General features: G+C 54.4%; 45 protein-coding genes (1 of these 45 only partly in view). 29 read left to right on the forward strand and 16 right to left on the reverse strand.

The genetic code is table 11. From position 1 onward, the window contains the following. The 3 genes from J2X61_RS18665 to fdhA form a co-directional block, all read left to right on the forward strand. Window positions 1–620: the 3' portion of an aldo/keto reductase gene (locus J2X61_RS18665; RefSeq protein ID WP_274469660.1), read on the forward strand. It extends 382 nt beyond the left edge of the window; the window shows 620 of its 1,002 coding nt (coding positions 383–1,002); the start codon falls outside the window, past its left edge; the stop codon is at window positions 618–620. A 745-nt stretch (window positions 621–1,365) separates the two neighbouring features. Further along, entirely contained in the window at window positions 1,366–2,643 is a 1,278-nt protein-coding gene (locus J2X61_RS18670; RefSeq protein WP_310189699.1) for a polysaccharide lyase family 7 protein, read from the forward strand. 257 nt (window positions 2,644–2,900) lie between these two features. Then, window positions 2,901–4,115, forward strand: a complete 1,215-nt coding sequence (gene fdhA, locus J2X61_RS18675) for a formaldehyde dehydrogenase, glutathione-independent (protein ID WP_274469657.1) — start codon at window positions 2,901–2,903, stop codon at window positions 4,113–4,115. A 137-nt stretch (window positions 4,116–4,252) separates the two neighbouring features. Here fdhA and J2X61_RS18680 read toward each other — a convergent pair whose 3' ends face one another. After that, entirely contained in the window at window positions 4,253–5,047 is a 795-nt protein-coding gene (locus tag J2X61_RS18680) for a CPBP family glutamic-type intramembrane protease (protein ID WP_310189701.1), read from the reverse strand. Between the two features lie 230 nt (window positions 5,048–5,277). On the opposite strand from J2X61_RS18680, the gene iolD reads away from it, so the two are divergent. From iolD to J2X61_RS18730, 10 genes are all read left to right on the forward strand, one after another. Continuing rightward, window positions 5,278–7,143 carry a 3D-(3,5/4)-trihydroxycyclohexane-1,2-dione acylhydrolase (decyclizing) gene (iolD, locus tag J2X61_RS18685; protein WP_274469655.1) on the forward strand — a complete coding sequence of 622 codons (1,866 nt, stop codon included), beginning with the start codon at window positions 5,278–5,280 and terminating at the stop codon, window positions 7,141–7,143. An 18-nt stretch (window positions 7,144–7,161) separates the two neighbouring features. Continuing rightward, window positions 7,162–8,070 (forward strand): myo-inosose-2 dehydratase, encoded by a 909-nt coding sequence (gene iolE / locus J2X61_RS18690; RefSeq protein WP_274469653.1) that lies wholly within the window; start codon window positions 7,162–7,164, stop codon window positions 8,068–8,070. Window positions 8,071–8,077: 7 nt separating this feature from the next. After that, on the forward strand, window positions 8,078–9,088 hold the full coding sequence (gene iolC, locus J2X61_RS18695) for a 5-dehydro-2-deoxygluconokinase (protein ID WP_274469652.1): 1,011 nt from the start codon (window positions 8,078–8,080) through the stop codon (window positions 9,086–9,088). Window positions 9,089–9,130: 42 nt separating this feature from the next. After that, window positions 9,131–10,576 (forward strand): CoA-acylating methylmalonate-semialdehyde dehydrogenase, encoded by a 1,446-nt coding sequence (locus tag J2X61_RS18700; RefSeq protein ID WP_310189706.1) that lies wholly within the window; start codon window positions 9,131–9,133, stop codon window positions 10,574–10,576. Between the two features lie 50 nt (window positions 10,577–10,626). After that, complete coding sequence (fba, locus tag J2X61_RS18705) at window positions 10,627–11,505, forward strand: class II fructose-1,6-bisphosphate aldolase (RefSeq protein ID WP_274469649.1); 879 nt, start codon at window positions 10,627–10,629, stop codon at window positions 11,503–11,505. Further along, a complete protein-coding gene (gene iolG, locus J2X61_RS18710; RefSeq protein WP_310189708.1) occupies window positions 11,502–12,545 on the forward strand; it encodes an inositol 2-dehydrogenase in 1,044 nt (347 codons plus the stop codon). The genes fba and iolG overlap by 4 nt, the downstream gene beginning before the upstream one ends. A 17-nt stretch (window positions 12,546–12,562) precedes the next feature. Beyond that, a complete protein-coding gene (gene iolB / locus J2X61_RS18715; RefSeq protein ID WP_274469646.1) occupies window positions 12,563–13,375 on the forward strand; it encodes a 5-deoxy-glucuronate isomerase in 813 nt (270 codons plus the stop codon). A 94-nt stretch (window positions 13,376–13,469) separates the two neighbouring features. Beyond that, entirely contained in the window at window positions 13,470–14,480 is a 1,011-nt protein-coding gene (locus tag J2X61_RS18720; RefSeq protein ID WP_274469645.1) for a LacI family DNA-binding transcriptional regulator, read from the forward strand. 147 nt (window positions 14,481–14,627) lie between these two features. Further along, entirely contained in the window at window positions 14,628–15,599 is a 972-nt protein-coding gene (locus tag J2X61_RS18725; RefSeq protein WP_379239926.1) for a formylglycine-generating enzyme family protein, read from the forward strand. A gap of 24 nt (window positions 15,600–15,623) precedes the next feature. Further along, entirely contained in the window at window positions 15,624–15,794 is a 171-nt protein-coding gene (locus J2X61_RS18730; RefSeq protein WP_274469644.1) for a hypothetical protein, read from the forward strand. 421 nt (window positions 15,795–16,215) lie between these two features. Here the strand turns inward: J2X61_RS18730 and J2X61_RS18735 are convergent, their stop codons facing one another. The 5 genes from J2X61_RS18735 to J2X61_RS18755 form a co-directional block, all read right to left on the reverse strand. Beyond that, window positions 16,216–17,034, reverse strand: coding sequence for a helix-turn-helix domain-containing protein (locus J2X61_RS18735; RefSeq protein WP_310189712.1), 819 nt, complete (start codon window positions 17,032–17,034; stop codon window positions 16,216–16,218). A gap of 45 nt (window positions 17,035–17,079) precedes the next feature. After that, entirely contained in the window at window positions 17,080–17,955 is an 876-nt protein-coding gene (locus J2X61_RS18740; protein WP_274469642.1) for an AraC family transcriptional regulator, read from the reverse strand. 121 nt (window positions 17,956–18,076) lie between these two features. After that, window positions 18,077–18,835 carry a hypothetical protein gene (locus J2X61_RS18745; RefSeq protein ID WP_310189717.1) on the reverse strand — a complete coding sequence of 253 codons (759 nt, stop codon included), beginning with the start codon at window positions 18,833–18,835 and terminating at the stop codon, window positions 18,077–18,079. A 20-nt stretch (window positions 18,836–18,855) separates the two neighbouring features. Further along, window positions 18,856–19,065 carry a hypothetical protein gene (locus J2X61_RS18750; protein WP_274469640.1) on the reverse strand — a complete coding sequence of 70 codons (210 nt, stop codon included), beginning with the start codon at window positions 19,063–19,065 and terminating at the stop codon, window positions 18,856–18,858. 1,904 nt (window positions 19,066–20,969) lie between these two features. After that, on the reverse strand, window positions 20,970–21,488 hold the full coding sequence (locus J2X61_RS18755) for a hypothetical protein (RefSeq protein WP_310189721.1): 519 nt from the start codon (window positions 21,486–21,488) through the stop codon (window positions 20,970–20,972). A 181-nt stretch (window positions 21,489–21,669) separates the two neighbouring features. Between J2X61_RS18755 and J2X61_RS18760 the strand changes: the two genes are divergently transcribed. From J2X61_RS18760 to trhA, 3 genes are all read left to right on the forward strand, one after another. Beyond that, window positions 21,670–22,773: a glycosyltransferase family 2 protein gene (locus J2X61_RS18760; protein ID WP_310189724.1), complete on the forward strand. Its 1,104-nt coding sequence runs from the start codon at window positions 21,670–21,672 to the stop codon at window positions 22,771–22,773. Next, window positions 22,770–23,399 carry a glycerol-3-phosphate acyltransferase gene (locus J2X61_RS18765; protein ID WP_310189726.1) on the forward strand — a complete coding sequence of 210 codons (630 nt, stop codon included), beginning with the start codon at window positions 22,770–22,772 and terminating at the stop codon, window positions 23,397–23,399. The genes J2X61_RS18760 and J2X61_RS18765 overlap by 4 nt, the downstream gene beginning before the upstream one ends. Window positions 23,400–23,509: 110 nt before the next feature. After that, on the forward strand, window positions 23,510–24,154 hold the full coding sequence (gene trhA / locus J2X61_RS18770) for a PAQR family membrane homeostasis protein TrhA (protein WP_274469635.1): 645 nt from the start codon (window positions 23,510–23,512) through the stop codon (window positions 24,152–24,154). Here the strand turns inward: trhA and J2X61_RS18775 are convergent. Then, window positions 24,149–25,309, reverse strand: a complete 1,161-nt coding sequence (locus tag J2X61_RS18775) for a UxaA family hydrolase (RefSeq protein WP_310189728.1) — start codon at window positions 25,307–25,309, stop codon at window positions 24,149–24,151. The two genes, trhA and J2X61_RS18775, sit on opposite strands and share 6 nt — an antisense overlap. Beyond that, the gene (locus tag J2X61_RS18780; protein ID WP_310189730.1) at window positions 25,306–25,635 is read right to left on the reverse strand and encodes a UxaA family hydrolase; all 330 of its coding nucleotides are present in this window, start codon (window positions 25,633–25,635) and stop codon (window positions 25,306–25,308) included. The genes J2X61_RS18775 and J2X61_RS18780 overlap by 4 nt, the downstream gene beginning before the upstream one ends. 310 nt (window positions 25,636–25,945) lie before the next feature. Between J2X61_RS18780 and J2X61_RS18785 the strand changes: the two genes are divergently transcribed. Further along, window positions 25,946–27,355, forward strand: a complete 1,410-nt coding sequence (locus J2X61_RS18785) for a HEAT repeat domain-containing protein (RefSeq protein ID WP_310189733.1) — start codon at window positions 25,946–25,948, stop codon at window positions 27,353–27,355. 801 nt (window positions 27,356–28,156) lie between these two features. Here J2X61_RS18785 and J2X61_RS18790 read toward each other — a convergent pair. Both J2X61_RS18790 and J2X61_RS18795 read right to left on the reverse strand, forming a co-directional pair. Then, on the reverse strand, window positions 28,157–29,023 hold the full coding sequence (locus tag J2X61_RS18790) for an AraC family transcriptional regulator (protein ID WP_310189736.1): 867 nt from the start codon (window positions 29,021–29,023) through the stop codon (window positions 28,157–28,159). 3 nt (window positions 29,024–29,026) lie between these two features. Continuing rightward, entirely contained in the window at window positions 29,027–29,680 is a 654-nt protein-coding gene (locus J2X61_RS18795; protein ID WP_310189739.1) for a TetR/AcrR family transcriptional regulator, read from the reverse strand. Between the two features lie 144 nt (window positions 29,681–29,824). Here J2X61_RS18795 and J2X61_RS18800 point away from each other — a divergent pair, with 144 nt between their 5' ends. Then, the gene (locus J2X61_RS18800; RefSeq protein WP_310189743.1) at window positions 29,825–31,330 is read left to right on the forward strand and encodes a DHA2 family efflux MFS transporter permease subunit; all 1,506 of its coding nucleotides are present in this window, start codon (window positions 29,825–29,827) and stop codon (window positions 31,328–31,330) included. Between the two features lie 57 nt (window positions 31,331–31,387). On the opposite strand, the gene uraA is transcribed toward J2X61_RS18800, so the two are convergent. The 3 genes from uraA to J2X61_RS18815 form a co-directional block, all read right to left on the reverse strand. After that, complete coding sequence (gene uraA, locus J2X61_RS18805) at window positions 31,388–32,656, reverse strand: uracil permease (RefSeq protein ID WP_274469629.1); 1,269 nt, start codon at window positions 32,654–32,656, stop codon at window positions 31,388–31,390. 69 nt (window positions 32,657–32,725) lie between these two features. Then, window positions 32,726–35,638, reverse strand: a complete 2,913-nt coding sequence (locus J2X61_RS18810) for a DEAD/DEAH box helicase (RefSeq protein ID WP_310189745.1) — start codon at window positions 35,636–35,638, stop codon at window positions 32,726–32,728. After that, complete coding sequence (locus tag J2X61_RS18815) at window positions 35,635–37,182, reverse strand: SWIM zinc finger family protein (RefSeq protein WP_310189748.1); 1,548 nt, start codon at window positions 37,180–37,182, stop codon at window positions 35,635–35,637. The genes J2X61_RS18810 and J2X61_RS18815 overlap by 4 nt, the downstream gene beginning before the upstream one ends. A gap of 272 nt (window positions 37,183–37,454) precedes the next feature. Here J2X61_RS18815 and J2X61_RS18820 point away from each other — a divergent pair, with 272 nt between their 5' ends. After that, window positions 37,455–37,832, forward strand: coding sequence for an IDEAL domain-containing protein (locus tag J2X61_RS18820; protein WP_274469625.1), 378 nt, complete (start codon window positions 37,455–37,457; stop codon window positions 37,830–37,832). Between the two features lie 79 nt (window positions 37,833–37,911). On the opposite strand, the gene J2X61_RS18825 is transcribed toward J2X61_RS18820, so the two are convergent. The 3 genes from J2X61_RS18825 to J2X61_RS18835 form a co-directional block, all read right to left on the reverse strand. Then, a complete protein-coding gene (locus tag J2X61_RS18825; RefSeq protein ID WP_310189752.1) occupies window positions 37,912–38,691 on the reverse strand; it encodes a 3'-5' exonuclease in 780 nt (259 codons plus the stop codon). Window positions 38,692–38,737: 46 nt separating this feature from the next. Beyond that, complete coding sequence (locus J2X61_RS18830; protein ID WP_310189755.1) at window positions 38,738–39,889, reverse strand: MFS transporter; 1,152 nt, start codon at window positions 39,887–39,889, stop codon at window positions 38,738–38,740. Between the two features lie 91 nt (window positions 39,890–39,980). After that, window positions 39,981–40,799, reverse strand: a complete 819-nt coding sequence (locus tag J2X61_RS18835; protein ID WP_274469620.1) for an AraC family transcriptional regulator — start codon at window positions 40,797–40,799, stop codon at window positions 39,981–39,983. Window positions 40,800–40,930: 131 nt separating this feature from the next. On the opposite strand from J2X61_RS18835, the gene J2X61_RS18840 reads away from it, so the two are divergent. From J2X61_RS18840 to J2X61_RS18885, 10 genes are all read left to right on the forward strand, one after another. After that, window positions 40,931–41,758 (forward strand): phytanoyl-CoA dioxygenase family protein, encoded by an 828-nt coding sequence (locus J2X61_RS18840; RefSeq protein WP_310189758.1) that lies wholly within the window; start codon window positions 40,931–40,933, stop codon window positions 41,756–41,758. 113 nt (window positions 41,759–41,871) lie between these two features. Continuing rightward, entirely contained in the window at window positions 41,872–44,181 is a 2,310-nt protein-coding gene (locus J2X61_RS18845) for an AraC family transcriptional regulator (protein ID WP_310189760.1), read from the forward strand. Window positions 44,182–44,392: 211 nt separating this feature from the next. Continuing rightward, entirely contained in the window at window positions 44,393–45,379 is a 987-nt protein-coding gene (locus J2X61_RS18850; protein WP_274469615.1) for an ABC transporter permease, read from the forward strand. Between the two features lies 1 nt (window position 45,380). Continuing rightward, window positions 45,381–46,259 carry a carbohydrate ABC transporter permease gene (locus J2X61_RS18855; protein ID WP_274469614.1) on the forward strand — a complete coding sequence of 293 codons (879 nt, stop codon included), beginning with the start codon at window positions 45,381–45,383 and terminating at the stop codon, window positions 46,257–46,259. Between the two features lie 138 nt (window positions 46,260–46,397). Further along, entirely contained in the window at window positions 46,398–47,933 is a 1,536-nt protein-coding gene (locus J2X61_RS18860; protein WP_310189765.1) for an extracellular solute-binding protein, read from the forward strand. A gap of 196 nt (window positions 47,934–48,129) precedes the next feature. Further along, window positions 48,130–49,389 carry an alpha-L-fucosidase gene (locus tag J2X61_RS18865; RefSeq protein ID WP_310189768.1) on the forward strand — a complete coding sequence of 420 codons (1,260 nt, stop codon included), beginning with the start codon at window positions 48,130–48,132 and terminating at the stop codon, window positions 49,387–49,389. Between the two features lie 74 nt (window positions 49,390–49,463). After that, entirely contained in the window at window positions 49,464–53,375 is a 3,912-nt protein-coding gene (locus J2X61_RS18870) for a polysaccharide lyase family 8 super-sandwich domain-containing protein (protein ID WP_310189771.1), read from the forward strand. A 131-nt stretch (window positions 53,376–53,506) separates the two neighbouring features. After that, a complete protein-coding gene (locus J2X61_RS18875; protein ID WP_274469610.1) occupies window positions 53,507–54,406 on the forward strand; it encodes an SMP-30/gluconolactonase/LRE family protein in 900 nt (299 codons plus the stop codon). A gap of 18 nt (window positions 54,407–54,424) precedes the next feature. Beyond that, window positions 54,425–55,234, forward strand: a complete 810-nt coding sequence (locus J2X61_RS18880; protein ID WP_274469608.1) for an MBL fold metallo-hydrolase — start codon at window positions 54,425–54,427, stop codon at window positions 55,232–55,234. 163 nt (window positions 55,235–55,397) lie between these two features. Further along, window positions 55,398–56,258: an AraC family transcriptional regulator gene (locus J2X61_RS18885; protein ID WP_274469606.1), complete on the forward strand. Its 861-nt coding sequence runs from the start codon at window positions 55,398–55,400 to the stop codon at window positions 56,256–56,258. The last annotated feature ends 1,413 nt before the right edge of the window (window positions 56,259–57,671 follow it).

Raw genomic sequence — 57,671 nt, forward strand, 5'->3', positions numbered from 1 at the left:
ATCAAGTACATAGATTCGATGAGCAGACGCCGCTGGAAGAAACACTGCGGGCGCTCGACGACCTTGTCCGGCAAGGGAAGGTGCGTTATATCGGCGCATCGAACTACGCCGCTTGGCAGCTTGCCAAAGCGCACGGCATCTCGGCGCTGCAGCGGCTTGAACGCTTCGAGAGCGTTCAGCCGGAATACAGCCTGATCGCGCGCGGCATTGAACAGGAGCTGCTGCCGTTCGCCATCTCCGAGGGCGTCGGCGTCATCGTTTACAGCCCCCTCGGCCGCGGTTTGCTGACCGGGAAGTACACATTCGGCGCGGAGCCGCCGGAGGGAACGCGGGGAGCGGCGAACGAGAAGCGGCTGCAGGCGCTGCTTGAGCAGGAGCGGCACTTCCGCATCGTCGATCGGCTGAAGCCGATCGCAGCGCGCAAGGGCTGGTCGTTGGCGCAGCTGGCGCTCGGCTGGGTGCTGAGCCGAGAGGGCGTCACATCCGCGATACTAGGCGCCTCCAAGCCGCATCATATCACGGATGTGTGGCCGGCGCTCAGCGACAAGCTCACCGCCGAAGAGCTGCGGGAGATTGACGAGGCGGCGAGCGGGGAGCCGGCGCAGCTGGTGCGGAATTGACAGCGCCGCGAGCTAGCGGTGAGGAGCGCTGGGGCAGCGCGGGCTAGGTCTAAGGAGCCGGAGGCAGAGCGGGCTAGCGGCAAAGGCACCGATCCAGCGTGAGCTAGGTCGAAGGAGCCGGAGTCAGAGAGAGCGCGCACCTCGCTAACGGACACAGCAGCCCTTATTCGAGGCAAAAGGGCCGAATTAGCCACCTAACGGACACCAGAGACGTTATTTTGCTCAATTGGGGCTGATTTGGCCCCGCTGATAGTAAATAGCGGCATCTGTGTCCGTTAGAATCGAAGAGCGATGTTTTTCGCGCAAATAACGGCATCTGTGTCCGTTAGCCGGGCCTGGCGATCCCGCATGGGCATGCCGCTCTCCAGAGTGAGCGTCGAACCACTAAAAACCGTCAGCTGCTGAACTACACTCTAATGGTTAGAGACTAAGTCTAACATGGGAGATGAAGTTCATCCGCTGACGGTTTTTTTGTGCGCCTATACGATGAATAACACAAGTGAACCTAAAGAAAACACTACCAGAAACGGGAAATAAGCAACTATAATGAACAATGTTAAGCGCTTACATGAAATTGATCATTCCAATTCGAACATAGAAGGGGGTGGGAAGCTGTCAAGTGCATGCCGTCAATTTCATCATCCGATGTTCCCGAAGGCTCAAATCGTCTGATCGCTCGAAAAGTGGAAGTGTGTGTGCACAGAAATCCAGTCTTGTATATGAATGAGAGACGAGGAGGATTATTATGCGACTTATGTTCATCAAACCGATTCATTACTTGGTGATGCTCTCTTTACTTCTGTCGACGGCACTTATCTTCAGCAGCGTCACTTCGGTGACGGCAGCTTCAATCGCCATCGCCAACCCCGGCTTTGAAAGCGATGCAACCGGGTGGACCAAGGTCGGTTCCGCTGCGATCTCCACCAGCGACTCTCATAGCGGCAGCCGTTCGGCGAAATCGACCGACACCGGCGGCGGTTATAAGCAAACGATTTCCGGGCTGACGGCCAATACGAGCTATACACTCAAAGCCTGGATCCTCGGATCAGGTGTCATCGGAGTGAATTCGTACGGCGGCAACGAAGTCACAGCCGGCGGCAGCACATCAGCCTGGACGCAGTTTACCGTCAACTTTACGACCGGTGCGTCCAATACGAGCGCCGTCATTTTCGCCAGAGGAACAACGTCTTCGGACGCCCGTTTTGATGATTTTACACTGGACAGCAGCTCAGGCTCGACGCCAACCCCAACGCCTACTACGACTCCCGCACCAACATCTACGCCGCCAAACGCACCAACGCTGCCTTCCCAAGTCCTTTACTTGAAAAATTGGAAGATCACACTCCCGATTCCGAAACAATCGGGTTCCACAAGCCCCTTGGAAGTGCTGCAACCTGCCCTTGATACGTACTCCATTGACCCTTGGTTCAAAGTGGTGCACGATGCCGACGGCTATGCGGTTCAATTCCGGGCCAACCATGGCGCTGTCACGACCTCCGGATCCAACAACCCGAGAAGTGAGCTTCGTGAGATGAAAGATCTATATACGAGCGGCGATTCCAGCAGCCAGATGGCCTGGGGAAGTAACGACGGCAAGACACATACTATGTACATTAAGCAAAAGGTCACTCACCTGACGACTGTGAAACCGCACACTGTTGTCGGACAAATTCATGACGGCGACGATGACGTAACCGTGTTCCGCGTGGAGGGGAACAATCCCGGCGGCGTATCGACGACGGCCAAAATTTACATCACGGACGGAAACAATTCGCACGGCTATTTGCTCGATAGCAACTATACGCTAGGGACATTATTTACGGTGAAAATCATCGTCGCGAACGGTGTGATTTCTTATGAGTACAATGGTCAACCCGTACCTTATACGCAAACGAAAGATGTGACAGGCTGCTTCTTCAAAATCGGCAACTACACCCAATCCAACGACTCCACAGCACCGGGCGAGAGTCCGGACGCATATGCCGAGAATTGGGTGTATGAGTACTCGGTTACCCATCAATAGTTTCGCTAAAAGAGCTCTGCCATGTCGGCGTCTTCTTAGTTGAAGAGCTGACGGCAGGCTCTTTTTTTCGGCTGCATGATGGTGATTTCGGCCACTAGATTGATAGTATTGGCTACTTACTTCGTCCCGGAAGGGCTGTACAATGAAAAGTAGGACGAAGACGAATACTTCGGCCGGCTTGTCTCATATATTGAAATGCATTGTACTTATGGAAACGCTTTATCCACAAACCTATTTTCAATTGGAGGAATACGCGTATGGCAGGAAACAGAGCGGTTGTGTATAACAAACCGGGAAGCGTGGAAGTGCGGGATACGGCATTTCCGGACCTCGTCTTGCACGATGGGCCTGGCGTCAACCCATTAAACGTCGGTCGGAAATGTGAGCATGGCGTTATTCTGAAAGTGGTCACAACGAATATTTGCGGAAGCGACCAGCACATGGTGAGAGGCAGAACGACGGCGCCTTCCGGGCTTATTCTAGGACACGAAATTACCGGCGAAGTGATCGAGGTCGGACGTGATGTGGAGTTTATCCGCAAAGGCGATCTGGTCTCCGTGCCGTTCAATATCGCTTGCGGGCGATGCCGCAACTGCAAAGAACGCAACACGAACGTCTGCTTGAACGTGAACCCGGACCGTCCCGGCTCGGCATACGGCTATGTGGACATGGGCGGCTGGGTTGGCGGACAATCCGAGTACGTGATGGTGCCTTACGCCGATTTCCAACTGCTGAAATTCCCGGACAAAGCGCAGGCGATGGAGAAAATTCTCGATCTCACGATGCTTTCGGACATTTTCCCTACAGGTTATCATGGGGCGGTTAGCGCCGGCGTTCGACCGGGTTCAACCGTGTATGTGGCAGGGGCCGGCCCAGTCGGCTTGGCTGCGGCACATTCCGCACAGCTGCTGGGCGCAGCGGTCGTCATCGTCGGCGATCTGAACGCCGAACGGCTTGCCCAAGCGAAGAGCTTCGGCTGCGAGACGGTCAATCTGCGGGAGCACGCGAATTTGGCGGAGCAAATCGAGCAGATACTGGGCGTGCCTGAAGTGGATTGCGCGATTGACTGCGTAGGCTTCGAGGCGCATGGCCATGGGAAGGCGCATGGAGAAGCGCCGGCAACCGTGCTCAATTCCATCATGGAAGTTACACGAGCCGGCGGAAGACTTGGCATTCCGGGATTGTACGTAACCGGCGACCCCGGTGCCGTCGATGAAGATTCCAAAATCGGCACGCTCAAAATTCGCATCGGACTCGGTTGGGCGAAATCTCATACGTTCGTCACAGGCCAAACGCCGGTCATGCAGTATAACCGCGATCTGATGATGGCTATCCTTAGCGGCCGGGCGCAAATCGCCAAAGCCGTGAATGCGACGAAGATTTCACTGGAGGAGGCGCCGGATGCCTATCAGGCGTTCGATCGCGGAGTTTCACGCAAGTACGTTATCGATCCGCACGGACTTGTGAAATAGAAGATGAGAGACATTCCCGGTGAACGAACGGTTCGGCCGGTGAATGTCTTTTTTTGCCGTTTCCGCCGGGGGCAATCCGGGGTTGATTACGCCGATGACCCCGAGCTGCCTGCACGGCAGGGGAAAACTCGCCTGTGTCAGCCGGCTGAGGAGCTAGCAGACCGCCGCATGCGGATGACATACAGCCAGCAGCCGGTCAAGGCGGCGAACACGATGGCGAGCAGGCCGTCAGGACTTGGCATCAGGATATATTCATATTCCTTGGATATGACGAAGTATTTGCGCAGAATGAGCGTGTCGATAACGGCATTACCGGCCGCATGCATGACGACCGCCGGCCATACGCTGCCTGTCAGGAGCCGGATCTCCCCATAGACGACGGAGAGTGCGGCGATACCGAGCAGGAAACGCGGATAGAACCAATCGGCTGTCGGATCTACGAACAGATACAGGTAGGGCAAATGCCAGGCCGCCCAGATCAGGCCGACGTACGCGTGGGCCAGCCATGTAGGCCAACCTCGCCCGTATACCTTAGGGGCCAAATAACCGCGCCAGGCGAATTCTTCGAATAGGTTTTTGAGCAAGCTGGGCAGCAAAGCCGTGCCGATCGCAGCCAGAACCGGTGCTGAGAACGTGACGGTACCGAGTCCATTGGCTTGAACGATCCACATCATGAGCAGTGCGCAGCAGGGGGAGAACAGGAGGCTGATCGCGTAAAAGAGCGCTTGTTCGCGGACCTGCGGCCGAATCCCCAGGTCCCTCCAGCCATCGCCCCCGAACGCCCGCAGCACAACCATGCACAACAGCGGGCAGACGATCCATAGGAGCTGCCCCAGACTGCCGCCGGCATCCATGCCGGCCTTCAAGTCTATCAGCCGTCCTATCCATCCGCAGCCCAGTGCGATGAGGGAGAAGATTCGTATATTTCTCATGTATTCTGCACCTCGTTTCAGCGTATTCCCTCGCGTAATCAACATATTTGCCAGTTACCGGAAATAGACTTTATGTGTAAGAACATATACGCAGGAAAAAAATAGTTGTCGCATTCGAAGAGCTGTAGTAATATCAAATTAAGCGCTTAACCTAGAAGGGGATCAAGCGCTTAGACTATGAGAGATTAAGCGCTTAATCCCTCGGGAGAAAAAAGGAGATCGTGATACCCATGAGCACAATCCGATTGACGATGGCCCAAGCTCTGCTGCGATTTTTGGACAGCCAGTATATTTCGGTTGACGGCGTTGAGCAGAAGTTTGTTGAAGGCGTTTTCGGCATTTTCGGCCACGGTAACGTAACGGGAATTGGCGAAGCGCTGGAGCGCAGCGCCGGCAGCCTTGCCTATGTGCAGGGCAAGAACGAACAAGGCATGGTGCATGCTGCAATCGCTTTCGCAAAGCAGCGGAACCGGCACCAAATCTATGCGTGCACGAGCTCGATCGGCCCAGGCGCGCTCAATATGGTTACAGCCGCGGCAACGGCGACGGTGAACCGGATTCCCGTGCTGCTGCTGCCGGGGGATAATTTCGCTTCGAGGCAGCCGGACCCCGTGCTCCAGCAGCTGGAGTCCGTTCAGGATTACACGATTTCCGCGACGGATGCTTTCAAATCGGTGAGCAAATATTGGGACCGGATCGTAAGGCCGGAACAGCTGATGACCGCTGCCGTACAGGCAATCCGGGTCCTGACCGATCCGGCCGATACCGGAGCGGTGACCCTTGCCCTGCCGCAGGACGTGCAGGCAGAGGCGTATGATTATCCTTTAACTTTCTTCGATAAGAAAGTCCATTATATCGACCGCCGGCCGGCCGCCGAATCTGCGGTAGCGCGTGCGGCACAGCTGATCCAAGGCAAGCGCCGGCCGCTCCTCATCGCAGGCGGCGGGGTGCTGTACGCGTCCGCCTCGAGCGAGCTTACCGCCTTCGCGGAAGCGTTCGGCATCCCCGTAGCCGAGACGCAAGCCGGCAAGAGCAGCATGCCTTGGAACCACCCGCTGTACGTCGGCGCGATCGGTGTGACGGGCGCGCTTGCGGCCAACCGGCTGGCTCAGGAAGCGGATGTCATCATCGGCGTGGGCACGCGGTATTCCGATTTCACGACATCGTCGAAGTCGGCCTTTGCCCATCCTGACGTGCAGTTCGTCAACATCAACGTTAGCAGCTTCGACTCAGCGAAGCTTAGCGGCACGGCCATCTCAGCCGATGCACGCGAGGGGCTCGGCGCTTTGCAGCAAGCGCTTGCACAAGCGGCCTACAAGACCGGCTATGGCAGCGGGGAAATTGCCGCGCTCAAGCAGCAATGGGACGCCGAGGTCGACCGCCTGTACGCAGCGGAGCATGAGTCGGGCCTTGCCCAAACGCGGGCGTTGGGCGTGATCAACGCAACGATCGCTCCCACATCGGTCATCGTGTGCGCGGCGGGGAGTCTGCCCGGCGATTTGCACAGGTTGTGGCGCTCGGCGGAACCGAAGACGTACCACATGGAATACGGCTTCTCCTGCATGGGCTACGAAATTGCCGGAGCCTTCGGCGCCGCGCTTGCGGAGGTTAACCGCGAGGTCTATGCGCTCGTAGGCGACGGCAGCTATCTGATGATGCATTCGGAGCTGGTAACCTCCCTGCAAGAAGGGCGTAAAATCACGGTGCTCTTGTTCAATAACCACGGCTTCCAATGCATTCATAATCTGCAGCGAAGCCAGGGCAGCGACGGCTTCGGGAACGAATTCCGCTACCGCTCGCAGGAAACGGGCCGGTTGACGGGTGAATTCATGAGCATCGATTTCGCCGCGCATGCCCGCAGTCTTGGGGCTCAAGCTTACAAAGCGACTACGGCTGAGGAGCTGCAACAAGCGCTTGAACAAGCCAAAGAAGAGAAGATCACAACGCTGGTCGAAATCGCGGTCGTTCCGGGCACGAATACGGACGGTTACGAATCCTGGTGGAATGTAGGCGTGCCGGAGGTATCCGTCTCCAGTAAAGTTGTGAAGGCTCACGAGAACATGAAGGCCCGCGAACGGGCAGTCACGATCATCTGAATGAGAGGGGAAAGCGACATGGGCAAGCTGCCTTTTCAATTAGGCATTCATCCGATTAACTGGGTCGGCGAAGATGTGAAGGAGCACGGAGCGGACACCACGTTCGAGCAAATCGTTGACGAGATTCAAGCTCTTGGCTTGACAGGCACGGAGATGGGGCGTAAATACCCGACAGATCCTGCCTTGCTCAAGGAAGAGCTGGCGAAGCGCGGCATCCAGCTCGTTTCGCAATGGAAATCGGTGCTGTTCTCCGATCCTGCGTACCGCGAAGAGGAGCTGCAGGCCTACCGCAAGCATGTGGAATTTCTGCAGGGGATGGGCAGCAAGGTGATCTCCACCTGCGAGGTCGGGGGATCGCTGCACTTTGACCCCAGACGTACGCCGCATGAGAAGGAAGTGCTGCGTTTCGACGATGCGGCTTGGTCCTCGCTGGCTGAGGGCTTGAATGCAGCAGGAGCGATTGCGCAGGAATACGGACTCAAGTTGACCTATCATCATCACGGCGGCACGGCGGTGGAGCGGCCGGAAGAGATTGACCGTTTGATGGAGCTGACCGATCCCCGTCTTGTGTACTTATTGTTCGACACCGGGCACGCGTATTACGGCGGCGCAGACCCGCTTGCAGTATTGCGCAAGCATTACGACCGGATTGCGTATATTCATTTGAAAGATATTCGTCAGGAGGTGCTGGATCAGGCACGCGCGGCGAACGCGGATTTCGTAACGTGCATCCGTCAAGGCGTGTTCACGGTTCCGGGCGACGGATGTCTGGATTTTGCCCCGATTTTCCGGGAGCTGCTTGACCGTAAGTATAGCGGCTGGGCGATGCTGGAAGGGGAGCAGGATCCCGCTGCGCATCCCGCTTATGACTATGCGAAGAAGTCGCTTGATTTTATCCACACTATCATATCCCAAGAAAGCAGGTAGAGAATCCATGACTTATGTAACCTTTCCTACGAATAAGACGCTCGACTTTGCAGCCATCGGACGCTTGTGCATCGATTTGAATGCGAACGAGATTCATCGGCCGATGGAGGAAACGATGACGTTCACGAAATACGTCGGGGGCTCGCCTGCGAACATTACGATCGGCATGGCACGCTTGGGACTGGATACGGCTTTCATCGGCAAAATCGCCAACGATCAGATGGGCCGCTTCATTGCGGACTATTTGCAGCGTAACGGGATCGATACGGCGAATGTGGTGACGGATACGACCGGCGCCGTGACAGGGCTTGCTTTCACCGAGATCAAAAGTCCGACGGATTGCAGCATTCTCATGTACCGTGACAACGCGGCTGACTTGAAGCTTACACCTGGCGAGGTGCAGGAAGAGTTGATCGCGAAGGCGAAGGTGCTCCTGATTTCCGGGACGGCGCTGGCCAAAAGTCCATCGCGTGAAGCGGTTTTCCAAGCATTGAGCTATGCCAAAAAGCATGGCGCTGTGATCGTTTTCGACCTTGACTACCGTCCGTACACATGGACATCGCCGGAGGAAACGGCGGTTTATTATAACCTGGCAGCGGAAAAATGCGACATCATCCTCGGCACGCGCGAAGAGTTCGATATGATGGAGCGCTTCGAGAATAATGACGCTCACGACGACAAGGTGACAGCTGCCAAATGGTTCGATTACGCTGCCAAAATCGTCATTATCAAGCATGGGAAGGAAGGCTCCATCGCCTATACCCAGGACGGTCAAGGCCACCGGGCCAAAAGCTTCCCGGCCAAAGTCGTCAAGACGTTCGGCGCAGGGGACTCCTATGCTGCCGGCTTCCTCTATGGCGTCATGCAGGGCTGGACGCTGGAGAAGAGCATGGAATTCGGCAGCGCTGCCGCCTGCATCGTCATATCCAGTCACAGCTGCTCCGATGCGATGCCTACGGCCGAGCAGGTGCATGATTATATCGAACGCTGCAACCGCAATGAAATTACGGCTTCCTAACATAGATTGCATATCCGGCCATAAATGAAAGGGGATTTTACGATGACAGCAGTATTGCAAAACTTGATCGGCGGGAAATGGGTGACATCGGCCTCGACACAATCCGAAGCTGTTTATAATCCGGCAACAGAAGAAATTATCGCGCAGGTACCGATCTCCACCAAAGAGGACGTAGACCAGGCTGTGCGAGCGGCCGCGCAAGCATTTCCGGCTTGGAGCGCTACTCCGGTTCCGCGCAGAGCGCGCATTTTGTTCAAGTACCAGCAGCTGCTCGTGGATCACTGGGAAGAGCTGGCCCGCCTCGTGACCCAAGAGAACGGCAAAAGCTACACGGAAGCCTATGGCGAAGTGCTTCGCGGCATTGAGTGCGTCGAGTTCGCAGCAGGCGCGCCGACGCTCATGATGGGCAAGCAGCTGCCGGATATCGCAACGGGTCTGGAATCCGGCATGTACCGCTATCCGGTTGGCGTGGTCGGCGGCATAACGCCGTTCAACTTCCCGATGATGGTGCCATGCTGGATGTTCCCGCTGGCGATTGCTTGCGGCAACACGTTCGTCCTGAAGCCGTCCGAGCGTACGCCGCTGCTGGCGAACCGGTTGGCTGAGCTGTTCATCGAAGCAGGCTTGCCGGCCGGGGTGTTGAATGTTGTTCATGGCGCACATGATGTGGTGAACGGCATTCTGGAGCACAAGGTTATCAAAGCGGTATCGTTCGTCGGCTCGCAGCCTGTCGCCGAGTACGTTTACACTACGGCATCCGCTCACGGCAAAAGGGTGCAGGCGCTGGCCGGCGCCAAAAATCACTCGATCGTCATGCCGGACGCCAATCTGGAGCTGACGGTGAAAGAAATTATCAATGCTTCCTTCGGCTCTGCCGGCGAACGCTGTATGGCGTGCTCGGTAGTCGTCGCCGTCGGCGGTGTCGGCGATGCGCTCGTTCAGAAGCTGGTTGAAGCGGCGGACAAAATTACGATCGGCAACGGCAACGAGGAAGGTGTTTTCCTTGGTCCGGTAATCCGGGGCTCGCACAAGGACCGAACGCTGCAGTACATTCAGTCCGGCGAGCAGGAAGGGGCCTTGCTCCTGCGTGACGGTCGCCAAGATGCGGCAGCCGGCGGTGAAGGATATTTCGTTGGGCCGACTATTTTCGATCAGGTGCAGTGCGGGATGAAAATTTGGAAGGATGAAATTTTCGCTCCGGTGCTTTCCATCGTAAGAGTTGAAACGCTGGAAGACGCGATTGCTTTGGCGAACGCCTCGGATTTTGCCAATGGCGCTTGTATTTTCACGGACAGCGGAAGCGCCGTAAGGCAGTTCCGGGATACAATCGATGCGGGCATGCTGGGCGTTAACCTCGGCGTACCGGCACCGATGGCGTTCTTCCCATTCTCCGGCTGGAAGAAATCATTCTATGGCGACCTTCATGCGAACGGCATGGATGGCGTTGAATTTTATACACGCAAGAAAATGGTAACAGCCCGTTGGTAACGCCATAGCTCAAATCATAAGTCGCACAGATACGCACAAGGGGTGGAAGCATGACGCTGGTTTCGATGAAAGATATGCTGCAAGCGGCGCTCAAGGAGAAGTATGCTGTCGGGCAGTTTAATTTGAATAACTTGGAATTTACGCAGGCGATTCTGCAAGCGGCGCAGGAAGAGGAGGCGCCTGTCATTCTCGGTGTCAGCGAGCCGTACATTCCATATATGGGCGGCCTTCCCTGCATCGCCGGGATGGTGAAGAGTCTCATCGAGCATTACGGCATTACGGTCCCGGTTGCCCTGCATCTGGATCACGGCTCGACGTACGAGGTCTGCGTGAGAGCGATTCACGCCGGATTCACCTCGGTTATGATCGATGCGTCGCATCATTCGCTTGAGGCGAATATCGAGCTCACACAGCGGGTGACGCAAGTCGCGCATGTCCTTGGCGCGACCGTGGAAGCGGAGCTTGGGCGAATTACGGGGCGCGAAGACGACTTGGTCGTGGACGAAGCCGAGGGGATGTATGCGGTCCCGGAGGAGTGCGTGAAGCTGGTGTATCAGACCGGGATCGACTGCCTGGCCCCCGCTCTCGGTTCCGTTCACGGACCTTACCGCGGCCAGCCTAAGCTGGGCTTTGAGCGGATGGCGGAGATTCAGCGATTGACCGGTCTGCCCCTCGTGCTGCATGGCGGCAGCGGACTGCCGGAGGAAGAAATCCGCCAAGCGATTGCTTTAGGCACTTGCAAAATCAATGTCAATACAGATAACCAAGCGGCTTGCACGGCGGCGATTCGGAACTATTTGAACGAGCACCCGGAAGCGTATGATCCTCGCAATTACTTGATACCGGCGCGGGAAGCGATTAAGGCTGCAGTGAAGGCGAAGATCCAGTTGTTCGGGAGCGCAGGGAAAGCGGGAGGATTCGGACTATGAACAAAATTAGAGTAGGCATTATCGGTGCCGGACGCATCGGAAAAATTCATACCGACAATTTATTAAGGCTGCCCCAAGTCGAAGTTGTCGCGGTCAGCGATTTATTCGCCGGAGCGGAGCTGGCGGCGTGGGCGGCTGAAAGAGGGATCGGACAGGTCGTGCAGGACAGCGATGTGCTGCTCGCGAATCCCGACATCGATGCTGTTTTCATTTGCTCGTCGACGGATACGCATGTGCCGCTGATCAAGAAGGCGGCTCAAGCGGGCAAGCATATTTTCTGCGAGAAGCCGGTATCCATGGACATTGCACAAACCGAGGAGGCGCTTGAAGCTGTGCGCCAAGCAGGCGTACAGCTGCAGATCGGGTTCAACCGCAGGTTCGATCATAACTTCATCAGGGTTCGCGAGCATGTGCATGGCGGTACGATCGGCCAGCCGCACATCGTGAAAATCACTTCACGCGACCCGAATCCTCCCCATGCGGATTATATCAAAGTATCCGGCGGCATTTTCATGGATATGATGATCCACGACTTTGATATGGCCCGTTATGTCACCGGCTCCGAGGTAGAGGAAGTGTACGCGCAAGGCAACGTGCTGATCGACCCGGTCTTCGCCGAGCATGGCGATGTCGATACGGCGATTGTGACGCTTCGCTTCGCGAACGGTGCGCTCGGCGTCATCGACAACAGCCGCCAAGCGGTATACGGCTATGATCAACGAGTCGAAGTATTCGGTTCCAAGGGCAGCGTCGCTGTGACGAACGATCATCCGAATACGGCGGAAATTGCCACGGCCGAAGGAATTATGCGGGATAAGCCGCTGCATTTCTTCCTGGAGCGCTATAATGCCGCTTACACGCTGGAGACGCAAATGTTCATCGAGAGCTTGACCGGCGGGCGTCCGCTTGCGGTAGAAGGGTTTGACGGCTTGCAGGCGGAGCGCATCGCGCTTGCTGCGAAGCTGTCGAGCCAGCTGAAGCGCCCTGTGAAAATCAACGAAATTAATGAACTGCGGACGCAGCAGCCTGTCGTTCAATAAGGAGGCGTGAAGGAAGTATGCCGGATTTAATTGTAAAAGCCAAAGAAGCGGATGGCGAAGGCGTCGTCCTGAGCGTCACGCCGGCGTCCGCCGGCTGGGAATACGTAGGTTTTGAGGTCGTGAAGGTGGCAGCGGGAGCATCTCTGCGGCGTGAAACGGGAAGCCAGGAAGTGTGCCTTGTCCTGCTTAGCGGGAAAGCGGATGTTTCGACGAAGCTGGCAGCGTGGCGGGGAATCGGGCAGCGGATGAGCGTTTTCGAGAAAATTCCGCCTTATTCCGTGTATGTGCCGAATGAGGATCGCTACGAGGTCACTGCGCTGACGGATGTGGAGCTGGCGGTATGTGCCGCTCCCGGCTTCGGGCGTTATCCGGCAAGACTCATCGAGCCGTCGCAGGTCGGCATTGAGACTCGCGGATACGGCCATATCGAGCGCCAAATCCATAACATTCTCCCGGAACAGGAGTCTGCGGACAGCCTTCTAGTCGTGGAAGTTTTCACGCCGGACGGCCACTGGTCCAGCTATCCGCCGCATAAGCATGACCGCGACTCCCTGCCTGACGAATCGCTGCTGGAAGAAACCTATTACTTCCATGTTCAGCCCGAGCAGGGCTTCGCGATTCAACGGGTGTACACGGACGATCGCTCGCTGGACGAGACGCTGATCGTTCGTGACGGGCAAACGGTGCTTGTGCCTAAGGGCTACCATCCCGTCTGCGCGCCGCCGGGCTATGAAGTATATTATTTGAATGTGATGGCAGGCCCTGTCCGCACATGGAAGTTTCACAACGATCCCGATCATGCCTGGTTAATGGCGAAGCCTCGCGAATAGCGGTGTGGGAAGCGAATGGTTATTGCCTGCGGGTTGCAACTTAGGTGCCTTCTGAGCATAATAGAACATAATGTGAAAGTGATGGGAGAAGCAAATGAAGGCAACCATTTATGATGTGGCCCGTGAAGCGGGCGTATCCATAGCAGCCGTTTCGCAAGTGATTAACGGAAAAGGGAAGATCAGCGAAGAGCGGCGCAACGAAATTTTCTCCGTGATGGAGCGCTTGAATTACCGTCCCAGCGTGATCGCAGCGGCTCTGACCGGCAAAAGGACCTATACGCTCGGACTGCTTGTGCCCGATATCTCGAATCCGTTCTTTGCCGAAATCGCGCATGCGGTGGAGGATCAGGGGCATAAGCTCGGCTACAGTATCGTGATTTGTTCCACACATAACGAAGATGAGCGTATCGAGCGGTATTTGACGCTGCTGCAGCAGAAAAGCGTGGACGGCATGATTATCGGTACCGGGATGGACAATCTGGAGCTGCTCGCTCCTCTGGTCGATAAATCGGTGCCGATCGTGTCGATTGCCCGGGAGATGCCGAGCGCCTATGTGCAGACGGTGCACGTCGGCGACTTCGACGGCGGCAAGCTGGCCGGGCAGCATTTGCTGGCGCTTGGCCATACCCGGATCGCCGTGCTGGCCGAGCACTTGAAGGTCAGCTCCTCCCGGGAGCGGATTCGCGGATTCCGCGACGCGCTGGCCGGAGCCGGCTGCGAGCTGCCGGACGCCTGGGTGAAGCCCGGCGGCTTCGATCTGCTGCAGGGCGGCAAGCGGCAGACGCTGGAGCTGCTGCGGCAGGCCGAGTGTCCCACAGCGCTGTTCTGCTGCAACGACCTGCTGGCGATAGGCGCCCTGCAAGCCGCCAAGGAGCTCGGCGTGCGCGTGCCGGAGGAGTTGTCTATCGTCGGCTTCGACGATACGATCTTGGCCTCCGTCACGGACCCGCCGCTCACGACGGTCGCTCAGCCGATCGAGGCGATGGGTAAGCTGGCTGTCGATCTGTTAATCGGGCAGCTGACGAATCCGTCGGAAGCGAAGCCGGCGCATGTGCTTGAGCCGAAGCTAGTCGTGCGCAAATCAACCGCCTCAATAGGAGATTGATAGAGAAAGGTCAGCCCGGTACTTGCGGGCTGACCTTTCTTGTTTGTGCGGAAGGTGATATGCTTAGCTGTATAAGAGGAGCATTATTTATGTCGAGTATTTCATAGGGTGCCATCATCATTTTGTTATGAAGAGAGGTTGTTTGCTTTGGAAGCTAACAAATCATGTTGTTCTGCCGGCCGGGAGACCGCAGCGCAGGTACATGCAGAACCTGCTTATCGCGAGAAGGAGAATGGCGGGATCGTCAGGCAGCCGCTGGACAAGTCCAAGATGATCTATATAAGCGGCGGTGCCTATCTGATGGGAACGGACGATCAGGAAGGGTTTCCCGCTGACGGTGAGGGACCGGTGCGCGAGGTCACGATTAAGCCTTTTTATATAGATCCGTGCACGGTAACGAACCGGGAGTTCAAGCAATTCGTCGATGAAACAGGTTACCGGACGGAAGCGGAATCCTTCGGTTGGTCCTTCGTGTTCCACCTTTTCGTATCCGAAGCGACAGCTCAGAAGGTGAAGTCGGCGGTGCAGCAAACACCTTGGTGGTGGGTCGTCGAAGGTGCCTATTGGGCGCATCCGGAAGGTCCGGATTCGCACGTCGAGGACAGATGGGACCATCCTGTGGTCCACGTGTCTTACCGGGATGCGCTGGCGTACTGCGAGTGGTCCGGGAAAAGGCTGCCTACCGAAGCGGAGTGGGAATTTGCCGCGCGCGGCGGTCTGGTGCAGAAGCGCTATCCTTGGGGGGACGAGCTGAAGCCGGGCGGCAAGCATATGTGTAACATTTGGCAGGGGAAATTTCCAATCAAAAACAACGCCAGCGACGGCTATGCGGGCACTGCGCCGGTTAACGCCTTTGAGCCGAACGGGTATGGCTTGTATAACGTAGCGGGGAACGTGTGGGAATGGTGTTCGGACTGGTTCAGCCCGGATTATCATATCAAAGGAAAGCGCGTGAACCCGCAGGGGCCGCCTTCCGGACAAGCCCGCGTGATGCGCGGAGGTTCCTATCTGTGCCACAAATCGTACTGCAACCGGTACCGTGTTGCGGCGCGAAGCAAAAATACGCCGGACAGTTCAACCGGCAATATTGGTTTCCGCTGTGCGGCGGATGCCGAGTAACGCTCGACAGGAGGTCAGTCTGCCATGATCAGATGCGGGAATTGCTCCAGGATGACGGAGCTTCAGATGCATCGGTGCACGCATTGCGGGAAGGTGCTGAATTATACCGTTGCGGAGAAGTTCGATATGCTTGCCGAATCCGTCGAGCAGGCGCTGAAGAAAGAGCTGGAAGCCAGGAGAAAGCTGAAAAGGTAGCGTTTTACGCGTGAGAAGGTCGCTGTTAAGGTCGCTGTTGCAGCGGCCTTTTTGCTTTGGCTTTTTACTTTGCGCTTTGTGTGGACACGTTGCCGTCGTCGGTTTGCTCTAACGGACTGAGCGGGCGTTATTTGCCGGAATTCCGGTTACCTGTGGAGCTAACGGACTGAGGTGCCGTTATTTGGCCTGAAATGTCGGAAATCGGCTGAAAATGGGCAAATAGTGTCACTCCAGTCCGGTAGAATGGAGAACGGAAGTATGTTGGTGAAATAGCGTCTCCTGTGTCCGTTAGAGGAGATGACGGAGGGAACTGGCTGATTGGCGGACGGGACGCAGAGTGTGATTCCACTGAGTTGGAGGTGCGAGTGAAAGTAGAATAACGGGTTAACCCACCGCCGAAAGAATATCGGATCGGCAATCTTCATGAATAAATCAAATTCGCACAAAACTGGGATAAACTTTGTCCGGTCTTTTTCTTGAACATGCGCCCGAATGTATGGACGTCAGCGTATCCGACGCGACCTGCAATTTCGCTGACGGACAGGCTTGTTTGAATGGCCAGCTCCTTCGCCTTGTTGACGCGAATCCACGTCAAATACTGCATCGGCGGCATCCCGACATGCTTGCGGAAGAGTGCGAGAATATAATTTTTGCTGAGTCCGGAGACGTTCTCCAGCTCATTTATTTGGATATTCCGGTTGTAGTGGTCGTTCAAATAATTTTTGATCAGCACGAGCTTCGGCATCTGCGCCGCATCGGATTTCGCCGGAAGCCCGGGCGCCTCCATGTCTTGTGCCGCTTCCGCCAAGATGCGCATCAGCAGGCTTTGGCAGTGCAGCTGATGCGCGAGCCCGGGCAGCCGGTAGTGGGAAACGAGCTGCGAGAGCATCGTTTCGACGGGATGGTCGGCGAAGTTGCCGAGCAGATGCCGGCGTTTGAACAGCTCGTCGTAAGGAAATGCAGCGGAGCCGAAATGGAAGACGAGCGAGATGCACACATAAGGGCTGTCATCCACCGTTAGGATGGAGTGGCGCTCGTGCGGGCGGTGAAAGAGCAGGTCGCCGCGCCGTGTCTCGTAAGCGTTCTCACCGATCGGGTAGCGGGCGAAGCCGTCCACAACATACTGCAGGACGAACTCCGTCATCTCCCGGTTATGAATCGCCCAACCCTTGGGCGCATGGAACATATGGGCCAGCGTAATATACGGGGGAAAATAGTAATGAGATAGCTCATGCTCCATCGTAGGCTGCACCTTCTTTAACGAAATGAGCTTGGGCGCTGCGGTTCAGCGCTGCTTCCGCCATTGCAGGCGAAACTGATGCGGCGTGCTGCCCATGCGGCTTTTGAACGTTTTGCAGAAATGAGAGCTGTTCGTGATGCCGATGTTTTCGGCGATTTGGGCGATCGACTGCTCGGTTGATGTGAGCAGCATGACCGCTTGCTGCATTCTGCGCGCCGTCACATAATCGGATATGGAGCTCCCCGTGCACTCTTTGAACAGATGTGACAGGTGGTAAGGGGAGAGATGCAGCTCGCCGGCCATGTGCTCCAGCCGAAGCGGCTCCGTGTAATGACTTTCCAGCCAGGTGAGTATTCGCTCCGCTTGATGCTTGTGGCGCGCCGTGCCGGAAGCGAACTGCACTTCGCTCCGCTCCCACAGCTGCCGGAACGCCCGGAAGAACGTAACGAGGAACAAGGAGAATTCTTCCAAATAATCCTGCTTCGGCAATGCCGGCAGCTTCTCCGCCAGACTGGGAAACAAAGAAATGAGCGGCTCCGGGTCAGCGATGTCATAGATGCAGGGGGCCGGCAGCTTGCTTGTATACATTTGCTTGAAAAACGTCAATAAACCGGGCCATTTCTCGAAATACGATTCATACAGGAAAGGCTCGAAGTGCACGATGGAACGTGTAAACGGCGTATCCGGACTCATTTGGATATGGTGCAGTTGATACGGTTGGAAGATGCAGAGCGTGCCGGCTGCGACCTTGTAGCTTTGCTGATCGACGATCAGCGTGCCTTCTCCTTCGTGGATATAAAGAATTTCGACCCCTTGATGCGCGTGGAAGGTGCCGTGATATTGTTCATGGCCGAGCGTTCGACGCCGGTAAGCGAAGTACAGCGGAATCTCGCTGAAGCTGAAATTGTTGATATTCGTCATTGAGGCACATCCCTCTGCTGCCGCGGCAGCGTGAAAAGAGCTTAATCCAGGCACGTGGATGCTGCAGGATTAAGCTTATGATTGTTCGTGTTGCATGGCCAAGCGGAGGCGTGGCTTCGTGTTAATCAGCGTCAACCTTTTGCAGCTTGGCAGGATTGTTAATCTTGTAAGGCACAGGATGCTTGCTGAGCTTCTTGGCTACGATTTTGCACTCGAAGGAGATCGTGTCGCCGACGGCCAGCTCCAGCTTCTTCAGCGTGTTGCTGTGGCTGGACCAAGCCGTCCCGATGTCGAGCGGGGAAGGCTCGAGAATGGACACCGCTTCATAGATGATGACTTCGTCGTCATTATCGGAGAAATTGTTCGGAACCGTCGTGAACTCTTGAACGGTCGCGATCATTTTGACTTTCTCTTCAGGCAGCTCCAGCTTCGGGGCTTTTTCTTTTTTCGCTTTCTCTTTGGGCTGTTTGGCAGCCTTCGGCGTTTTCGGTGCAGCCTCTTCCGCTGCTTCTTCTCCGATTGCTGCCGCTTCGGCGCTTGCCTGGGCCTCTTCTTCTTGCTGCGTCTCGGCCTCTGTTCCAGCCGGATCTTCAGCGCCAGCCGCCAGCCGCTGGCTATAACCTGCAGCCTGCATTTCCTTGAGATAAGAAGGGTGGATGCAGTGCAGCTGCTTGTTGTCAAACTCGATGACAGCCGTCATCTTGTCCACGTAGCCGACGATGCTGCAGGTCATGTTCGCGCCGCCGCCTTTGTAATAAAAGACCTTGGTTTTGACCGCTTTCTCGGACAGCAAGCCCCATTCCTTGCATTGCTCCAAAAGCTCGTCTTCGTCATCGAAGGTCGTATAAGTTTCGGGATGTATCATAAACGCTTGAACCATGTTCGGTGCCGCCTTTCGTTCTATGTATCTTGCTCGGTATCGTCGTTATCCGTTTCTTCGACTAGCCGGAAGTCGTCGGTTTTCTCGCCGTCTTCCCAAATCTCCACGAACAGGGCGTCGCAGTTCTCGAAGTCGTCAGGCTTAAGCGACAGCGCTTTCTCCTCGTCTGTGCCTACGTACACATTCTCCATAGCTTCGCCGTCGAAAGCGAGGATGACGTATATTTTCATGTCGGAATGCCTCCAATGAGTTGATATGGATTATTATAGCACAATTGGTGGAGGGATCGCATGAGGTGAACATGATGTGTTCGGTTGGGGACACAGGGGGGAAGGTGACACGGTGGCCCCGCGTCTGGCTAACGGAAACAGTGGGTGAGGAAATACGGTGGCATCGCTTCCGGCTAACGGACACAGCGGGGGAAGGTAACCGATTGACGGCAAGCAGGTTGGCTGATGTGCCCAACGCGCCGTCGATAGGCAGGCCTGCTCTCTCAAGCAAGGGAAATACGATGCGTTATTGGATAGGAATCAGCCTATTTTCGAGGTTGGGCGGAAATAGAGTATCTTATTTGTGCCTGAAACCTATCATTCAGGCCTAAATCAGCGAAATAGAGGATCGTATTTCCTCACAGCTGCGCCATTTCCTCGATTAGGCGAGAATAAGGCATTGTATTTCCGCTGGCGGATCAACTGCCGCTCTGACAGCATCACCGGCACACATTAGCTACTTAACGCACACTTTGTTAGGATGGACATTGACGGCAAGCAGATTGGGCTGATGTGCCCAACGAGCCGTCGATAGGCAGGCTCCTCTCTTAAGCAAGGGAAATACGATGCGTTATTGGATAGGAATCGGCCTATTTTCGGGGTTGGGCGGAAATAGAGTATCTTATTTGTGCCTGAAATCTATCATTCAGGCCTAAATCAGCGAAATAGAGGATCGTATTTCCTCACAGCTGCGCCATTTCCTCGATTAGGCGGGAATAAGGCATTGTATTTCCGCTGGCCGCTGGCAGATCAACTGCTCGCGCTGACAGCATCACCGACACATTAGCTACTTAACACCACACTCCGGATGGACATTGACGGCAAGCAGATTGACTGATGTGATTAACGAGCCGTTGATAGGCAGGCTCCTCTCTTAAGCAAGGGAAATACGATGCGTTATTGGATCGGAATCGGCCTATTTTCGGGGCTGGGCGGAAATATAGTATCTTATTTGCGCCTGAAACCCATCATTCAGGCCTGAATCAGCGAAATAGAGGATCGTATTTCCTCACAGCTGCGCCATTTCCTCGATAAGGCGAGAATAAGGCATTGTATTTCCGCTGACGGATTAACTGCCGCTCTGACAGCATAAGCAACACATTAGCTACTCCACGCCACGCCGAACATATTAGCTACTCAACGCCACGCTATGCCCAACAAATTAGCTACTCAACGCCACGCCACGCCCAACACATCAGCTACTCAACGCCACGCCACGCCCAACACATCAGCTACTCAACGCCACGCCACGCCCAACACATTAGCTACTCAACATCGCGCCACGCCCAACACATCAGCAACCCCACGTCAGCGCCATGCCCGACACATCAGCTACTCAGCACCACGTCACCACCAACACATCAGCTACTCCACGCCACGCCACCACCAACACATCAGCTACTCCACGCCACGCCATCGCCAACACATCAGCTACTCCACGCCGGCGCCACGCTCAACACATTGCTACTCAACGCCACACCAAGCCCACACATCAGCTACTCAACATCGCGCCACGCTCACACATCAGCTGCTCCACGCCACGTCCAACACATTAGCTACCCAACGCCACGTCATCGCCAACAAATTAGCTACTCCACACCGCGCCGCGCCCACACATCAGCTACTCAGCACCACGTCACCACCAACACATCAGCTGCTCCACGCCACGCCATCGCCAACACATCAGCTACTCAACATCGCGCCACGCCGAACACATCAGCAACCCCACGTCAGCGCCATGCCCGACAAATCAGCTACTCAGCACCACGTCACCGCCAACCTTACACGGACCAAGCAAAAAAAGGGCCGTCCCAGGTTACAAAACCTGCACGGACGCCCCTGTTTGAGAACAGTTATAAAAACCTCTAGGTTAAAAAAACATGAGGTGCGGATCGTATCCAATCCGCCAACCGTCGGATCGTTCCGTCGCTAACCTGCTGCAGACGCTTATAGGCGGACTCGATGAACCTGCACAGCTCCTTATCGGATCGCAGATCCTCCCGCGATACCGCAGCAAATTCAGAAAGCTCGTACGGATGCTCGCGAGTTCGCAGATAATCTTCCACTTCCTGCAGCAGCGTAATGAACTCAGAATCCCCAAGCTCGCGCATCTTCGCCTTGAGTGCAGCCCATCGTTCCCCTTGGGCCATGAAGTATGCACTCCACCAATACAGCTCCTCGGCAGACTTCATCGCATGGAGGTAATACGTCTGGAACATAAACAACGCTTGCTGGCCAGAGCTCATTTGCCGATATAAACCGGCCACATCGCCATCGCCGCTGCTTAATTGTTTGTACAACCGGATAAGCGGGGCAAAGCAAGCCGAAACCAACTTTTCGTCATTCCAACTTTCCCAATCTTGCATCGCATTCGTTTCCAACAAATTCCCATCACTCCTCTGCCCGATTGTAGATAACTAGCTTCGCTCCGTCAATGGTTACAGCATGCTCCCGTTCACACCCCTTGGCGTAAAATTCCCTCGCTCCTCATATATATCGATTACAAGCTGGATATGCACACCAGATAAGAGCGGTGATAGAAAACGAGTGAGAGGGGGCTAAAAAGTGGCAAACGCGACGATTGCGGCAATTTGCGTCATCGGTTGTCTCTGCGGGTTTCTGCTGTTTCGCAAAAATGTGCTTCGGCCGGCCTATGTGCCAGGCATGCATCAAGTGAAGCTGTCCGTCATTATTCCGGCGAGAAATGAATCGTACAACCTGCCGCATCTGCTGCATGCGCTGAAGGTGCAAACACTGGAGCCTTACGAGATCATTGTTGTGGACGACTTCTCGGAGGACGACACCCGGGAAATAGCGGAGAGCTATGGTGTGACCGTCATCCGGAACAGCCAGCTGCCGGAAGGGTGGACAGGTAAAAACTGGGCTGTTTGGAACGGTTATCTGCATGCCGGCGGGGATGTATTCGTATTCCTGGACGCCGATATCCGGTTGGTGCCAAGAGCGCTGGAATCGCTCGTCATGGCGCGGCATCAGGCCGGCGGCGCGGTTTCGGTAGTGCCTTTTCACTATACGGTGAAATTTGTGGAGCGGCTGGCGCTTATCTTCAATTTCCTCGGCGTGTTTGCGTTCACGTCTCCATTCGAGAGGAATAATCCCCGGAAAGGGCTATACGGTTCCTGCATCATTACGACAAGGGAGGACTACGAGAAAATCGGCGGCCACGAGGGCATCAAATCGGAAATGCTGGACGATCTCAATCTGGGTGCTGCCTTCCGGAAGGCGGGTATCGCGGTAACCAATTTCATCGGCTATGGTTTGGTCTCTTTCCGCATGTATCCCCAAGGGCTGGAGAGCCAAGTGCAGGGATTCGGCAAAGGCGCGGTGCTTGGCACATCCAAGCTAACCGGACGGACGATCGCGCTGATCGCTGTTTGGGTGGTCGGCCTGATTGTCTCGGAATCGTTCTTTTTATTTCTGGGCACCTCGTGGTGGCTGCCGTTATTCATGGGCTATCTGATCTACACGCTGCAGATGTTTTATTTGGTCAGGTATATCGGTGTTTTTGGATGGATCATGCTGGTGCTGCATATATGTTCAACGTTATTTCTCATTGCGGTCATGGCGTATTCCGCATATCAAGTCGTCTTCCGGGGACACGTGGCGTGGAAAGGCAGACAGGTCCGCGTAGGAAGCAGGCGGGAGCCATGATCCTCGTATGGACCTTTTGCGCATTCGTATCGGGTTCGCTCATGTTCTCGTACTGGCTCGGCAGCCTTGCCCGGCACAACCTGACAAACGTCGGAGACGGCAATCCGGGAGCATTGAATTTATGGAAAGCGGCGGGGTACCGAATCGGGCTGGCAGGCATAGCGCTGGATTTCCTCAAAGGATATACCATCCTTGTCTGGCTGCTCGGGATCCATCTCGAGCAGTCCCGGGTGCAAGGATTGGCGATCGTACCTGTTGCGCTTGCACCTATTGTCGGGCACGCTTTTTCGCCGTTTCTGAAAGGAAAAGGAGGTAAGGCGATCGCCGTAACTTTCGGCGTCTGGAGCGCGCTCACGAAGTTCGAAGCTTCGCTTGTCTTGGCAGTCATACTGGCGGCCAGCATGGCCGTTACCAAGACAGTGAAGAGAGGCAGCCCGGTTTCCTCCACGGCGGACGGTCTGCAGGTCGTACTCGGCGTCCTGTTGTTGGGCCCGTATCTATTCGTGAGAGATTTTGCCGGGCCGCTGTTATGGATTTGGCTGGGGAATGTGGCGTTGATCGTGTATAAGCATCGAAAGGAGCTGGCGTATTATTTGAACAAAAAGGGCTCCAAACAAGGGGAATAGAGTCCGGCGCAGCGCATGGAATGACAAAGGGGTCACACCGTTTCGGTTACATACTAGTTCCTCTCATGGGAGAAACTAGGGCGTAATTGGGAAAGGAGTGACCCCTTTGTATGGATCATAGCCTGCATTTAAAAGAAGAACGCCTAAATGCATTAAGTCACGGAATCGGGGCGGCGCTAAGCGCATTCGGGCTTGTGCTGCTGCTGCAGCGGGCCGCGGTTTTCGAGGATTTTGCCTACACCGTCAGCTGCACCATATATGGCTTGTCCTTCTGCCTCGTCTTTCTGTCTTCAACGCTTCTGCATTGTTCCCGGACGCCCAAGTGGGGCCAGCGCTTCGAGAGGTTGGATCATGCCGCGATTTTCATAGCCATCGCCGGTTCGTATACGCCGTTTCTGATGATTACGCTGCAGGGTAAGCTGGGCTATACGCTTTTGCTGCTCATATGGGCTTTAGCTCTGTGCGCCGTACGCTATATTCGCTTCATCATTCGGCGGTTCATCCCCTGGGGGCTGCTCACATACCTGCTGATGGCCGGATTCATGGGAGCGTTCATCGTTCCGCTGGAGGCGCTGCTGCCCAATGTGGCGATGGTTTGGGTTTTAGCAGGCGTGATGATGTACATCATCGGACTATTGTTCTTCCTCTGGCGCAGATTGCGCTTTCATCATGCCATTTGGCATCTTTTCGTGCTTGCCGGGAGCGGCTGCCATTTTATCGCCGTGTATTCCTTTGTGATGCCGGCATTGTTATAAGCTCGGCCCGATCCGGTTAATGCTGAATTCCTGATGGCCCAGAATTTCGGCTTTTGTCAGCTTACCTTCGGCCACCTCGCAAATTTCGCGCCATATACGTTCGCCGGCTTGGTCCAAATGAAGAGTGCCCGCCAGCATATCGCTCACATCCACATCCATGTTGTCTTCCATGGAGGAATAAGTGAATTGGTTCGCCGTGATCTTAATGACCGGGACGACAGCGGCCCCCGTAGGCGTTCCTCGCCCTGTCGTAAAACAGACGATATGTGCGCCGCCGGCAGCCATCCCGGATACGCATTCGATATCATTCCCTGGCGAATCCATGAAAAACAGTCCGTGCCCGGGGATTTGCTCCGCATAACCGATCACATCTTCGATAGGATGCGTGCCGCATTTGGAAATGCAGCCGAGCGATTTCTCCTCAATCGTCGACAGCCCGCCGGCGATGTTCCCGGGGCTCGGATTGCCGCCGCGCATATCGGCACCCATGCGTTCGATCTCCTCCTCGAACCGGCGGATGGCGCCGTACAGCTTGTCGCTCGTCGCCTGCGACGAACACCGCCCGGCGAGGATGTGCTCGGCGCCGATGATTTCGGTCGTTTCCCCGATGACGATGCTGCCCCCGGCATCCATCATATGGTCCGCAGCAATACCCAAAGCGGGATTGGAGGCTAAGCCTGAAGTGGCGTCCGAACCGCCGCACTTGACGCCGACTTTCAGCTTGCTCAGCGGAACCGGAACTTTGGGCTGCTGCGCAAGCAGGGCGGTCATCCGTTTGGCCACATCCGCGCCATGCTGAATGGCTTTCACCGAGCCGCCGACGGATTGGATGTCGAACACCTCGACCGGCTTGCCTGTTGCGACAATCGCCTCGGCCAGAGCCGCGGGATCGATCACCTCGCAGCCCAGACTGACGATGATCGCTGCGCCGACATTTGGATTTTTCCCTGTTCCTGCAAGCACGTCGAACGTTCTGCTCTTGTCGTCCCCGATCTGGCTGCAGCCGTGTTGATGGGGGATAACGACTGCGCCCGGGGTCATTTGGGCGATCCGATTGCAGACATGATTGGCGCAAATGACAGTCGGAATGATAATCAAATGATTGCGAATGCCGATATCCCCGTTCTCTCTTTCATATCCCATGATCGTCGTCATGCCCCACACTCCTTCTTGCCGGCCATATCGCCGCGGCCCCGCGTTCCTTCAATGTTATGGATGTGGACATGCTCGCCCGCTTCAATGTCCCGGATCGCCCGGCCGATAATTTCGCCGTATTTGTAGACCATGGCACCTTGGCGGATGAAGCGGGTCGCGACCTTATGCCCGAATGGGACGATATCGCGTACGGGGAGTTTTTGCAAACTATCCTCTTTCATAAAATGAATCGATTCACCGCTCTTCACATCGCGGAGAACGGTTGCGACATCGTCCTTCACGTTCATGACAAGACTGTCGGTGCCTTGTTTAAAGTGTTGCGCCATCATGTGGGCCTCCTTCATTCATGCATATTCCTATTTAGTTTAAGGAGCGCAGGGAGGGGAGGAGAAGAACTTTTCTCATGCAAGTTAGCACAAGATTAAGATGATAACGTGAAACAAATTTATACAGCAAAATAATACTTAGCGGCAGCTTAATAGGTTACTTTTATAAACCATCTATTTATAGGTTGGCATGATTCTATCTTAGTTTTGTGCTAGCTCTGATTAAGAATGTGTATTAAGTATCGGCAGCGTCGCTCTTATAATAAGGGTAAAGCTATCACATTCCCTACACGCCAAGGAGGCAGGAGCTATGCAAGAAAATCAACCGCTTTTGTTGACAGACGAGCAAATGAGAGAATTTATTACGAATGGTGTGCTAATTCTGAAAACCGATTTTTCCCGCGCTTTCCATGCGAATCTCCTCGATCAGTTAAATACCGTTTATGCCGAGGAGGGGAATCCCGGCAACAACTTGCTGCCGCGAATTCGTGAGCTGCAGAAAGTATTCGATCATCCGGTCGTCACCGGCGCTTTAACGAGCGTTCTGGGGCCGAACTATATGATGCATGCGCACAGACATGGACACTTTAACGCGCTGCCTACAGCAGGCGGATGGCACAAAGACAGCTATTGGGGCTATGACCGCGTGCGCAATCACCACCCGAACTGGGCGATGATTATGTATTTCCCGCAGGACACGCCGGCGGAATTGGGTCCTACAGGCATTATGCCAGGCACGCAAAATCATCAGAAACGCGCCTTCGAATCCAATGAGCACCCGGGCGAAGTGCTGGCAAGCGGTGAAGCGGGAACGTTCGCGCTCATTCATTATGATATTTGGCATCGTTCCACACCGAATATTTTGGGACAGCCCCGTTATATGCTGAAGTTCGAATTCATGCGCACAGAGCTGCCGAAAGCGCCAAGCTGGAACAATCAGGAGCGCGCGTGGAAGAGACCGGCTAACTTACTGGCTCCGATGGGAGATCACGATCTGATGTGGGAAGAAACGTGGAACTGGCTTTCCGGGGAGCTGTGCAGTTTGGCAGGAACCGGTTCATCGGATCCGCAGGAAATCCAACAGTTGGCAGAAGCTCTTCACGCTTCGGAAACGAACGCAATCAATGCAGCTTACGATTTGGCTCGCAGAGGGCAAGCCGGTATCGATGTGCTGCTGGAGGGATTAGCCAGCGAAGACGATCATGTTTCGCGCATTTCCGCCTACGGATTGTCGGTTGCAGGAAGCGAGGCGGTTGACGGTCTTACCGCAGCACTTCGGCATGCCAATGTGAATACGGTTACACATGCCGTGTTTGCGTTGGGCGAGCTGAGCAAGCTGGCGTCGGGAGCCGTTCCCGCTTTGACGCAGCTGCTGGACCATCCGGAGGATAAAGTCCGCAGCGCTGTCGTGGACGCGCTAGGCTTCATGGACTCACCGGTGGACCTCATTGTCGCAGGCTTGGAGCGCGGCCTCAAAGACGCCAACGCGCAAGTGCGCTTTATGTCCAGCTTATCGCTGTCCCGCCTAGGCGCATCCGCGGAGCCAGCCGTGCCGCAATTGATCGCCGCGTTGGATGACGAGAACAGGTACGTCCGTGCGCACGCTGCTGAGTCGCTGAATTATATCGGCACGGAGCGGGCGAAGAACTCGCTCATCAAATTCCTGCTGAACAACCGCTGGTGCTCTACGACGACCAAAGCGAGCACGTTTTATCCGTAAGTACGAGTTGAAAGGACCTTCCTTAGGGGAAGGTCCTTTTTCTTATGTTGGGCGTGCACCATAGCAGCACACTTCTGGATATGCCTCTCGAAGGCGTATTCCTCAGCCTACACACGCAAGTAGCAATACACTCCGATTGCATAACCGATGGTCAATGCACTATCACTTTAGTCGTGAATGTGTATGATTTTTGTAATAGAAATAGCAGAATTCGCGGTAAATACTAAATTGCAACCTATTTTTCATATACAATTAGCTCGATTTACCTTTGCTACGATAATTGTATATGATTTTTCATATACAATTTGGTGGTCGGTACGGTCGGGGAGAAAATCCAGTTGTTACCTCCCCGGAGGCGTCATTGAACAGAAATAGGGGGAGGAATTCCAGTTGTGCATAAAATACCTGGAAAAACTCCTGCTATTTCAACAGTTCAATGGGGTCGCGGGATGAATAACAGGAATTCCTCCAGCTAAATTAGCGCCTGATGATCAGCACGCGGCACTTTCCACGAAATTAACGGGAGAATATCCAGTTGTTACCTCCCCGAAGGCGTCATTGAGCAAAAATAGTGGGAGAAATTCCAGTTACGTCTACTTCTAACATGAGCCGCATACTACGCAAAAGTAGCCTGCCTCATCCGAAGTCGCACACCTCGGCAGAAGTAGCCTACCTCATCCCAAAGCCACACACCACGCAAAAGTAGCCCGCCTCATCCGAAAGTCGCACACCTCGCCAAAAAGTTAGCCCGCCTCACCCAACGTAACTCACTTCACCCCAATCTAGCATCCTCACATCCCATCACCCGGACAAGTCGTCTCGCTCTTGCATTTTCGGCTTCAAATCGCGAAAGGCCGTCGGTTTGAAGCCGGTTTGTTCACGAAACATGCGGGAAAAATACGATAATTCCATGCCGAGCGCATCGGCAATTTGCGAGACGTTTAGCTCCGTCGTCATCAGCAAGTCTTTGGCCTTCTCGGAACGCAGATGGTTCATATATTGAATGGGCGAGTAGCCGGTAAATTGTTTGAACGCATTGATAAAATAATTGGGATGATAGTGCGCAATGCGCGACAGGTCATCGACGGACACATTTTCGGCGAGATGCTGCTCCATGTAATGCAGGACTTTGTTCATCTTCTCATAGGTCGGCGTGGACGTCAGGTTCAGCTTGACGAATTTGTTCTGCTCGATAAAGTCGGCGATAAAGGTCAGCAGAACGGAATAAGCTCTGAATTCCGACGTCAGACTGTCGCTTTGGCGGAAAGCGATGAGCTGCTCGAACGCCGCTTCCAGCGCCGCCGGATCTTGAACTTGAATGCAGGGGTTCGTCTGCATCAATTGGAACAGATCCAAATCGCCGATTTTGGCCGTAAAATGACACCAATATTTGCCGAAGGTATGATCGCTTATCGTGCCGTACGCTTGATCGCTTCCGGCAGGAAGCAGGTACAGCTCGCCAGGCTTGGGGTAATACGTCTTGCCGCCGATCTTCACGTAGCCTTCGCCCTCGCGAATAAAATACAGCCGGTTAAACGGACAGGCAGGATTCTCATCCTGCCAGGTTCGCTGGACTTTGGTATAGGCGGCGTAAGATAAATCAAGCTTCGCTTTGGCGAGATATTTCTTCCAGAACGTTCTTTCGCTCGCATTCATGCTTGTCTTCATGACCTATTGTCCTTTCACGAAAAGCCGGCAAATACCGTCGATGAACTGTTCTTTGGTATATCCGAGCACTTCGATGTGGTATAAGTAATGATCCGGAACAACGGAAGCCAGAATCGTATTGGCGGTAAGGGTCACATCGAGCGGTTCCATCTCCCCTTGCTCGATCGCACGGGCAAGCAGCGGAGCGATCAAGTGATGAAGCCGCAGGAAGAAAGGCTTTTTGTACAGGGAAAAGCTGCGCTTATCGGTGTGCATGGACACCACTGTCGCGAGCAGAGGCGCTTTCTCTTCGACGAAGTCAATAATGCGGACGATGGCGAGCCGCAGTTGCTGAAGCGGGCTTACGCCCGGCATAGGTGCGGACAGATCGGCTTCCATCGAATTGAGGAACTGTGTCGTGGACGAGCGCAGCAAATCGCTGCACACGTCGCCGATATGCGCATAGCGCCGGTAGAGCGTACCTTGGCCGACGCCGGCTTCTTTGGCGATTTGATGCATGGTGACGTTCTCAATCGGATGGGTTTGAAAAAGCGCCCGGGCCGATGTCAGGATGCGGCGGCGATATTCCGAATCGCGTTCCTCGCGACGTCCGCAGGCGGGACTAGCGTCTATATCAAGATCGTATAAGGATTGTTCATCGTTCTCTGGCTGTTTCATGTGGGTTCCTCCCGGACTAACGATTCTTAACAAAAAAGATATATTTGACATTGCGGACAATTGTCCGTATTATGTGGATTGCGGACAATTGTCCGTTCTCATTGTAACATGAGAGACGCGAAATTGTCGAAGGAGGCGTTAAAATTGAGTCAACCGTCAACATCCGGCGCACCCCAGCCGGAATTCAAGATGACAAGTATTTTAGTACCGCTCATCGCCATCATCTCGGGGATCTTCATGGTCATCCTGGATTCGACGGCCATGAATGTCGCTTTATCGAAGCTGGTCGTCGATTTCCAGACCGATCTGCCGACCATTCAATGGACGGTTACCGGCTATATGCTGGCTACCGCCGCAGTCATTCCGCTCGCAGGCTGGTTGTCCGACCGTTTCGGCGCCAAGCAGGTGTTCTTGACTTCCGTCGTGCTATTCACGGTTGCGTCCGTATTATGTGCCACACCGAACAGCGCGGAGTGGTTGATCGTTTTTCGTATTTTGCAAGGTTTGGGCGGGGGCTTCGTGATGCCTGTCGCCATGGCGTATGTGTATCGTCTGAGCCCGCCGAACAAAATCGGCCAGGTCATGGGGATGCTCGGCGTGCCGATCCTGCTGGCGCCGGCAATCGGACCTATTTTGTCCGGTTGGCTGGTGGAATATCATTCCTGGCACTGGATCTTTCTCATTAATTTGCCTGTCGGTATTTTCAGTTTAATTTTCGGTTTGTGGAAGCTGCCGACGGCAGGGCGGAAAGCTGTGGCCGGGTTCGACTTGCCGGGCATGATTCTCGGACCGATCGCATTCGCTGCGCTATCTTACGGGATTACACAAGGTGCCGAAAGCTGGACCTCCGTGAACACAATTGGCGGTATCCTCATCGGTGCGGTCGCATTAATCGCATTCATCATCGTGGAACTGAAAGCGAAAATTCCTTTGCTGGAGCTGCGCATCTTCAAGTCCGTTGACTTTTCATTCAGTATTTTCGTGCAATGGGTGCTGCAGTTCTCCCTGTTCGGGGCGATTTTCCTGCTGCCGCAATTTCTGCAGCAAGCCCGCGGGTATGGAGCGTTCGACACCGGTCTGACGCTGTTCCCGCAGGCGATCGCATCCGGTCTCATGATGCCGGTCGGCGGCTATTTGTTTGACAAAATCGGCGTTCGTTGGCTGGTCGTTGCCGGCCTCACGCTGGTTTCCGGCGCGATTTATCAATATTCGCACGTTGACTTGACGACCGAGGGCAAAGATCTGCTGCTGCCGCTTATTATGGCCGGCGCCGGCATGGGCCTCATGATGATGCCGCTGAATTCGCATCTGATCAAGAAGGCTCCGCAGGAGCTTGTCAGCCGGGTTACGTCGCTCACGAGCGCTATGCAGCAGGTGGTCAACTCCTTCGCGGTGGCTACCCTTGTGACAATCCTGTCCTCGCGCGTCACCACGCTGATTGCGGAGAAGCAGCTGGCCATCGCGGGTCCCGCGGATATGACGAAAGCGATGCTGGCCGGAGCGCCGGAGGCCTTCGGCTATACATTCCGCGTGATGCTCTTTATCGCCGTCGGCGGCATCTTCCTGGGCTTGTTCCTGCGCCGCGGGCAGCAGCAGTTCAAGCCGGCAGAGGAAGGCAAGCGCGAGGTTGCGTTGGAAGGACTTCATTAATTGCAGCCAAAAAAACCTAGCGGGATCGTGAAATACGATCTTCGCTAGGTTTTCCGTTTATTCGTTAGACAGCTTCAAGATGTCGAGCAGCTTGAAGAACAAGCTGAGCACAATGGCCACAATCGTCGCCAAAGCCATCCCTTTCAATTCGAAATGCCCCAGCTTCAGCGCCGCGCCGCTAAGTCCGATGACAAGCACGGCCGTCGTTAGAATCATATTAACCGGCTTCGCATAGTCGACCTTCGTTTCGACGAGCATCCGAATGCCCGAAGCGGCAATGATTCCGAATAGCAGCAGGGATACCCCGCCCATTACCGGAGTTGGGATCGTCTGAATCAGCGCGGAAATTTTGCCGACAAACGACAGCACAATCGCGAAGACGGCCGCGCCGCCGATGACCCAGACGGAGTATACCCGGCTGATGGCCATAACCCCGATGTTCTCCCCGTAAGTCGTATTCGGTGTGGAGCCGACGAGGGAGGACAGCATCGTGGAGATACCGTTACCGAGCAGCGATCTGCTGAGCCCAGGATCTTTGGACAAATCTTTGCCCACCATATTGCTCGTTACGATCAGATGTCCGATATGCTCCGCAATGACAACCAGCGAGGCGGGTGCGATGATCAAGATGCTCGCCAGATCGAAGGTTGGAGTTGTGAACGTCGGGAGTTGGAACCATTGGGCGGCGTTCCAGGTTTCTTGCACATGCACAAGTCCCAGACATGCTGCAAGGACATAGCCCAGCACGATGGCGACAAGAATCGGAATGACCTTGAGCAATCCGCGGAAGACGATGGAACCTATCACCCCGACTAAAAATGTGAAAATGGATACCGTGATCGCCGTCATATCGGGGCTCCAGGCTTCCTTGGCATCGGCCGGGCCGATGATTCCCGCCATGGATGCGGCCGTAGGCACAAGCTCCAGTCCGATGACAGACACGATGGCGCCCATCGCCGCAGGAGGGAATACCACATCGATCCAGCGCGTTCCCACAAAACGGATGAGGATGGCGATGATCGTAAAGATGAGTCCGACCACGAGGAAGCCGCCTAACGCCGAGCTGTAGCCCTTGGAACCAAGGACGACGAAAACCGGCGATAGGAAGGCGAAGCTTGACCCTAGAAAGGCGGGAATTTTCCCTTTGGTTATCAAAATATAAAGCAGTGTGCCGATTCCGTTCATAAGCAGAATCGTGGCGGGATCCACATGAAACAGAATCGGAACCAGCACGGTGGAGCCGAACATCGCAAACAGATGCTGCAGGCTGAGGGGGATGCTTTCGCCTATGGAGGGGCGTTCATCGACTTGAATGATACGAGACACGGTGATACGTCATCCTTTCTGTAACTTCTCGTTCGCTATCTTACCACAAATCCTGCTTGCAGGTAAGCCTTACCACTCTCTGCGGAGAGCAAACAGGTCGTGCAGCTCGTCATTGGAGAGCTCTGTGATCCATGCCTCCGAAGTGGAGATGACGTTCTCGCTCAGGCTCATTTTGCTTTCCAGCATGTCGTCGATTTTCTCCTCCAGCGTCCCCAAGGAAATGAACTTGTGTACTTGAACGTTCCGCGTCTGCCCCATGCGGTATGCACGGTCTGTCGCTTGGTTCTCCACCGCCGGATTCCACCACCGGTCAAAGTGAAACACGTGATTGGCGGCAGTCAGATTCAGCCCGACGCCGCCGGCCTTGAGCGACAGCACGAAGATACCCGGTCCGTCCGGGGCTTGGAAGGTGTCGATCATCTTGTCGCGTTCCTGCTTCGGCGTGCTGCCGTTCAAATACAGGACCGGCTCGCCCCGCTGCGCCTGGAGGATGTCGGCCAGCATACGGCCCATGCCGACATACTGCGTAAAGATCAGGCAGGAGTCGCCTTCATCGCGAAGCTCACCGACCATAGCGACCAAACGTTCCAGCTTGGCTGACCGCAGGATGAAAGCATCGCGGCTGCTCTCTGCCAGCAAGCTTTCTTCGGTGAGCCCGGCTTCCTTCGTCAGCAGGACGGGATGATCGCACAACTGCTTCAGCTGGGTCAGAGCTGACAGGATCGCGCCCTTGCGCTCCATGCCTTCGAGCTGCCGCATGCGTTCCATCAGATTCTTGACGGCTTGTTCATAGAGAGCGCCTTGTTCGGCGGTCAAATGAATATAGACCTTCATCTCCTGCTTGTCCGGCAGATCGAGCTGGATCGCGGGATCTTTCTTTTTCCGGCGGAGCATGAACGGCTTGACGAGCTTCTGCAGCTGCTGCGTACGTTCTTCGTCCTGATGCTTCTCGATCGGGTTCGCGAAGCGATGCTGGAAGCCGCGCTGGGTCCCGAGGTAGCCGGGATTCAAGAAGTCGTAGATCGACCACAACTCCGACAGCCGGTTCTCGATCGGCGTTCCCGTCAAAGCAATCCGGTGCTTCGCCTTGAGCGAACGGACTGCGGCCGATTGTTTGTTCTGGGCGTTCTTGATGTTCTGGGCTTCATCGAGACAGAGCGAGCTCCAGACGGTCTCCTGCAAAGTTTCTTGTTCCATCAACGCCGTCGTATACGAGGTCAGCACGATGTCGGTATGCTGCAGTACTTCCGCAAGCTTCTCGCCGCTCAGACGTCCTTTGCCGTAATACAACAAAACCCGCAGCTCAGGCGCGAAACGCGCAAGCTCCTTCTGCCAGTTGCCTAATACGGAGGTAGGGCAAATGAGCAGCGCCGGCTGCTCCGATTCCGGTTTATGGTGCAGCAAATAAGTGATGAACTGGATCGTCTTCCCGAGACCCATGTCATCGGCCAAGCAGGCGCCAAGGCCGAACTTGCGCAAGTAGGTCAGCCAGGTGAAGCCTTCCCGCTGATAGCTGCGCAGCTCTGCCCGCAGTCCGGCCGGCACCGGAATTTCCTCCAGCTCCGAAGGCTGTGCCAGCTGCCGCATAAGCCCCATCAGATGCGCGTTAAGCTCGACTTCGAGCTGTATTCTAGCCTCATCCTCCGCGTCATCCTCTTCCTGGCGGCTGCCATTCGGCGCAGGGTCTTTCTCGGATTCCCGCAGCAGGTGGAGCTGGAATATGTCAAGCAGGGACAGTCCTTCCTGCGGGTCGACGCTTGCCATCAGCCTGCGGATCTGTTCGAGCAGCGCAGGGTCCAGATATACCCATTGCCCGCGGAAGCGGATCAGGCGTTCATTCCTGGATAGCAGCGCAGCGAATTCGCTTTCGCTCAGCTCGGCGTTGCCGATCGCGATGCGCCAGTCGAAGTCGACTAAGGCGTGCACGCCGAAGAGCGAGCGGCCCTTGCCTCCGGCTTCGGAAGAGACTTTCGCGCGCAGCCGCGGTTTGCGTTTGGAGGCGGCCTCCCACCAGCCGGGCAGCATGACGTTCCAGCCGCCGTCCAGCAGGAAGCGGCTGTGGGCCGTCAGGAAGAGCCAAGCTTCTTCGTCGCTCAGTGGCCCCGCCAGCAGCTCTTCGCCGCTGCTGCCGCTAGGCAGCGCTTCGGACAGCCGCGCGGCCCAGCCGGCAGAACGCTCACGCACATAGGGGCTCCAGGAGCTGTCCCATGTGCCGATGGCGCTGCCCTCCTTGGTGAGCCGTATCGGCGCAAGCACCGAGCCATCCTGCTTGTCCTGCAGCACAAGGCGCAGCCGCCAAGTGTCGTCTTCTTCGTCCGGCTCCAGGAGCTGCAGCGCAGGGCGGAACGGCGCCGTGTCCGGCCGCCAGCCCAGCGAGGACAGCCATTCCTCCTCGGTCATGCCGGTTAGGGCCGCGCCTTGTTGGAACAAAGCGGGGTAGTCCCTCCGCAAATCGGACAAGGCGGCTTCGTCCGCGTAATGTTTGGTGGAGACAGCGGCGGAGAAGGCGGCCCGAAGGCCCTCCGCTCCGGAGCCGAGTCCCTCGACGTGCCGGAGTGTCGACCAATCCAACGCTCGTAACGCTTCCGCTTCCGTGTCCCATGACCAGCCTAACGTTCCTCTCCGAAAGTCTTGCAAGCTGGGCACGTAACGCCCCTCGACGGCTTCCTGATAGAGCAGGGGAGCGGCGGCGAGCAGAACGGTCGCAGCGGCATTCCCTTCGTTCATCTGCATGATGCCCATGAACGCAGGCTCGGCGAAATACGGCAGAACCATTTCCGCCGGAAGCACAACGACGGTCAGCTCGCCGGCTTGCCGCAGCTCCAGCGTAGTGCCGTAATAGGACGGCTCATGCCAGGCAAACAGCAGATTTCGCAGCTGTTCGCCCGGTGCTTCACGTCCGTCGAGTTCACCCCAGATGAGGGCGTCGCCGCGATCGGTCATCGTGATATGTAGGGTCAAGTCGTGCAAAATGACGTTCATTCGAGCAGTTTTCCTTTCTTCAGTTCCTCTTGCAGAGCGCGCAGCCTGCTGTGACGGTCCGCGAAACCGTCGAGGAAGGCCGCCCAGCGTTCGGGCTGCTTCAATTTTTTGTATACCTTCCCCAGCCGTTTCAGCAGTTTAACCGCGGCTTTGTAGTCGTGGCGGTTCTTCAGGCCGACATAATGATGAACCGCTTGATGATAGTAGGGCAGCAGCAGCTGCGGCTGTTCCTTCTCAATCGGCTGCAGCACGCTGACACGGTGAAAGAGCGGATCGCGCCCCTGGGAAATTTGCATTTCCAGCCACGCTTTCCAGTTGCCCCGCTCGTACAGAAGCTTCTCGATAAGCCAGAACGAGCGGGGCAGCAGAGCTTCCAGCGCCTGCCACATCTCGCCTTCCCCTTGCGGGACGTGCTGGATAGCGATCTGCCAATATTTCGCATAAGTATCGAGTTCCCGGGTGCGCGGATTGCTGAAGAATTCGTTCGATTTCTTAAGCCAGTCTATCAGATCCGCGTAGCGGCGGGATTCAATCATATAATCGAAGAAGCTTACAAAAAGATAAGCGGGCGTGTCCTTGAAGGACGGAGCCGCTTCGAAGAATGACCATGCATCGTTCGGTTTATCCGCCACAAGCAGCAGGAACGTGTTCGCCGCATGAAGCGAAGGCGTCGATGCAGAGGGCCAGGCTTCAAGCTCCTTCCGGGCGTGAACATGCGCCGCAGTGCCGTCGGCTTTGCGCCACGCTGTCCAGAGTGCCGTGTAAATGCCGAAATCCTGATAGCTGTGACCGGTTTGCTCGGCCATTTGCTGGCGGATATAAGCAAGGGTCGAGGTAAGCCGATCTCCGGATTGCTCCAGAGATAATCGCAGTACGTTCGCTTTCAGCCAGGTCATAATATCGTCATAGACCTTGTAGATGGTTGACGATGTGAAGAAGCTGGCGCTATGGGAGCTTGAGTTCTTAATTTTACGGAGCAGGAACAGCTCCTGATGCAATTCGAAGAAGGCACGGTCCTGCGCGGAGAACGGGATGTCATACTTGCTTAACGCTGCCAAATGATTGCGCAGCTGGAGTACATAGCTGCCTTGATCCAAGGCGGGCTTGAACTGAATTGTCAGGTTGTCGAGAAATTGCTGCCAGGCGGAAACAGGCAAGTTCGGCAGCTCCAGGATCGCTGACTCGGATGAGGCTGCCGCTGCGGCGCGCTTCATATGCATTTTGGCATTCATGATGTGCGCAGCCGGGTACCCCAGACGATCCCCCAGCTCCATCATCACGGCGGCCAAATGCTTGCAAGAGCGCCCAACCGGACATGTGCACCGGCTTGCGGCAAGCTGATCCAGATCAAGCGTTACGCGGTATGAGTCGGAATCATCGACCTTGGCCTGCACCATCCGCACTTCCGCCATACTGAGGGACACGACCTGACCTAGTTTAAAAGAAGTAAATCCCCGGCTAAGGGTCACATCCGTATAAGCTTCGGCGACATGCGCCAACAGCTTCAACCAATCTTCATCATGTAAAAGGGGAGAGGCACTCATGGTTGATCTCCTTGCTAAAAATGGAGTAACTAATAACCTTCTTAGTATAAATAGTGGAGGTTATAAAGTAAATTTCGTATTGTATGAAAAAAAATTCATAGAATAGGATCGCTAGGTGAATAAATGAAGATTGGAAGAGTCATAATTGGAGTATAGTGTGCGGAGCCGCGAACAACATAGGGAATTCAACATATACCGCATTGACAATTCTTACTGTAACAATTATAATTACAGTATAGAAGTTGAACAAAATAACGCTAAGGCGGTGTTGGATGATGAACTATCAAATCAGTGATTGGGTTATGGCCACCACGAATCAAGATGAAATGCTGCACGGTTATGTTGAATCCATTGATGTGCTTGGAGGTATGACTCGTATTTACGTGATTGCATCCGACCGTGAATCAACGATTGGAAAAGTCATGGAAGTAAGTACGCAGGATGTCAAAAAACTGCCAGTAAGCTCTCTGGATCTCGAGGAGCAGGTGAAAAGCTTGATTGATGTCGCTTTGGCCGTCAGAGACGAACAATGGTTCTTCGAGTTGACGGGGAAATTGCTTTCTCTTCAACAACATGGATCGAAGCGCAATGAACAGGATGCACTCCCGTCTCTAGCGTTCCGCAATCGCTTGGGCGTCGATCAGTTATAATAAAAGCCAGTCCCGGACATGTTCACATGTCACGAGGATTGGCTTTTTTTGGTGCCGCCGGCAGCGGCGGATCGTCCGTTTATTGTACAGGCGCCTTCTTAGCGCTTGGCTTCACTTTGGCCATCTCCGTATCGAACAACGCTTGCAGCTCGGCAATTTTCCGCGGATCGGTAAGCGCCATCTTGTCCGTAAAATAATGCTCTTGAATGAGCTCCCAAGTCGGCACCTGCTTCTGGGCCGTTATCGTGCGAATCGCCGTCTTGAGCAGCTTCCGTTCTCTCGCATTGCTATATACGTCGACGTATTGCTGCTTCCGGGCGAAATCCAGCTTGTCGAAGACGGCGCGGAACACGAGTGACGTCATTCGTGCGTCATCCAAAGCCCGGTGCGCGGATCCTTCCGCCGCGATCTCCAGATCGAGCAGCGCCGCCTCGACGCTTACGTCGTTCGTTACATTTTTGTAGCGGATGTATCCCTTCAATAAATCGAAATAGTCGGCATTCATCCAGTAGGAATCATCCAGTTTGTGCATCCGCGTATCGTAGACGATGCGCTTCAGATCCTCGCCTCCCCATGTGATGAGGAGGAATTGCTCGCTGCGGTTGAGCCAGTGGATGAAATCGGCGATCACTTTGCGAAAGCCGGCGGCTTTATCGATATCCTCCTGCGGGATGCCCGTTTTCTTCTTAATAAATCCGTTCAGCTTCGAGAAGTAGACCGGCTTGATCAACGCCGCGAATTCATCGACAGGCTGAAGCGCCTCATTCAACCGGACAGCCCCGATTTCTATAACCTCCATCGGCAGTTCGCTGGCAAATTTCCGGCCGTTAAATTCGATATCTAACACAATGTAATCCATGATGCAGCCCCCGTTCTTCTATTCCTATCATTGTATCAGAAAATGTTCAGGCTGCCATCTTTGCTTTTCCATAGACTAGGCGCAGCATGAGACTGAAGGCCAAACCGGCGAAGGACATGATAGAAATGCAGAGATAGAGCGACTGTCCGCCGAATACCTCATAGAACCATCCGCCGGCATAGGAGGCGACGATACCGGATACACCGAAGAACAGCAGAGCAAGCACGGTCTGTCCGGTAGCCCGCCATTCTTCAGGCACAATGCGGTACAAATATTGAATCGCAGCCGAATAGAAAATCGGGAACGTGAACATCTGCAGCAGCTGCAAATAGACGAGAGCATGAGGTTCGGTAATCCATGCGGACAGGAAGAAGCGAATGAAATAGAACAGCGCCGAGAACGCGATGATGGCAAGCTCCTTGCCTTTGCGCAGCCACCAGAAGCTCAGGGCGAAGACGAGTATTTCGCTGCCCGCCGCTAGAAACCATGCTTGTCCGACAAGGTCCGGGCTGCCGCCTAAGTTGCGGATATAAACGCCAAGAAAGGTATCATTAATCCGCTGAGGAACGGCAACAATAAAGATTAACACCATAAACCAAATCGTTTCTTTATTTCCTAGGAAATTCTGTAAGCTCTTCAGTGTAATCGGTTTTCCGGTGACTGGGGCATCGGGAAGAGCCAGGCAAATGACAAGTGAAATGAGGCCGATCCCGGCGAATAACAAGCCGAGGCTATTCAGCCCTAGATACTGAATGGCATACCCGACGGCGAGCGACATGACGGCATAACCCACTGCGCCGAACGTTCGAATAGAGCCGTAGTTGACGCCATTGGCTTCCGCCGTTTGAAAGTTCAAGCTTTCCGTAAGCGGGTCCAGCGGCATTAAGAAGAAATACAAAAACATCGTAAACAGCAAGAGCACGATGAAGCTGTTCGATGTATACAAGAAATACCCAACTAACGTGGAACAGACCAGCAGCAGCAGCATGACTTTCTTGATGGTTTTGGTTTTGTCGCTGATCATGCCCCATAACGGTTGCGAGAAAATAGTAATGATCCCGCCCGTTCCGATGATCAGGCCGATCTTGGAGGCCGGCAGCCCTTGCGCGTCGAGATAAACCGGCAGGAACGAAACGAACATGGCCAGCAGCGCAAAATACAAAAAATTGAATGAACGCAGTAAATTTGAAGAACTCATGATGACCTTAACCTTCCCGGATGAATTAGCACTTGATGCTGTAAACATACATTCTATCATGATCCGCAATAGATTCCAAAGCATAAACGAATCAAGAACGCATCGCCGACGGCGCTTTCCCGGTTACTTTTTTATATTGTCTGCTAAAAAAATAAATGCTGCGATAGCCGAGCGCCTCCGCAACCTCGTTGACGGTCATGCCGAGCTTGAGCAAATAGGTCGCGCGTTCGATTCTTTTATCGATAATGAAGGATTCAAGGGATTGTCCCATGATCTCTCTGAATTTAATTGAGAAGTAACGCGGGGAAAGATGGGCCAGCTTGGCCAATTGCGCGATGCTGAAAGGATGTCCGGGGTCCTGCATGATGTGCGCGGCGACGTCGGTCATCACCTTGTGCATCGAACGCCGGGCGGTATCGCCAAGCGCCTGATTAGCCGGAGCCTGACGCTCGAACAGCAGCAGCAGAAGCTTCAGCAGCATGACCGCTTCCTCATGGGAGCCATAGGCTCCACTCATTCTGACATGGATAAAACGGTCCAGATAGGACTCATAGGCTTCGGCGGAGTCGAAATGCACGTGGGAGGGAAGCGGGATAATGGCATCCTCGATCTTACTTCCCTGATCACCAGTGTTCCCTTGAACCGCAAAATGGATGTAAGTAACGGTTAACGGCTTGTGCGGATTGTGAGCGGCACTCGTAAAATCTCCAGGCCGAAATAGAAAGCAATCGCCCGGACCGACCTTTCGCTCCGTGCCGTTCAAGGTTACCTCGCCTTCGCCATCCCATACATACCACAGATCAAAGTCATGAAACGGCTTGTGGGCGCGGTGCCATCTCCAATTGGGCTCGCATACCACCTTGCCGAAGTAATCGCCGAGAACGAGCTCACGCACTGTGAACGTCGACATCACGATCCCTGCTTTCTTATGTAAAATAGTGCAAACCGTCCAGTGCTTTAATGCATTTATTTTACTATGATCCGTATCTATAATAAAGCTATAATCCTGCAAATAAGTTAAATGGAAGGGACGGGAGGCTTATGGCGAAAGCGAGCACGCCGGAAGAAATCTCGGCAGAACTGTACAGGTACGACCGGATTGCGGAAAAGCTGCAAGGCTTCGGAGAATGGGGACCTGAGCCGTTGAACCGGTACCGCATGGACGGATTCATGGCTGTCGAGCATGTGCTGAATGAGGATGAGATACAGTCGGCCAAGGATGCCTTGCACGAGCTCATTTTCGTCGATGCCAAAGGGGCGCAAATCCAGTTCACGAAGCCAAGCAGCGAACTGAGGACGCCGGAGGAACGCGAGCTGGCCGTGCGGAAGGTGCACGAATTCGTGGACGGCGACGAGCGGCTGCGCCGGATCGCCTATCATCCGGCGATTATGGCCGCCGTTGAAGATATATTGGGCGATGAGCCGCTGCTCGTACAGGACATGGCGCTGCTCAAACCGCCGCATGGCGGAGGCGAGAAGCCATGGCATCAAGACATGGCCTACGGGAATCTGGCCTACGATAAGCAAGTCGTCGGCGTGTGGATCGCCTTGGACGAGGCGGCGCTGGACAACGGCTGCATGCACGTCATCCCGGGCTCGCAGGCGGACGGGGCGACACCGCATTATGCGGTGCGCGATTGGCAGCTGTGCGATGCGCATGTAGCGGTCGAGAAGGATGTGGCGGTGCCGCTATTGCCGGGGGGCCTTCTTTTATTCCACGGCTTGCTGAAGCATGGAACCCCTTACAATCTTTCGTCCAAGCGACGGCGGGCCTTGCAGTACCACTATGTGGGCAAGTCAGCGGCGAAGCTGACGCCCAAAGAGTACAAAAGGTTCTTCACCAACGAAATGACCGGTGCCGAATGTTAATGAAGTAGAACCCGGAGGAGGGCTGTCTCACGTAGACAGTCTTCTTCTTTTTTCTTGCTTAAATCCCTGTCTCCGTATAAAATGCTCAGTAATCTGCTTATGAGGTGTACATCATGCGCAACCTGCTCGAGCGTTTTTGGAAACGCTTTTTTCAGCGAAAAACGTTTTTTCGCAACATGGTCATCCTTTCTTTGTTCGCTACGGTCGTTCCGGTGCTGGCTGTCGGTACCGGCAGCTATTTATTCTCCGCGGCGGCTGTTCAGCGGGAAGTGAACCAATCCAATGTCCGCATCCTTAATAACGTATCCTCGAGTATGGATGCAACGCTGGACCGAATTCAGAACAATGCCATCCAAATGCTGCTGGGCAGCTTCTTCAGCTCGAATCTCACTGAGTTGAAGAATACGAATTACTCAGGCTTCTATTCGAGCATCTCGCGGGAGCTGTCCGCCCTGCAGAGCGGCAATCAAGAGGTCAGCGACGTGGCGATGTACGTGCCTGACGAAGGCTATTTGATTTCTTCTTTCTATGGCGGACGCAAAATCGAGGGCGAAGGGGACCGGGCGGCGCTAAGCAAGGAACTCGAGTCCGAGGATCAGATCAAGTGGGTCACCGGACCTTATCCGAATGTCCCCGGTTATAACCAAAGCGGCGTTACCTTGATCAGCAAAGTGCCGCTGCTTGCCCAGAAGCCTACAGGACTTCTATTCATACGGATTGACGAAGCGTTGTTCAGAAATATGATGGACCGCTTCATCAGCTATGACGGGGAGCAAATGTATATTCTGAACGCGCAAGGAGCGCTCGTGACTTCAAGCACCGGGAGCACGGTTCCGGACGGCTTATTGGAGCTTGTCGCGCATAACCGTGCGGAGCCGCGATTCGCCTATAGCAGCAATAGCACGGATTACATGGTAACGCCGATCACGTCTTCATACAATAAGTGGCAGTATATTAATCTCGTTCCGCTCCAAGAGCTGAATGCCAAATCCAATGGAATTGCGCTCATCACCCTTATCATCGTCGGGATTTGCTTATTGCTAGGCTCGCTCTTTGCCTTCTGGGGGACAAGACGGGTATATCGTCCTATACAGAATTTGGTTTCTCAGGTCAAAGGCGAGCACGGCCAGGACATCGATACCGACGAAGTCGGGTTTATGCACCGGAGGTGGATGGAGCTGAGCAGTGAAGCCAGCGAGCTCCAGCAGCAATTAAGCGATCAAGCGCCGGTGATTCGTGAGATTTTCGCTTTGCAGCTGCTGCAAGGAAGGTTCCTTCATTACTCCGGAGAGCAGCTGGAGAGCATGCTGCACAGATATGAAGTGCCGGTCGGGATGGACAACTGTATTTTCGTGCTTGCCTTCGATCTGCAGCCGGAACGGCAATCGCGTTTCCAGGAAAGCGATCATAACCTAATCGTCTTCGCCGTGAAAAATATTATTGACGATTTGCTAAGAGCTCATCAGCGCAAGGGGATCATCATGAACCTGCTCAATGACCAGGTAGCCGTTTGGCTGTTCGGCGAACAGGAGTCCGTGGAGGATAGGGAGACGGACATCAAATCGTTCGTCGAGCGGCTTCGCGGCCTCGTATCCGACTATTTGCGGCTGCCGGTGACAATCGGGATGAGCGGTCAGAGCGATCTCATCGCGGATGTGCCGGAGCTGTACGAGGAAGCGGTTCGCGCGGTCAGCTCCAGAATCATTGTCGGCGACAATCAGGTCATTGTGCATGCCGGCGGCAGCGAATCGGAGCACCATTACCGCTATCCGATCGAAATCGAATCGCATTTCGAGAATTCCCTGCAGCTCGGCCGGCAGGACGAGGCGGAGCGGATGCTGGACGAGTTCGCCAAATCCATGCAGGGAGGCACGCACAAGCCTGAACTCATTCAAATTTCCTATTACCGGCTGCTCACGGCCGCCATACGAACCGCCTATGTGCTTGGATTGGATTCAGCAAGCCTGTTTGGAGAAGGGGAAGAAGCTCCGTATGCGCAAATTCGTAAATTCAGCACGATCCGCGAGCTCAACCAGTGGTTCAAGGAGCAGTTGGTTGCTCCGGTTACCGCTTACGTGCATGGCAAGCACAATCATGAGCATGAACAGATTATTCATAAAGTCGTCCAGTATATGGAAGATAATTATCATTTCGATCTGTCCCTCGACCAGTGCGCGCAAATTTGCGGGCTAAGCCCGCACTACCTCAGCAAGCTGTTCAAAAAGACGATGGACGTGTCCTTCATCGAATATTTAACGAAGCTGCGTATTGAACGATCCATTGAGCTGCTTCGAACGTCCGAGCTTTCCGTTGCCGATATTGCCGGGAAGGTCGGATATCAGACCAAGAATTTCATCCGGGTGTTTAAAAAGATGACAGGCGTCACGCCAGGACAATTCCGCGGCACCGATACCGCTGATTAGCGTGCCCATTTTTTGTTCCGCAGCCTAATTACTTAGGCAAGAAAAGTGTATTAAGCAGGGAGGAGCCCCGTTTCATCGGGGTTCCTCTTTTTTTGGCATGGGACGGGCTCGGACGCAAGAATTGGTCATTGTTCACGGAATCCCCGTCATGTACGATCACTTCAGGAGCAAGGCAGCCAGATGCCAATGACATGAAGAGGGGTGAAGAGTTATGCTGCATAGCCGAATGGAGCGGATCCGTTCAGGGGATCAAGCTCATGGCAACCAAGAAGAACGCGCTGCAATAACTTGGGCGGGAGAATGGAAGACCGCGCTCCGGCGCGATAAATATTTGTATATGATGGCGGCGCCGGGATTGCTGTTTTTCCTCATCTTTAAGTATTTTCCGCTGTGGGGATTGCTGCTTGCCTTCCAAAATTATTCGCCTTATTTAGGGTTTTGGGACAGCGAGTGGGTGGGATTCAAATATTTCCACGAGTTTTTTACGAATCCTGATTTTATGCTGCTGTTTCGCAATACGATGGCGATCTCGCTGCTCAATATCGTATTCTTCTTCCCGGTTCCGATTATCGTAGCTCTTCTGCTTAATGAGGTGCGGAGCCTGCTGTTCAAAAAAATCGTGCAAACGGTCGTGTACCTGCCGCATTTTCTTTCGTGGGTCATTATCGTCGGGATCTGCTTTCTGATCTTCGGTCAAGCGAGCGGAGTGATTAACCAACTGATCGTTCAGTTCGGCGGCGAGAAGATCGAATTTCTGACGGAGCCGAATTTGTTCTGGGGCATGCTTACGGCTCAGAGTATATGGAAGGAAGCGGGTTGGGGAACGATCATCTTCCTCGCAGCACTGGCCGGCATCCATTCAGAGCTGTATGAAGCTGCACAAATCGACGGGGCCAACCGGTGGCAGCAAATGCGCAATGTCACGCTTCCCGGCATACGGGGTACCATTATCGTGCTGCTCATTCTTCGCCTCGGCCAGGTAATGGACGTAGGCTTCGAGCAAATTTACTTGATGAGCAGCGGACCTGTTGCGCATTTGGCGGATGTGTTCGACACTTATGCGTACCGTGTGGGCATTCAGCAGGGAAGATTCGGTTATGCGACGGTGGCCGGGCTATTCAAATCGGTCGTAGGGCTTATTCTTGTCGTATCCGCCAACAAAGTGGCCAAAAAATTCGGAGAGGAGGGGCTGTACTAATATGCATAAAAGCTTAGGATCTTCCGTGTTTAATGTGCTTAACTATGCCTTGTTAGCATTGATCGGACTTGCCACCCTGCTGCCGTTCCTGTACGTCGTCATCATCTCGTTTACGGACCCGTCCGAATACTTGGCGAAACCTCTTGTTTTGATTCCTGAAACGTGGAGCTTATCTGCTTATGAATTCATTTTCTCGACCAATGCCTTTATGAAGGCGATGGGGATCAGCGGGTTTTTGGCAGTGGCCGGGACCGTATTAAGCCTGATCGTGACTAGCGCGCTAGCTTATGTGCTGTCCAGAAAACGGTTGAAGGGGAAGAAGTTTTTCCTCGTCGCCATCCTGATGACCATGCTCTTTAATCCGGGGATGATCCCGAATTATTTGCTCGTAGACCGTCTTGGGTTGATGGATTCGGTGTGGGCGCTCATTCTGCCCGCGTTAACGAGTGCATGGTATGTCTTTCTGATGAAAAATTTCTATCAAGACATTCCGGACGAATTGGAGGAAGCCGCCAAAATCGACGGTTGCTCCGACTTCGGCGTATTCGTCCGCATCATGCTGCCGATCTCGGTTTCCGCGCTTGCGGCATTCGGTTTATTTTATGCTGTCGGGTATTGGAACACGTATTTCAGCGGAGTGCTCTACATTAACCGCGATGCGCTCCGGCCGCTGCAGGTGCTGCTCCAAATGATGCTGATCTCCGCTTCGCAGATGGGCGATCCGTCTGTGGCCGCCATGATCGAAAGCGAACGCACCGTGCCGCCGCAAGTGATCAAAATGGCCGCTGTCGTCGTATCGTCGCTGCCGATTGTCATCGTGTATCCATTCCTTCAAAAATATTTCGTCAAAGGCATGATGGTCGGCTCCGTCAAAGGCTAGATTCATAAGCGGACCGCTGCCGTTAACGTCTAACGAACGATTGAAAGGGGGGATGCGCGTTTCCACGTTCTGCTGAACACAGAGTTTTCCTGCACAGACAGTCATGATAGGATTAGATGATTAACGGGAGGTCATTCTATGCAAACAATGGTTAAAAAATGGACAGTCATCATGACGGCCGCAGCGCTGTCAACAGCTTTGGCCGCTTGCGGCAATGCGTCAACGGGGACGCCGCAAGCCGCGAACTCGGGCGGCGGCAAGCCTGCCGCTCCGACGGATATTTCGATAACGACGCTGGCCTTCTCCGCCGCTCCGACGGGCGAGCTGGAAGCAGTTAAGAAACTGAATGAGAAATTCAATATCAATCTGAAAATTAACTGGATCCCTTCGGCGCAAATTACGGAGAAATTGAACGCCCTTCTTGCCTCCCGCGATTTGCCCGATGCGCTATTCGTCGAAGATTTCAACTATACGCCGGCGTTCCTGAACGCGATCGATCAGGGGGCATTCTGGGATCTGACGCCTTATATCAAAAATTACCCGAACTTGGCCAAGTATCCTGAAAACGTGTACAAAAACGCATCCGTCAAAGGCAAGCTGTATTCGGTTCCGCGTGTCAGACCGCTTGACGGCCATGAGGCTGTGCTGATTCGGAAAGATTGGCTCGATACCCTGGGCATGCAGCCGCCAAAGACGATGGATGAGCTGGCCGCCGTGCTCGAAGCCTTCGCGAAGAAAGATCCCGACGGCAACGGCAAAGCGGATACGTACGGCGCCGTACTGGCAGGCTCGCCGGGCCCGGCAAGCTACTTGCTGTCCATGTTCGGTGCGGGCACCAAGTGGAAGGAAGAGAACGGCTCGCTGATCCCGTATTGGTGGACACCGCAAGCCAAGGATGCGCTTGTGTACTGGAATAAAGCATTCAAGACCGGCGGCATTATGCCCGACTTCCCCGTACTGAAAACGGCGCAGTTCAAGGATATGCTCGTCGCCGGGAAAGCGGGTCTGGCCATCGCGAACGTCGTCGATGCGTATAAATATAACGTGGAGCTGCAGAAGGCGAATCCGAAGGCGAACCTGATTGCCGTAGAGCTTCCGAAGGCGCCGGACGGCAAAGCCTATTATGAGCAGGCGAGCGGCTTCTACGGACAGTTCCTGATCAATAAAAAATCGGTGGACGAAGCCAAGCTGAAAAAAATACTTGAGCTTTATGACTATACGGCATCGGTTGAGGGGTATAATCTGGCCGTCTACGGCACTCAAGACGTTGACTACAAAGTGAAGTCCGACGGCTTCGTCGAGCAAACCGAAGAAGGCAAGAAAAAAGGATATTCAGGCGATACGACCGGTCAATGGGTAACGGGGTACTTCGATAAATATTTGCGGGCGAAAATGTCCGGCATTCCAAGCGACATCTATGAGGCGAATAAAAAGGTCGTCGATGCCATCTCCTCGATTCCGGATCCGACCTATGGACTGTCGAAGACGGCGCCGTTCCAAGAGAAAGGCGCGGATTGGGATAAGAAGCTGAACGACATGCTTGTGAACGTCATCATCGGCAAAAATTCATTGGACGATTGGGATAAATTCGTCAAATCGTTCATGGACGACCCTAGCTTCCAACAGCATGTCAAAGAGACCAACGAAGCGTATCAGCAAAAAATGAAGAAATAAGACCGGCCCGTGTACATAGCCCGCACAACCTTGGTGAATCGGGCTATGTACGCCATAGCTTTTTCTTGCTTCGTCGGCTTTTTTTATGAATGGGCTATCTCTGGATACGTTGTCGCCATGCAAGAAATGATGATTGCCTGCGATGAACGCTCTCTATTATGCTAAGAAAGCAAGTTGAATAGAAAGGAAGGATGACATGCAGACTTCTTCTAAGCCCGTTCCCACGACCAAACAGCTTGCGTATCAAGATTGGGAATTCGGGCTATTTGTGCATTTCGGACTGCGAACCTTCTATGAAGGGTATGTCGATTTCGACGAAAGGCCGATGTCGCTCTCCGCTTTCCAGCCGAACGGTCTGGATTGCGAGCAGTGGATTCGGACCGCCAAGGAGGCGGGGATGAACTATGCGGTGCTGACCGCCAAGCATCATGACGGCTTCTCGAATTGGCCGACGAAGTATTCCGAATTTTCGGTGGCGGGGACGCCGTGGGAGGACGGGCAGGGCGATGTCGTGCGGCAATTCGTGGATGCCTGCCGCAAGTACGATGTGAAGCCCGGCTTATATTATTCGCCTTTCGACGGTTCGGCGAATTTCTATACGCAGGATGCGAAGGCGTATGACGACTATTTCGTGAACCAGATTACAGAGCTGTTAACGGACTATGGCGAAATCGATATTCTCTGGTTCGACGGCTGCGGCTCCGAAGGTCATGAATACGACTGGCCGCGCATCATCGGTGAAATTCGCCGTATGCAGCCGAATGTATTGATTTTCAATATGGGAGACCCGGATTTCCGGTGGGTCGGCAATGAGGACGGCATTGCGCCGATTCCGTGCTGGAACGTCGTCGATTCCACGGAATTCTCGATTCTGAGTGAGCACAAAGAAAGCTTGAACGAACAGCTGTGGCTGCCGGCCGAGTGTGATGTGCAGCTGCGGGCCAACTGGTTCTACAGCGATGCCGACGAGCATTTGGTGAAAAGCGTTGAAGAGCTGATGGGGTTGTACTACCATTCCGTAGGACGCGGTGCGAATCTGCTGCTCAATATCGGACCGGATCGGAACGGAAGACTGCCGGTTAAGGACACGCAGCGGGTATTGGAATTCGGGGCGGAGATCCGCCGGCGATTCGATCGTCCTGTCGGTACGCTGGCGCAGTGCAGCCGAATGGACAATACGTGGATCTATGTGCCAGAAGAGCCTCATTTGCTCGATCATGTGGTTCTTCAAGAAGATTTGGCGGATGGCGAGAAAGTGAGAAGGTTCACGATTACGATCATGACGAAAAAGACCGGCAAGCCTGTGACCGTGTATGAAGGACGGCATATCGGGCATAAAGCCATCATTCCCATCCCGGCCGTCTATGTCAGCGGCGTCCAAGTTCAAATTACGGAAAGCGACGGAGAGCCGGTACTGCGGGACTTGCTCTTGTATCATTGCGGGCCATCCAACTGACGGCCCCTCTTAGCGGCTAATCACCGTAAACGGTTGTCAACTCTTGAAAATATATCGACGAGGTGAGTGTACGTATGCCAAGAATGAGCAAGCTGTTATCTCTCAGCATCGTTTCGAGTCTGTTGGTTTCCTTCGTACCTTTTTATGAAAGCGCTTATCCGAAAGCGCAGGCAGCTGCCGTGAATCTCCTGAACAATGGAAGTTTTGAACAAACGACAACGACGCTGGACGCGAACTGGAACGGTGTCACGACTCCCGCACCGGTCGGGTGGGGCTTATGGATTCCGACGGGGAGCGGGAAAGCGCCGAATCAAACGGTGCGGGTGTCCTTGGACTCAACCATTTATCATGAAGGGAGCAAATCGATTTTGTTTGACGCTTTCGCAACAAGCAGGGTCTCTGTCAACCAGAGCGTCCTCACGGTTACGCCAGGCAAGTCTTACAGACTGAAGGTGTGGGTGAAAACCGAGAACGTTACGGGAACCGGTGCGTATTTCCGAACGCAGTATTACAACACGAGCAAAGTAGGTGACGGTCCGGCATCCGCCAAGCTGCTTGGGACCAAAGACTGGACCATGCAGCAGGTGTTCATGACGATTCCGAGCAATGTAACGAAGCTGGTAGTCGAGCCCTTCCTCGAAACTGGCAAAGGAAAAGTATGGTTTGATGATATGAGTTTGGAGGAATATAACGGGATAACAGGAATTACACTGGATCAAACGGCATTCTCCATGGCGCAGGGGTCCTCCGTGACGCTCAGCCCGGCTGTCGTCCCGGCGAGCGCGCCGGACAAGACGGTTGTCTGGAGCTCGTCGAACCCGAGCGTGGCCACCGTGGACGCTAGCGGCAGCGTAACGGGTGTCGGGCTCGGCTCCGCGACGATCACGGTTGCGACGCCGGACGGCACAATCCAGGCCAGCAGCATCGTCAGCGTGGAGTCTCCGGAACTGTTCGCTGCTTATGCGCAGATGCGGGCCAAATGGTTGACCAAATTGACGGGCGGCACCGAATATGATCCCGCCGATCCGGATATCGCAGCCAATTTGGCGAAGATGGCGGGCAGTGTGACGAACAGCGAGGCGACAGGCTTCTGGGATACGCTGAATAAAGAGGCAAACCGGACGTACGTGTGGAGCGACCTAACCAGCACGACGGACTCGGCGCAAGTGTCGACGGCGTACGGCAGGCTGAGGACGATGGCGCTTGCTTATACGCTGCAAGGCTCAAGCCTATATCATAACGAAGCGCTGAAGAGCGACATCCTGAGTACGCTCGATTGGATGAACGCGAACCGTTACAACGAAACGAAAACCGAGTACGGCAACTGGTGGGATTGGGAGATCGGCGCACCGCAAATTATGAATGATATCCTGGTGCTGATGTACGAGGATTTGACGCCTACGCAGATTGCGAAGCATATGAAAGCGATCGACCGTTTCGTGCCGGATCCGAAGAAGCGCACGCTCAACAATGTCGTGGAGACAGGCGCCAATCTGCTGGATAAGGCTTTGGTCGTGACGATGCGGGGAATTATAGGCAATAACAGCGCCAAGATTATGCAGGGACGCGATCCGATTGGTCCGGAATTCGTGTATACGACGCAGGGCGATGGCGTGTACACCGACGGCTCCCTGGTGCAGCACGCGAATATCGCATATACGGCGGGCTATGGTGCGGTGTGGTTAAGCCGTGCGGCTGACATGACCTACGTGCTGGGCGGCTCTCCGTGGCCGGTAACCGATCCCAATGTGCTGAATGTGTACAATTGGGTATCCGATACGTTCGAGCCGGTCATCTACAAAGGGCTGTATATGGATATGGTGAACGGACGGGGCATTTCCCGGCAAGCGTCGGGCAGCGCCAGAAGCACGATTACGACGCTGCTGCGTCTGGCCGAAGGAGCCCCTGCGGATGTCGCCTTGGCTATCAAGCGAATGGCGAAAGAGTGGATCTTGACCGATACCACGTATGCCAACTATGTGGAAGGACTGCCAATCTATGAATTGACGCTGGTGAAACAGCTGATGAGCGACGCCTCGGTTGAACGCCGTGGGGAGCTGCAGCGGAATCAAGTGTTTGCAGGCATGGACCGGGTCGTTCACCTGCGCGATGGCTACGGCTTCGGACTCAGCATGTTCTCCAACCGGATTTCCGCCTTTGAGAAGGGCAACAACGAGAACCTCAAAGGCTGGTACACCGGCATCGGGATGACGTTCCTCTACGATCAGGATCTTAATCAGTACCGGAGCGATTTCTGGCCGACCGTGGATTCGTTCCGGCTCCCGGGGACAACGACGGACGGGTCCGGCAAGGGCGTGACGCCGGGTGAGTGGACTTCGTACATGAATACGAAAAATTGGGTCGGCGGCTCCTCGCTGGACGGGCTTTACGGTGCGGCGGGCATGGACTTCTCCCTGAGTAAAGTGACGGGAAGCAGTCTCCAGGGCAAAAAATCGTGGTTCATGTTCGACGATGAAATCGTCGCGCTGGGTGCGGGCATCTCGAAAGAAGCGGGGGGCGCTGCGCCTGTGGAGACGGTCATCGATAACCGGAAGCTGAACGATGCCGGTGATAATGCGCTGACGGTTAACGGCACCAAACTGCCAAACGCGCCGGGCTGGTCGGACACGCTGAATCATGTCAACTGGGCGCACTTGGAAGGCAACCTGCCGGGCGCTGATATCGGCTATTATTTCCCGGATTCGCCGAGCTTGTCCGGTTTGCGCGAAGCAAGAACGGGCAGCTGGAAACAAATTAACAGCGGCCAATCGGATACGCCGGTAACGCGCAATTATTTGAGCCTTGCCTTTGAACACGGTCAAGCTCCTTCCAATGCTTCATATGCGTATGTGATGCTGCCGCATAAAGATGCTGCCGCCACTGCAGCGTACAGCGCTTCGCCGAACGTAGAAATTTTGAGCAATACGGCGGATGTGCACGCCGTTCTAGAGAAGCAGCTTGGCATAACGGCGGCCAATTTCTGGAATGCCGGTTCCGTCGGAGAACTGACCGCCCACAGCCCGGCCTCCGTCATGGTGAAGGAATCCGCAACGGAGCTGACGATCGCGGTGTCCGATCCGACGCAAGTCCAAAGCGCGATTTCCCTCGAGCTCAACAAGCGGGGTTTGACGCTCTTGCGCGCAGACGATTCCATCACGATCAATCAAACATCGCCGGCGTTAAAGCTTAACGTTCAAGTGTCAGGCTCTTACGGCAAGACGCATGTCATCACCTTCGCGAAGGACGGCGCAGCGCCGGTGACGACCGCAGACGCTCCATCCGGTTGGCAGCGCACGGCGCAAACCGTTACGCTGACGGCCAGCGACTCCGGATCCGGCGTACAGCAAACGCTTTACAGCTTGAACGATGCGCCGTTCACCGAAGGCAGTTCCGTCACGATTGCCGGAGATGGCGTTCATGTGCTGCGCTACTACAGCGTAGATCAAGCTGGCAATCAAGAGGAAATCAAGACAGCGGAGATCAAGATCGACGCCTCGGCGCCGGCGGTCGTTCCGACCGTTACGATGGATGTCTATTGGACGGATGGCGGATCGCTGAACTTCGACGTCAAGGACGGAGTCAGCGGCATCGCCAGCGTTCAGGTGGAGCTGGATGGAGTCCCTGTCAGCCAACCTTATACGTACGAACCGCTTGCGCTCCGCATCGGTGACCATGTGGTTCAGGTGAAGGCGGCGGATGCTGCCGGGAACGAGAGCATTCAGACATTTGCGCTGCAAGTACGCATGGATGACGCTCATTTGGATGAAGCGGTGCAGTACGCCTACAGTCGAGGATGGATCGAGAACGAAGGCATCTATCGCAGCTTGCTCGCAAAAATTGAAGCTCTGCAGAAGCAATCTCAGGACGGACACGTCCAAGAGGCGATGAATGCCCTTGAGCACTTCGTCAGCGCTCAATCCGGTAAGAAAATTGATGCCAAATTCGCGGAGCACTTAAAGGAAGCTATTTCATTTCTGAAATCATAAAATAAGTAAAGGGCTTTCCTTCCTGCACTTGCAGGGCGGGGGAAGCCCTTTCTTTTTTTCATGGGCAGGCGTTCCTTCTTCTTCCATTTCTCCAGAGGACGGTTTACAATATTCGTAAGGAGTTGATGCGAATGAGTTCACCTCATGTGCGGCTGGTTCTCGATGCCAGAGCTGAATTAGGCGAAGGGCCTTGCTGGAATGAATTGGAGAAAGCGCTTTACTGGGTGGATATTATAGGTAAAAGGTTTTGCAAATTCGATCCGGCAACAGGCAGCAACGAAGAATTTCCCGTCGGTGAATACGTCGGTGCGGTTGTTTGCGCCGGACAGGGTGAGGTGATTCTAGCCACGCAATCCGGCTTTCAGTCCTACAGCATGGAACAACGCCGGCTCACGCCGATCGTCGACCCGGAATCGCATTTGCCGGAGAACCGGTTCAACGACGGGAAATGTGATGCGCGAGGGCGGTTCTGGGCCGGAACGATGGAAATCGTCGAGAAAGAAGCCAAGGGTTCCCTCTATGTGCTGGACGTGGACCGCAGCTTCCGCAAGGTTCACGAAGGCGTCGGCGTATCCAACGGAATCGCCTGGAGCCTTGACGGGAAAGAAATGTACTACGTGGATTCCATGAAAAAGCTGGTGCTCGCTTTCCAATTCGATCTGGAGCGCGGTGAAATCTCCGGCCCGAGAACGTTGATTGACTTTGCTGATGCCGGTGAGGAAGGGTTTCCGGACGGGATGACGATCGATGCGGAAGGGATGCTGTGGATCGCGCATTGGGACGGCTGGCAGGTATCGAGGTGGAACCCGCGTACCGGGGAGAAGCTGGACAGCATTCGGGTACCGGCGGCGAAGGCGTCTTCCTGTATATTCGGGGGAGAGGCTCTGGATACGCTGTATATCACGACAGCACGCAAGGACGTTCAAGACCATCTGGCGGGGGAGCAGCCTCATGCAGGCGGCATCTTCGCGGTGCAGCCCGGCGTGAAAGGCACGAGAACGTATACGTTCGGCTTGCACAACGAATTTTAACAATGAAGGAGCACCCATATGCAATTAAATTCCAATGAACTATTATCGATCCAATATATCGGACAAGTTGGCGTTATTTTGCGGAAAAACGACATCACGATCGCAGTCGATCCGTATTTGACGCATTCTGTCGATGCGCTTACCGGCCCTCCGGATCGGTTCTGGGTGCGAAGATACGCGCCTCCGGTCCAACCTGAGACGTTGACGGACGTGGATTTGGTCCTGATCACGCATGAGCATTTGGACCATATGGATCCAGGCACGCTGCTTGCGATCGCGGAGGCATCGCCGGCCTGCCGTTTCGGCGCCCCGAAATGCTGCATCTCTCAGCTTGAGGCGATTGGCATCGCGGCTGACCGGTTGAAGGCGCTCGGTGTGCAGGAGAGTTGGCCGTTTGCCGAAGGGCTGGACATCCAACCCATTCCTTCATGGCACGAAGAGCGCTTACAGGATGAAGACGGCTGGGATCAGTTTCTGGGCTACATGCTGACCTGGGATGAGCTGTGTATTTATCATGCGGGGGATACCCTCCTGACAGAAGGCTTGGTGCAAGCGTTGTCCGGCTTCCGGGTGGACGTGGGCTTCCTGCCGATTAACGGGCGGGATTTGTTCCGCAACCGGATTGGCGTCGTCGGCAATATGAACGCCTTGGAGGCGGCGGATTTGGCGGCTCATTTGAAGTTTGACACCGTTGTGCCCGTTCACTTCGACATGTATCCGAACAATAGCGAAGGCATTGCGGCGTTCGTCGATCGCTTGTACCAGAAGCACCTCGGGCAGAAATTCCATATTTTCCAGCCTGGAGAGACGTTCCTGTACCGGAAATAGCGGCCCAAACTTCGACACGTTCGGAGCCGGGTTTACAGCATTAGGACAATGTGACTATGCATATCTTCATCTAACGATTTTACATACGGTGTGATATTCTAAAGAGGCTGGTACGCTTGCAAACAGATGCTAACATGACCATTATGAATGGAGTGTTGTTCAGATGAAAATGTACCAATCCGTTGACTTCATCCAGCAAGCTGAGAAAATCGCGCTTTATAAGCTTCATCAACAGTCCAATGAGCCTGAGCATACGCATAATTTCATCGAGTTGGTCTACATTTGGCAAGGAGCCGGGTATCATCAAGTGAACGGGAAGTCTTTCGCCGTGCAGCGCGGGGACTTTTTGTTCATGAATGTCGGCGACCGGCACTCGTTCGAAATTCAGAAAAATATGCAGTACATGAACATTTTGTTCGACCCGGAATTTCTAAGCCATCACTTGCATTCGACTGAAACCGCTTCCCATTTTCTCCCGTTGAAGCTGTTTCAAGAATTCAAGGATTCGTTGGCTAATCCGTCGCCGCATGTCACCTTTCGGGGCAAGTGTATGCTTGAAGTGGAGCAGCTGCTCGAGACAATGTACATGGAATACTGCGGCAAAAAAAGCGGCTACCTGGCGATGCTTCACGGCTATGCGACTTTGCTGCTGACGCGGATGTTCCGCAGCATGCAGGACAATCTGCATAACTCGGAGCTGCGCACGGCGTATCATATGCTTCCGCAGTTGTTGTCCTACATCGAGGAGCATTACGCGGGCCATATCACGCTTAACGACTTAGCGCGGGAAAGCTTTTATTCGCCGTATTATTTGAGCAAAATGTTCAAGGAATGTCTGGGATTTACGTTCACGGAGTACGTCCATGACGTCAGACTCCGGGAAGCGAAGCGGATGCTGCTGGAGACCAAGGATTCGATCGAATCCATCGGGCGCAGCGTCGGGTATGAGGATAAAACGCAGTTTTTCAGGCTGTTCAAACAGTCCATCGGCATGACGCCGCAGCAGCTCAGGAAACAGATGTGAACCGAAGAACTTGAAGCGGCAGATTACCGCTGGGGATAAGCCTGCTCCGATTTGGAGCGGGCTTTTTGTGCTGTTTTGGGGATGTGGATGTGTAAAATCTGGAAAGTCATGGACATGGTCAGCCCGGCCCGGGCAGATGCGGAGTTAAGCTGAGATATGGGAGATTGGGCGAGAAGGAGCGGTATATGGGGAAGTGTAGATATATGGCATAGATGAGGAGATAAGTGGGGGAAGTGCAGGAATACGACATAGGTGTGGAGTTGAGAGGGGGTAAGCAGATATATCAAGCAGTCGATGAGAAGAGCGGGGAAAGTGCAGAGATATGACATAGATGATGCGACGTTAGGAGAGGAGTAAGAAACATGTAAGGAAGAGTACGAAGGAAGAGTACGAAGGCAGAGTAAGAAGAAAGAGTAAGAAGGAGGAACAAGAAGAGAGAAACAAGATGGGAGTAGCGAGTAAGGAGAAATAAGGAGGAATAAGGAAGAGTAAGGGAGAGGGAAGGAAGAGTAAGGAGGAGGAGGAGGAGGAGGAGGAAAGCGAGAGGGAGACGTCAGAGTGATGAGCCTAGATCGAAGAGGGAGCAAGAAGTCGGGTCACACAGAAAGTAAGTAACTGGAAAAAAGTAGCTATAGGTGGCGTAAGGCAACAGAAGCAACCGGTTGACAAGGCGATGGAGCCACTATCCCATTGAGTCAGGAAGCTATGCTGATTGAATAATGTCTTCTAAATTAACAATCCCCCTCAATTAGGAGAACTGAGCAGAAGGGATAGTGTCCAGAAGAAGAAGCGACACAGAGGCGAACTGAGCGAAAGGGATAATGGCCAGAAGAAAGCGGCGACACAGAGGTGAACTGAGCGGAAGGGATAATGGCCAGAAGAAAGCGGCGACACAGAGGCGAACTGAGCGGAAGGGATAATGGCCAGAAGAAGCAGCGACACAGAGGTGAACTGAGCGGAGGGGATAGTGTCCAGAAGAAGCGGCGACACAGAGGTGAACTGAGCGGAAGGGATAGTGTCCAGAAGAGGCGGCGACACAGAGGCGAACTGCGCAGTGGGGATAGTGTCCAGAAGAGGCGGCGACACAGAGGAGAACTGAGCAGAAGGGATAGTGTCCATAAGAAGGGGCGACATAGCAGCGAACCGAACGGAGGCAATAGCGCCATTAAGAGCAGTGCTGGGGAAGTGCAAGAAGGCGACATAGTTGCAGTTGTCCAAAGCAAAACAGTAACTTGAGCGAGCGGATTAGCCGGGAGTTTTTGACTTTGTGGTACTTTCTTTGTCTTTGTCTGATCTGCGCAGGCATGCACAGAATTAAGCGCAATTGTGCCTAAGCGAGTAGTGTACCAACCCGTGGATTTCAACGCGCAAACGGTGCCGAACAGGGCCTGATAGCGATTACATTTTATGCGC

Origin of the sequence: Bacillus sp. 3255 (assembly GCF_031456485.1) — a bacterium.
Lineage (GTDB): Bacteria > Bacillota > Bacilli > Paenibacillales > NBRC-103111 > Paenibacillus_E.

Bases quoted from the DNA above. Each gene is read 5' to 3' on its own strand.
- J2X61_RS18670 (WP_310189699.1), top strand. From the start codon at position 1,366: ATGCGACTTATGTTCATCAAACCGATTCATTACTTGGTGATGCTCTCT.
- fdhA (WP_274469657.1), top strand. From the start codon at position 2,901: ATGGCAGGAAACAGAGCGGTTGTGTATAACAAACCGGGAAGCGTGGAA.
- J2X61_RS18680 (WP_310189701.1), bottom strand. From the start codon at position 5,047: ATGAGAAATATACGAATCTTCTCCCTCATCGCACTGGGCTGCGGATGG.
- iolD (WP_274469655.1), top strand. From the start codon at position 5,278: ATGAGCACAATCCGATTGACGATGGCCCAAGCTCTGCTGCGATTTTTG.
- iolE (WP_274469653.1), top strand. From the start codon at position 7,162: ATGGGCAAGCTGCCTTTTCAATTAGGCATTCATCCGATTAACTGGGTC.
- iolC (WP_274469652.1), top strand. From the start codon at position 8,078: ATGACTTATGTAACCTTTCCTACGAATAAGACGCTCGACTTTGCAGCC.
- J2X61_RS18700 (WP_310189706.1), top strand. From the start codon at position 9,131: ATGACAGCAGTATTGCAAAACTTGATCGGCGGGAAATGGGTGACATCG.
- fba (WP_274469649.1), top strand. From the start codon at position 10,627: ATGACGCTGGTTTCGATGAAAGATATGCTGCAAGCGGCGCTCAAGGAG.
- iolG (WP_310189708.1), top strand. From the start codon at position 11,502: ATGAACAAAATTAGAGTAGGCATTATCGGTGCCGGACGCATCGGAAAA.
- iolB (WP_274469646.1), top strand. From the start codon at position 12,563: ATGCCGGATTTAATTGTAAAAGCCAAAGAAGCGGATGGCGAAGGCGTC.
- J2X61_RS18720 (WP_274469645.1), top strand. From the start codon at position 13,470: ATGAAGGCAACCATTTATGATGTGGCCCGTGAAGCGGGCGTATCCATA.
- J2X61_RS18730 (WP_274469644.1), top strand. From the start codon at position 15,624: ATGATCAGATGCGGGAATTGCTCCAGGATGACGGAGCTTCAGATGCAT.
- J2X61_RS18735 (WP_310189712.1), bottom strand. From the start codon at position 17,034: ATGGAGCATGAGCTATCTCATTACTATTTTCCCCCGTATATTACGCTG.
- J2X61_RS18740 (WP_274469642.1), bottom strand. From the start codon at position 17,955: ATGACGAATATCAACAATTTCAGCTTCAGCGAGATTCCGCTGTACTTC.
- J2X61_RS18745 (WP_310189717.1), bottom strand. From the start codon at position 18,835: ATGGTTCAAGCGTTTATGATACATCCCGAAACTTATACGACCTTCGAT.
- J2X61_RS18750 (WP_274469640.1), bottom strand. From the start codon at position 19,065: ATGAAAATATACGTCATCCTCGCTTTCGACGGCGAAGCTATGGAGAAT.
- J2X61_RS18765 (WP_310189726.1), top strand. From the start codon at position 22,770: ATGATCCTCGTATGGACCTTTTGCGCATTCGTATCGGGTTCGCTCATG.
- trhA (WP_274469635.1), top strand. From the start codon at position 23,510: ATGGATCATAGCCTGCATTTAAAAGAAGAACGCCTAAATGCATTAAGT.
- J2X61_RS18775 (WP_310189728.1), bottom strand. From the start codon at position 25,309: ATGACGACGATCATGGGATATGAAAGAGAGAACGGGGATATCGGCATT.
- J2X61_RS18780 (WP_310189730.1), bottom strand. From the start codon at position 25,635: ATGGCGCAACACTTTAAACAAGGCACCGACAGTCTTGTCATGAACGTG.
- J2X61_RS18785 (WP_310189733.1), top strand. From the start codon at position 25,946: ATGCAAGAAAATCAACCGCTTTTGTTGACAGACGAGCAAATGAGAGAA.
- J2X61_RS18790 (WP_310189736.1), bottom strand. From the start codon at position 29,023: ATGAAGACAAGCATGAATGCGAGCGAAAGAACGTTCTGGAAGAAATAT.
- J2X61_RS18795 (WP_310189739.1), bottom strand. From the start codon at position 29,680: ATGAAACAGCCAGAGAACGATGAACAATCCTTATACGATCTTGATATA.
- J2X61_RS18810 (WP_310189745.1), bottom strand. From the start codon at position 35,638: ATGAACGTCATTTTGCACGACTTGACCCTACATATCACGATGACCGAT.
- J2X61_RS18815 (WP_310189748.1), bottom strand. From the start codon at position 37,182: ATGAGTGCCTCTCCCCTTTTACATGATGAAGATTGGTTGAAGCTGTTG.
- J2X61_RS18820 (WP_274469625.1), top strand. From the start codon at position 37,455: ATGATGAACTATCAAATCAGTGATTGGGTTATGGCCACCACGAATCAA.
- J2X61_RS18825 (WP_310189752.1), bottom strand. From the start codon at position 38,691: ATGGATTACATTGTGTTAGATATCGAATTTAACGGCCGGAAATTTGCC.
- J2X61_RS18830 (WP_310189755.1), bottom strand. From the start codon at position 39,889: ATGAGTTCTTCAAATTTACTGCGTTCATTCAATTTTTTGTATTTTGCG.
- J2X61_RS18835 (WP_274469620.1), bottom strand. From the start codon at position 40,799: ATGTCGACGTTCACAGTGCGTGAGCTCGTTCTCGGCGATTACTTCGGC.
- J2X61_RS18840 (WP_310189758.1), top strand. From the start codon at position 40,931: ATGGCGAAAGCGAGCACGCCGGAAGAAATCTCGGCAGAACTGTACAGG.
- J2X61_RS18845 (WP_310189760.1), top strand. From the start codon at position 41,872: ATGCGCAACCTGCTCGAGCGTTTTTGGAAACGCTTTTTTCAGCGAAAA.
- J2X61_RS18850 (WP_274469615.1), top strand. From the start codon at position 44,393: ATGCTGCATAGCCGAATGGAGCGGATCCGTTCAGGGGATCAAGCTCAT.
- J2X61_RS18855 (WP_274469614.1), top strand. From the start codon at position 45,381: ATGCATAAAAGCTTAGGATCTTCCGTGTTTAATGTGCTTAACTATGCC.
- J2X61_RS18860 (WP_310189765.1), top strand. From the start codon at position 46,398: ATGCAAACAATGGTTAAAAAATGGACAGTCATCATGACGGCCGCAGCG.
- J2X61_RS18865 (WP_310189768.1), top strand. From the start codon at position 48,130: ATGCAGACTTCTTCTAAGCCCGTTCCCACGACCAAACAGCTTGCGTAT.
- J2X61_RS18870 (WP_310189771.1), top strand. From the start codon at position 49,464: ATGCCAAGAATGAGCAAGCTGTTATCTCTCAGCATCGTTTCGAGTCTG.
- J2X61_RS18875 (WP_274469610.1), top strand. From the start codon at position 53,507: ATGAGTTCACCTCATGTGCGGCTGGTTCTCGATGCCAGAGCTGAATTA.
- J2X61_RS18880 (WP_274469608.1), top strand. From the start codon at position 54,425: ATGCAATTAAATTCCAATGAACTATTATCGATCCAATATATCGGACAA.
- J2X61_RS18885 (WP_274469606.1), top strand. From the start codon at position 55,398: ATGAAAATGTACCAATCCGTTGACTTCATCCAGCAAGCTGAGAAAATC.